Source organism: Pseudomonas sp. 18173 (genome assembly GCF_050432945.1).
Lineage (GTDB): Bacteria > Pseudomonadota > Gammaproteobacteria > Pseudomonadales > Pseudomonadaceae > Aquipseudomonas.
In genome coordinates, this window is the sequence record NZ_JBKFTN010000007.1 from 164922 (window position 1) to 222592 (window position 57671).

Consider the following 57671-nt stretch of genomic DNA (forward strand, 5'->3'; position numbering starts at 1 on the left):
GGTGTCAGCACGGCTTCGAAAGCCAGGGTCATCAGTGGCACCAGGGTGAACATTGTCCCGGTGCTGACGGCCGAGGTGTAGCGCAATGCCTCGAACAGTGAGCCGAAGTACAGCGCCAGCAGCAGGCCGAGCACGGCGTGACCAAGCAACCCGCGGGCGGTCATGACGACACCGCCTTTGAGCAGCAACAGCGGCAGAAACACCGCGGCGCAAAATAACAGGCGTAAACCGGTCAGCAGGATCGGGTCGATGGCCTGGCTGACTTGCGCCGCTGCGGAAAACGATGCTGCGATCAACAAGGCCCAAAGCAGCATGCTGGCGTGAGCGGCGGCTATACCGGTGGTTTTCATGGCGAGCTCCGGGTCAGTGGATATGGCGGGTGGTGGTGCGGGTGTTTTCCATGATCGGACCTTGAACAGTCGTGGTCCGATTAGGCCCGCGAGGTCCGGACGTCGCAAATCAGAATTTCCGGCGTGGTATTTGGAAATTAAATACAAGTCACTGCAATGCAGCCCCCTGCAGGAGCGAGCCTGCTCGCGAAAAGGCCATGAGTTTCACCACGGTTGTTGACTGACACGCGCAATTTCGCCACCACACGGGGACATCACTAAACAGCCAAATGTTTAGCCAGATCACATCCAAGGTTCTTCAAATCCTGATTTAACGCCTTGATCCGTCGTGTGAGGCTGCGGGTCATCTGTTTTCTGCGGTTCTCCCTATGGACGGTTGGCCAGTCGCAATCCACTTCAAGGCACCCACCGACGCTCGAGCGTCGAGCCTTGGTCGTCGATTCACGCCCGCCACCGCACCCAACCTCTCTGCACTTCCTTCTGAACTGGCCTTCTGGGCGCTGTGGCATTGCCGCCATGCGCGCCCGCCGGATGCCTGCTTTTTCCGCTGATTGTCCCTACCTGTTCCGGTTGATGCCGGGATTGAAGTGCGGGTGCTTTTGCGTACCCGTCTGACACGGAAAAAAGAGAATTCCCATGAGCAGTGCCACCACCTCGTTTGCCACCAGGCTTGAAGCCCTGACCTTTCTGGAACAGAACCCGGATATCGAAATGTTCGAGCTGTTCATCCTCGACAACAACGGGGTGCCGCGGGGCAAACTGTTGCACCGTGACGAGTTGCTGGCGGTGTATGAAAGCGGACGGCCATTGCCCAGTACCATCCTGGGGCTGACCATCAACGGCGATGACGTGGAAAATTCAGGGTTGGTCTGGGATGTCGGTGATATCGACTGTCGGGCCTACCCGCTCAGCGGCAGCCTCACGCGTATGCCGTGGCGTCTGATACCGACTGCCGCCGTACAGGTCAGCATGCACCCGACGCAAGGAATGCCCGCCACCATTGCCGATCCCCGTCACTTATTGGCGAAAGTCATCGAAGGTTTACAGGCTGACGGCTATTACCCGGTCATGGCGGCGGAGCTGGAGTTCTACCTGCTGGATCAGCAGCGCGACAGTAACGGTCGGCCTCAACCGGCGCGGGATGTCGATGGCGGGCGACCGCGCGGCACCCAGGTCTATGGTTTGCGCGAACTTGAACAGATCGAACCGTTCCTGGCCGATCTCTACAGCGCCTGCAAGCTCCAGGGGATTCCGGCCCGCACGGCCATTTCCGAATATGCACCGGGGCAAGTGGAAATCACCCTCGAGCACCGCGCCGACGCCTTGCAGGCGATGGACGAAGCGGTGCGCTATAAGCGGCTGGTCAAGGGTGTGGCGCACAAGCACGGCATGACAGCCTGCTTCATGGCCAAGCCTTTCGATGACCTGGCCGGTACCGGGATGCACATGCACGTGAGCCTGGCGGACAAGGACGGCAACAACCTCTTTGCCAGTGAAGCCCCGGATGGAACGCCGCTACTCAAGCAGGCTGTCGCGGGCATGCTCAGTACCTTGCTCGATTCGCTGTTGCTGTTCTGCCCCAACGCCAACTCCTACCGTCGATTCCAGGCCAACAGCTATGCGCCTCTGGCGGCCACCTGGGGCGTGGACAATCGCACCGTGAGTCTGCGCGTACCTGGCGGGCCGGCGTATTCCCGGCACATCGAGCATCGGATTTGTGGCGCAGATGCCAACCCCTACCTGGCAGCTGCGGCGATACTGGCCGGTATACATCGCGGTATCCGCGAACAGCTCGACCCCGGTGCGCCGGTGGAAGGCAATGGTTACGCCCAGGCCACGAAACTGTTGCCCACAGACTGGCTGACCACATTGCGCTCGCTGGAAGGCTCGAGTTGGGCCCGGGAGGCGTTTGGCGGGGAGTTCCTTGGAGTCTACCTGGCGGTGAAACGCGCCGAATATCGCCAATTCATGGGGGAAGTCGGTGAGCAGGACTGGCGCTGGTACCTGCACCAGGCTTGAGTCGAAGTTGAAGCGGAGCTGAATCATTCTCAAATAGTCTGAAAGTTTCAGGCAGGTTTTATAAGCCGACTAATTGTTGGCTTCTTTTTCACAAAAAATTGATGCTTGGCTATCTAAAATTAGAGCTGCCTCGGTAAATGAAATTTTCACATTTACCGAAGGCACTTCTTCTCAGGACCCGCCGAACCTCATGCTCAAGATTAAAGCTGTGCGCCCCGAATGGGTGACACTGATTGCCAGCGCATTTTTGTTAGTTGGCTTCAATTTCGTACTCTGGCAGCACTTGTTCGAAATCACCGCATCCGATGGTAAAGGCATCGTCATGCGTGTGGCCTTTGGGGTGATGATCTTCGCGGCCTTCAACATTGTGCTGACCCTGCTGGCCTTCCGGCCGCTGCTGAAGCCGGTCCTGACCCTGCTGTTCATGATCAGCGCGGGCGTGGCGTATTTCATGAGCCAGTATGGTGTTCTGATCGACACCGGCATGTTGCGCAACTTTGCCGAGACCAATGCTACGGAAGTGCGCGACTTACTGTCGCTCAAGCTGTTTGTTTATATCGTGCTACTGGGTGTTTTGCCGACTTGGCTATTGTGGAAGACACCGATTGATTATCGTCGCTGGCACCGCGAACTATTGAGTAAGGTGCTGGTGGCTGCTGCTTCGGCAGCCGTCATTGGCGGTGTTGCACTGGTTAACTATCAAGGCCTGTCTTCACTGTTTCGCAATCACCACGAATTGCGCCTGATGGTGGTGCCAAGCAACTACATTGGTGCCTCGGCGGGTTTCCTGCGTGAAAAAGTAGCCACTGCACGACAGCCCTTTGTCAAAATCGGGGAAGATGCCCAGCGTAATCCGTCCTGGCAAACTCACGGGCGCAAATCCCTGACGGTACTTGTCGTGGGTGAAAGTGCCCGGGCGGAGAACTTCGGCATCCTTGGCTATAGCCGTGACACCACGCCGAAACTGAGTAAGGAAGATGGCCTGATCGCCTTCACCGACGTGCATTCCTGCGGCACTGAAACCGCTGTATCGGTGCCATGCATGTTCTCCAACATGGGCCGCAAGGACTACGACGCCAGCAAGGCAAAGAACGAAGAAGGCCTGCTGGATGTGCTCAAGCATGCGGGTATCGACGTGATCTGGCGTGACAACCAGTCAGGCTGCAAGGGTACATGCGATCGCGTTACCGTTGAGGATGTCAGCGATCTGAAAGATCCGGCGCTGTGTGCCAACAGTGAATGTCGCGACGAAATCCTGCTGCAAGGATTGCAACATTTCATCGATACCCTGGACAAGGACACGGTCCTGGTACTGCACCAGATGGGCAGCCACGGTCCGGAGTATTTCAAGCGTTATCCAAAAGAGTTCGAGCACTTCACCCCGGTTTGCGAGAGTAATGCCCTGAACAATTGCAGTCGCGAAAGTATCGTCAATGGTTACGACAACACCCTGGTCTATACCGACCATGTGCTGTCGACCCTGATCGATCTGTTGCGCAGCAACCAGGACAAAGTGGATACCGCGATGCTGTATCTGTCGGACCACGGCGAGTCCCTGGGGGAATACAACTTGTTCCTCCACGGCACGCCTTACATGCTGGCACCGGAGCAGCAAAAGCATGTAGCGATGTTCGCGTGGTTCTCCGACAGCTATAAAAAGTCGTTTGCGGTAGATACCCACTGCCTGCAGCAGAGTCGTGAAAAGCCCTTGAGCCAGGACAACCTGTTCCATTCCATGCTCGGGCTGCTGGAGGTCGACAGCAAAGTGTACAACCAGGATCTGGACATGTTTGCCGGATGTCGTGGTCCAGTGGCCGACGGTGTGTTGGCCAAAGATTGAGTGCTCCGGTTTTGTTTCACTTGGCGGCCGCCAACCAGCGGCCTATAGAACTTTAATCAAGAGCCATTGCACATGTCCGCTCAGCCCCCTTCCGCCATCGAGCTTGAGATTGCCCGGCGCTACGACCAGGAGCACGCGCGCGTCTGCCTTCAGCCGCAAGCACCGGGCCTGGCCGGACGATTGGCGCTCTGGCGTGAGGAGCGCCTGGTGCGCAACGCACTCAAGGTCGCCGGCGAGCCGGGGCTGATCCTCGACGTGGCCTGCGGTGTGGGGCGTTTCTGGGCGGTGCTGGCCGAGCATGCCAATCGGGTGATCCTTGCGACGGACCCGTCCCAGGACATCCTCGATCATGCCCGTACACATCACCCGCAGAGCTTGTTGAAGCGGATCAAGACCTTCCAGAGTTCCGCGTTCACGATCGGCTTGTCGGAGAACGCGGTCGACTGCATTTTCTGCATGCAATTGTTTCAGTGCCTTGCCAACCCGGAACACCGCCTGGCGATGCTGGGCGAGTTTTACCGGGTCAGTCGCGATACGGTCATTGTCTCGGTGCGCCTCGACGGTCGTTTCAAGGGTGGGCGTTCAGGCGTGGAAGGGCCGTTGCCGAGCAAGGCCGAAGTGGAAAGCGAGTTCAAACAGGCGGGTTTCCGTTTGCTCAGCCATCAGGACTTCTTGCCCGGTTGCGCGCGGATGCGGATCTACGTGCTGGGTAAGACCAGCTAGCCCGACTTTGTCGGACTATTCTTTATGTCACGCAGTAATTTTCGCTAACGCTCTTGTTCAGTGGATGCGCGGAAATCGCCGGGGGCGATATATACTGCGCGCCATTCTTCAAGGGAGAGCCGTGTGGCCATCGATATTCACTGGATTCGCGACAACGATAGCCTCGGACAGTTGTGTGCCGAGTGGCAGCAGTTGCCATTCGTTGCCCTCGACACCGAATTCATGCGGGTCGACACCTTCTACCCGATCGCCGGCCTGCTGCAGGTTGGCGATGGCGAACGCGCCTACCTGATTGATCCACTGACCATCGACAACTGGAAACCATTGGCCGCATTGCTGGAAAACCCGGCCGTGGTCAAGGTTGTCCACGCGTGCAGCGAAGACCTCGAAGTCCTGCTGCGCCTGACCGGCAGCCTGCCGGCGCCACTGTTCGATACGCAACTGGCTGCCGCTTACCTGAACCTCGGCTTTTCCATGGGTTATTCGCGGCTGGTGCAGGAAGTGCTCGGCATCGACCTGCCCAAGGGTGAAACCCGTTCCGACTGGCTGCAACGCCCGCTTTCCGAAACCCAGATCAGCTATGCGGCCGAAGATGCCGTGCATTTGGCTGAGGTCTTCGTAAAGCTGCGTCCCAAGCTGTCTGACGACAAATACGCCTGGGTCCTGGAAGACGGCGCCGAACTGGTGGCCAACCTGCGCCGCGAGATCGACCCTAACGAGGTCTATCGCGATGCCAAGCTGGCCTGGAAGCTGTCCCGCGCCCAACTCGCCGTTTTGCGTGAGCTCTGCGCCTGGCGCGAAAAGGAAGCGCGCGCCCGTGACCTGCCGCGCAACCGGATTATCCGCGAGCATTCGCTGTGGCCATTGGCGCGCACGCAACCGGACAACCTCGGTGCCCTGGCGAAAATCGAAGACATGCACCCGCGTACCGTGCGTCAGGACGGCAAGTTTCTGCTTGATCTGATCAAGCGCTCTGGCAGTGTGTCGCCTGATCAATGGCCGCCGGCCGTACCGGAGCCATTACCGGTGGACGCTGCCGTGCTGCTCAAGCAGCTCAAAGCCATTGGCCAGGCCGAAGCCGAGCGCCTGAACATTGCGCCGGAACTGATGCTGCGCAAGAAAACCCTGGAAGCGCTGCTCAAGAGCGGCTTTCCCGATGGTCCCTACCAATTGCCTGATTCGCTGCGTGGCTGGCGCCGCGAATTGATGGGCCAGGCGCTGCTCGACAGCCTGGCCACCGCCGGAGAACAGCCTTGAAACGTATTTGCTCCATCTACCGCAGCTCGAAGAGAAATGAAATGTACCTGTATGTGCTCAAGAGCGACGCTCTGGAGCGTGTGCCGGATGCCCTGATGGCCGCCTTCGGCAAGGCCATCCATGCGTTCGACATGGTGCTGACCCCTGAGCGCAAGCTGTCTCGCGAGGACATTGCGGTCGTGCTGGAAAACCTTGAAACACAGGGTTATCACCTGCAAATGCCGCCTGCCGAAGACGAGTACATCGAGCACTTGCCGGAAGAGCTGTTGCGTCGCAACGATCCGATGTGAGCGGCAGACAGGCTCTGTTCAGCGTGGTTATGAAACACTGATTGATTTTAGCGATGGCAGCATCGACGGAGCACCGCTCTGTCGGCGGTCGTCTGCACCGTTTTTGAAAGGTTTGAAGCATGCGCGTCCTGATTGCTGAACACGACCACCCCGTGTACGCCCAACTGTTGCGCGAGGCGGCACCGGATCTGGAGGTGCTGACCAGCGGTGACTCCGCCGAACTGGCCAGTCAGGCCGCCGATTGTCCGGTGTGGCTCGGCCAGCCTGATCTGCTGGCGACCCTGTTGCGCCAGGGCCATCAACCGCAATGGCTGCAATCGACCTGGGCCGGCATTACGCCGCTGTTGGCCGATGGCTTGCCGCGGCACTATCGGCTGACCCGTGCAGTCGGCATCTTCGGCCAGGTCATGGCCGAGTACGTGCTCACCTATATGCTCGGTCACGAACGCGAAGTGCTGGCGCGACTGGTCAGCCAGGTCGAGCGCAAATGGGACAGCCGCCATGGCCAGAGCCTGGCGGGGCGCAAGGTGCTGATCGTCGGCACGGGTGATATCGGACAAAGTGTCGCGCAATTCCTCGTGCCGTTTGGCGTCGAGTTGTATGGCGTTGCCAGCAGCGCGCGGGAGCAGGCACCGTTTATCGAAGTCGGTTCGCTGGCGGATCTGCCACGGCTGGTCGGCAAGGTCGATTACGTGGTCAATCTGCTGCCGAACACGCCGGACACCCACGATATCTACGACGCGGCGCTGTTCAGGCAATTCAAGCCGACCGGGTTGTTCATCAACGCCGGGCGCGGTGTGGCGGTGGTCGATGCGGATCTGGTGGACGCCTTGAAGGAAGGGCACCTGGCGGGGGCGGTGATCGACGTGTGCCGTCAGGAGCCATTGCCCCAGCGTCATCCATTCTGGACGGCCTGGGGCCTGCTGCTGACCGGCCACAGTTCGGCCCCGACTTCGCCGTCGATGATGGTGAAGCTGTTTGTCGAAAACCTGCGGGCGTATCAGGCGGGAGAGGCGTTGCGCGGGGAAGTGGATTTCGATCGCGGGTATTGAAAGCTCCGCGCTCAAACTGTGGGAGCGGGCTTGCTCGCGAAAGCGGAGTGTCAGTCGACAATTACAGTGACTGAAACCCTGCATTCGCGAGCAAGCCCGCTCCCACATTGGTTTTGCAGTGTGGCTCAGAGGGTGAAGTCACCTTCAGCCGCCAGCTCGCTCAATGGACGACGCGGGCTGGGCTCTTCACGGGCTTGCAGGTAGTCCGCCAGGCTTGCCTTGTCTCCCAGCTTGCCCACTGCGACAGCGGCGTGCAGGGCGTAGCCTTCAGGAATGTTCAGCTCCTTGCGGGTCAGCTCCTGATCGAAGCCGGCCATGCCGTGGGTGTGCCAACCGCTCAGGCTCGCCTGCAAGGCCAGATGGCCCCAGGCGGAACCGGTGTCGAAGGTGTGCCACAGGGCCGGGGTTTCTTCGGTGGCGCCAGGCGCGACGAAGGTGGTTTTCGAAATCACGATCACCAGGGCCGAAGCATGTTGCGCCCAGCTGCGGTTGAATTCGTTCAGCAGGCCCAGGTAACGCTCCCAGTTCGGCGTGTCGCGACGTGCGTAGAGGAAGCGCCAAGGCTGCGAATTGTAGGCCGACGGTGCCCAGCGAGCGGCTTCGAAGAAGCTCAGCAGGGTTTCCTCCGGGATCGTTTCACCCGTGAAGGCGCGCGGCGACCAGCGATCGGTGAATTGAGGGTGAATGGCGTAATCGGCAACGCGTGGGTTGGCACTCATCAATAGATTCCTTGCTACGTTTGAAAGTGGGAGCGACGCAAAACCCTACTTGTCAGCGCAAAAACTGACAAGCCCGTTCTACCGACAGTCGCCAATGCTTGGCCCGAGGGGCTTCGGGCACTAGACTGGCGGCCTTTTCACCACCTGATGTCGATGCTCGAACCATGGCCGCCAAAGTAGAACCGTTCTGGAAACGCAAAACCCTCGATCAACTCGATCAGGAGGAATGGGAGTCGCTGTGCGACGGCTGTGGATTGTGCTGCCTGCAAAAGCTTGAGGACGAAGACGACAACAGCGTTTATTACACGCGCATCGCCTGCAAATTGCTGGACCTGAAAACCTGCCAGTGCACCGACTATCCTAACCGTCGTGACACTGTGCCGGACTGTATCCAGCTCACGCCGGGCAAGGCCGACGAATTCAAATGGCTCCCGCCGACCTGCGGCTATCGCCTGGTCAGCGAAGGCAAGGACCTGCCGCTGTGGCATCACCTGGTGTGCGGTGATCGCGATGCCGTGCATCACGAGCGGATTTCCCAGTCCGGGCGCATGCTCGCCGAAGGCAGCGTGCCGGAGGACGATTGGGAAGATCACCTGATTTTCCGAGCAGGCTGACAGACTGACGTTCAACGTTTCACGAAGGAGTGTGTATGGCTGTGGGATGGCGGCAGGCGTGGGGTGTTGGATTGCTGGCCCTGAGTTCGCCCCTGTGGGCAGCGAACAAGGTCAATCTGGATTATCACGTGCACCTGTTGCCGCAGACCGATCAGGCCGAAGTGCGCTTGACGCTCGCCCAGGGTGCGGCGGTGCGCAGCCTGGACTTCGACCTCGGCGACGGCAGCCGCTACAGCGATTTCAAGGCCGACGGCCAATGGCAGCTGACCCCCGGCAAGGCGGCGCGAGGTGTCTGGCGCCCGACGGCTGACAAGGCCAGCCTGACCTACCGCGTGAGTATCAGCCACGGGCGCAGGAACGGCAGCTTCGACACGCGCATGACGCCAAACTGGGCGTTGATGCGCGGCGAAGATCTGGTACCGGCGGCCAGGCTCGATCAACAGGACGGCATCGAACTGGTTTCACGCCTTGAGTTCGAGCTGCCCGCTGGCTGGAAAAGCGTGGAAACCGCGTGGCCACGCATCGGTCAGAACAAATTCCGTATCGATAACCCTTCCCGACTGTTCGACCGGCCCACCGGCTGGATGCTCGCTGGCCAGCTTGGCAGTCGCCGTACGCGACTGGGCGAGACCCAAGTCACCGTCGCCTCGCCACTGGGGCAGGGGATGCGCCGAATGGATGTGCTGACGCTGCTGACCTTCGTCTGGCCGCAAGTGCAGGCGCTGTATCCGCGTCACCCTGGCAAACTGCTGATTGTCGGGGCCAATGATCCAATGTGGCGCGGCAGCCAGTCGGCGCACGAGTCGATCTACCTCAACAGTCACCTGCCGTTGGTCAGCGAAAGTGGCAGCAGTGCCCTGGTCCGTGAGTTGGCACAGGTGTTCGGGCGGATCAAAGGCACGCAGCGCAGTGACTGGATCAGTGAAGGCCTTGCCGAGTATTACGCGATCGAACTGGTGCGCCGGGCCGGTGGCATGAGCGATGAACGCTACGAGACCCTGCACGGCAAACTGATCAGGATGGGCCAGAAAGTCACTACGCTGCGCGGTGAGCGGATCAACCCGGCGCAGGTGGCCAGGGCGGTGGTGTTGTTGCAGGAACTGGATCGCGAGATTCGCCTGAAAACCCATAACAAGCGTTCGCTGGACGACGTGTTGCGCGGGGCGATGCGGCAGGGGGATATCGATACCAAGGCGTTTGTTCAGCTCAGCGAGAGCGTGATCAATGGGTCTTCGAAGGTGCTCAGTACCGAGTTGATTCAGTAATACCGTCATTCGCGAGCAAGCCCGCTCCCACATGGATTGCGCTGAACCTGTGGGAGCGGGCTTGCTCCGGGCGGCGTTCCGACGAAGAGGCCGGTTGCCTCAGCGCAAATCCGGATTCAAACCCCGGCTTTCGGCTTGCCGGTAACGCTGGCGGTTTTGGTCGCCGCCTCGGCGTTGGCCTTCAGCGTCTTCAGTTCCTCACCCGCCCGCTGGATCTTCGCCCGCACGTTGTTCATGTCCTGACGGCCTTTCTCCAGCAGGCTTTTCGCCGAGCTATGGCCGGTAATGCCACGCGCCAGGGCTACACCGCCGATGGCCACCTGGATCAGGCCAAAGATCCCGCCACGACGCAGGCCCTTGCCCACCATCACCACGCCGCCAGCTACGGAGCCAATGCGTTCCCAGCCCTGCACGTTCTGCCCGGAGGGGCTCTGGAACGGGGTGGATTCGATACGCTCGACGGGTTTGAGTTCGCTCATGGTCTGTCTCCAGGCTTCAGTGATCGATAGACAAGCTGACTGCCCGGGCAGGCCGCTCGTTCAATCGGATGTGTGGCGATTCAGCGGAATTTTGGCCCGGAACGGGTATTGAGCCCCTTGGCCATGCGGTCGTAGAGCACGACGTTGACCGTGGCGGCCAGGTTCATGCAACCGGTGGTCGGAATGTAGACCACGTCTTCACACCAGTCGCGAATCTCTTTGTCCAGCGACCCGTCTTCGGGGCCGAAGATGTAGAGCGCGCGATCCGGGTGGGTGTATTCCGGCAAAGGGCGAGCGCCTTCGACCAGTTCCACGGCGACGGGCACACAATTGAGGGGCAGGATTTTCTTCAGGTCGTCGATGCCGATCAGCGGGATGTCGTAGTGCACGCGCTTGGTATCGGTGACGAAGTCGGCGGCGCGCTCATAGCGCTTGCCGGTGTAGAACACCGACGCCACGCCATAACAGCCAGCGGCTCGCATCACGGAACCTACGTTTTCCGGTGATTTGGGGTTATACAAACCAATGCAGCTGTACCGTTTGTCTGCCACGAGCGGGGTGCCTTTCGGGAAAAAAAGCGCGATTATACGGGGATTGGGGGAGGGCGGGCAGATTCAAGACTTGTGGTGTCTGAACCATTGCTATCGCGGGCAAGTCGAATCGTCGCACCGCCGCTCCCACAGTGATATGTGGCGTTCACAGAACCTGTGGGAGCGGGCTTGCCCCGGGCGGCGTTCCGACGATGAGGCCAGTTCAGGCACCAAAGAATTTCAGTCTTCTTTTTTCATCAACCCGGCCAGGGCGGCAAACGGGTTATGCGTGGCCTTGGCGATTTTCGGCGTGCTCAGCGAGCCTTCGTCGAAATACTGCTGGTCGGTATACCGCGAGTGCTCGTTGTCGTGGCAGTACAGGCACAACAACTCCCAGTTCGAGCCGTCCTGCGGGTTGTTGTCGTGGTTGTGGTCGCGGTGGTGCACCGTCAGTTCGCTCAGGCGCTTGCCGGAGAACTCACGGGCGCAGCGGCCGCAGACGTGCGGGTACATCTTCAGGGCCTTGTCGCGGTAGCCCATTTCCTTGTCGCGCTGGTTGTCGGCGAGGATGCGATCCAGCTTGGACGTGTTGGTCGGGGTGGACGAACTCATGGGTTCACCTTTGCAGAAAGACTAATGACGGTATTAAGCGAAGTTTAGCTCAGCCCTTGAGCTTCTCGGCAATCCAGATGGTGTGGCGGGTGCCCTTGTTGCCGTGGGCGAAGACCTGTACCTCTTCAGCCTTGAAGCCGGCTTTCTTCAGTTTGTCGGAAAATTGCCGGTCCGCACTGGCCGACCAGACCGCCAGTACCCCTTTGGGGCGCATGGCCCTAGCACAGGCGCTCAGCCCCGCGGCGGAGTACAGCCAGCTGTTGGCTCTCTGGGTCAGGCCTTCGGGCCCGTTGTCGACGTCGAGCATGATGGCATCAAAGCCCTGGGGTTCGCCTTGCAGGACTTTGGCCACGTCCTCCATGCGAATCACTGTCCGCGGGTCGAGCAGTGGATTGCCAGCCTTCTCGCCCAGCGGTCCACGGTTCCACTCAACGACACCGGGCACCAGTTCGGCGACTACCACTTCGGCGGTCTTGCCCAGGTGCTTGAGCGCCGAAGCGAGGGTGAACCCCATGCCCAGGCCGCCGATGAGCACCCGAGAGTTGGATCGCCCGGCCACTTTGCGACACGGGATCTCGGCCAGGGCATCTTCGGAGCCATGCATGCGCGTGTTCATCAATTGTCCGCCATCGCCACCCTGGATCTTGATGACGAAATCCTCGCCGTATTCGAACAGGCACAGGGCTCCGCCGTTTTCAGGAATGGGGGCGGTGTCCAGCAGAACGAAACGTTTCATGGGGCTCACTTGAAGAAAATTGGCTGCACAGGGGGAGGGCAAACAGACGCAGTTGGGAGTAGCCTGTTTATGACGACAAGGCCAACGGAGCCATTGATGAAGCGCACCATTCTAACGGTCATTGCCCTGGCCGCGCTCTCGATAACTGCAGTGCAGGCTCAACAGCTGCAATCGATTCCCGTAAGCCCCGTGCCGGCACCCGGTTCGCCCGGCACTGCGACCCCCACCCCGTACCCGCAAATCAGCCCGGTGCCTTTACCTAAAGTCGGCCCCGGCAGTAGCGGCCCGCCGTTGGTGCCGATTGAAATGCCCAGCCCGCCGGCCAAGGACCAGCCAATACCGGGCCTGGAGCCCAATCCGCCGAAAATCAAGTCGCCGGGTGGCTAGACCTGCTGCGAAAGCAGCTGACCGTCAGCCATGCGCAGGCGTTTGGAAAGGGACACGGCAAGGGCGCGGATGATCTTGGCGGCGATTTTCGGTGCGTCGTTGAGCATCTTTTCCAGCGAGTCCTTGCCCAGGTTGAGCAGCTGGCAGTTGCTGGCGGCCACGCAACTGGCCGAGCGCCGTTCGCCGTCGAGCACGGCCATTTCCCCGAACGAACGGCCGCTGCGCAACGTGGCGATGGTGACTCGCTGCCCGTCAGCGTTGGTTTTCTGCACCGCCACCTGACCGGTATGGATGATGCACATGAAACTTCCGGCATCACCCTCCTGGAAAATCTCCTCGCCCTGGGCAATGGTGCTGATACTGAAGTAGCCCGAAGCCGCGGCGAAGTCCGCCGGCAGCAGTTGATTGAACAGGCCGCAATCCATCAGCCAGTCGCGAATTTCGTTGTTCAGAAAAGTTGGTTCAGACATGTCGTCACGGTCTTTATTGTGATTGTTGCTGACTCGTATTTGAAATTACCGCCAATCCCCTGTGGGAGCGGGCTTGCTCGCGAAAGCGGTGTGTCAGTCAACATCTCTGCTGAATGTTATAGCCCTTTCGCGAGCAAGCCCGCTCCCACAGGTGTTGTATCGGCCGCCGGTGTACGCAATTAAGACCGGCACACTGCGCCAGGTTCCTCAGGCAATGCCCAAAACCTTGAATAAAAATGCATATTCGAGCGCTACGTCACGCAATCCCTGATATCGACCGCTCATCCCGCCATGCCCGGCACCCAGTTCTGTCTTGAGCAGCAGTGGCTGGTTGTCGGTTTTGGTCGCGCGCAGTTTCGCCACCCATTTGGCGGCTTCCCAATACTGCACACGGCTGTCGTTGTAACCGGCGATCACCAGGGTTGCCGGATAAGCTTGCGCGGTGACGTTTTCATACGGGGCGTAGGCCTTGATCCGATCATGGACGTCCGGTTCTTCAGGGTTGCCCCACTCGTCGTATTCCGTCACGGTCAATGGCAGGTCAGGGTCGAGCATGGTGTTGAGTACGTCGACGAACGGCACTTCGGCGATGGCGGCGCCAAACAGCTCCGGCCGTTGATTGAGCACTGCGCCGATCAGCAAGCCACCGGCGCTGCCGCCACTGATCGCCAACTGCGGGGCCGTGGTAAAACCCTGGGCGATCAGGTGCTCGGCGCAGGCGATAAAGTCACTGAAGGTGTTGTGCTTGTGTTCCTGCTTGCCGGCGCGATACCAGGCTTCCCCCAGTTCGCCGCCGCCACGCACGTGGGCAATGGCAAACGCCATGCCGCGATCGAGCAGGCTCAGGCGCGCATGGGAAAACCATGGGTCGAGGCTTTCGCCATAGGCGCCATAGCCGTAGAGGTACAGCGGCACGGGTTTGCCCAGGTCTGTGCGCTTGATCACCAGGCTGATGGGCACTTGCGTACCGTCCGGCGCAGTGGCCCACAGGCGCTGGCTGACGTAGGCATCGGCATCGAACGGGCCGAGCACCGGGGTTTGCTTGAGGACTTTCTGCTCGCCCGAGGCCAGGTCCAGTTGGCGGATTTGCGCCGGACGGTTCAACGCTTCGTAGCGCAGGCGAATCCGCGCGCTTTCGAATTCCAGGCTGTTTTGCACATGCAGGCTGTAGGCCGCATCCGGCAGTTGCACGCGATAAGGCGCCAGGCCTTGCGGATGAACCTCGATGACCGGCAAGCCGCCGACCCGCAGGCTCAGGGTCATGGCTCCGGTGTTCAGGCTGATGCCGTCGATCATCACCGTGTCGCTGTGGGGGATCAGGTTCTGCCAGTCGGCTTCGGTCGGCACCGCGCCGGTATCGACGGCCGTGTACAAGGCGAAATTGATACCGTCACGGTTGCTGCGGATGAACCAGGTCGATTGGCCGTCGAGTGCGCCGTGGTCGATGTCGTACTCATGATCCTCGACCCGTGGTGCCAGGCAGGTGAACGCCTGCTGGGGCTGGGAGGCATCGAGGACCCAGACTTCGCTGGTGGTCTTGCTGCCCACCGACAGCAGCAATTGCTGTTCGGAGCTTGAGCGGTAGCAATGCATGAAGAAGCGACCGTCCGGCTCATGGAACACTTCTTCGGCCGCCGTGCCGTCCAGCCGATAGCGGTACAGCTTGTGCGGGCGATGGGTGTCGTCCAGTTCGCCAAAGAACAGCGTCAGGCTGTCGTTGGCCCAGGTCATGCTGCCGTCACAGTCCTGGAATTCCAGCTCGCTGATGCGGCCGTCGGACAGTTCCTTCACGAACAAGGTGTAAATCTCGTCGCCACTGGCGTCGATGCTGTAGGCCAGGCGCTGATGATCCGGACTGATACTGAATGCGCCCAGAGAAAAGAAACCGCCGTTGGCCAGTTCGTTCGGATCCAGCAACAGTTGTTCGCGGCTTTCGTCGAGGGTCAGGCTGTCATCGGCCGGACGCGGGCAGCGGTAGTGCCGGGCGTATTCATCGCCCGCCGTGGTGCGGGTGTAATACAGGTACGGTCCCCACGGCGAGGGCAGGGACAAGTCGGTCTCGAGAATCCGCCCCTTGATCTCCTCGAACAGGGTTTCGCGCAGCCCGGCCTGATCGGCGGTCTGCGCTTCCTGATAGCGGTTTTCGGCTTTCAGGTAGTCGAGCACTGCATCGGTGTCGCGCTCTTGCAGCCAGGCATACGGGTCGGAGCCATCAGCCCTGTGGGCAATCGGAGCGTCGCAAGTGTTGGCGGATAGGGGCATGAAGGACTCTCGAGCAGTGTACGGAATAGGGACTTCGCAAACTGTGGGAGCGGGCTTGCTCGCGAAGGCGTCGGGTCAGTCAATATCATGGTTGAATGATAAGCCGCATTCGCGAGCAAGCCCGCTCCCACATGGACAACGCCCAACAGTCAGGCATTGATGCAGCCTGACGGGCGAAAAGCCGTTATCATAAGCGCCTCTTTGCCTGCCTTGCCATGGACACCATGACCGAGAACGACTATCTGATCGCTTGGGGCCTCTACGCCTTTGCCGCTTTGGGCTGCCTGTTGGTGTGGATGCGCTTGACCCGCTGGATGTGGCGCTGGCTGCGTGAACCGCTGCGGCTGGTGATGGCCGTGTTGCTGTTCAGCCCGACCATCATCGACCCGGTCAAGGATAAAGTCGCACCGGCCGTCGCCATTACTGCGCTCGACCTGCTGTTCAAGGTCGGCAACAACGCCTGGCGGGCGATTTCCGATCTGTTCATGTACGGCATGATCGCATTCGGCCTGTATCTGGTGCTGGTGGCGATCCGTTTCCCCATCGAACGCGCCTCCAACGCCCGCAAGGAACGCGAGGCTGCCACCAAAGCCGCCGTCCGTGCCGACGAGCCTGAGCACGATCAACCGTTTGGCGGTGCCGGCGATGATCGTTACGGTCGTCCACCCGTGCCGAGCAATCCTCAGCGGATGCGGGTCGAACCCCGTTTGTAACCTTGCCCCCTGCGATTGAGCGAGAGTCCGAGCATGTGTGAGTTATTGGGCATGAGCGCCAATGTCCCGACCGATATCGTGTTCAGCTTCACCGGGCTGATGCAGCGCGGCGGACGCACCGGCCCGCACCGCGATGGTTGGGGCATTGCCTTCTATGAAGGCCGTGGGCTGCGGCTGTTCCAGGACCCGGCGGCAAGCTGCGAGTCGGAAGTCGCGAACCTGGTGCAGCGCTATCCGATCAAGAGCGAAGTGGTGATCGGGCACATCCGCCAGGCCAACGTCGGCAAGGTCTGCCTGTCCAATACCCATCCATTCGTCCGTGAGCTGTGGGGCCGCAACTGGTGTTTCGCCCATAACGGCCAGCTGGCGGAGTTTCAGCCAGCGGCCAGTTTCTATCGCCCCGTGGGTGATACCGACAGCGAAGCGGCGTTCTGCGATTTGCTCAACCGTGTGCGTGCGGCGTTCCCCGAACCGGTCGAGGTCGAAGAACTGTTACCGGATTTGGTCGCCGCCTGCGCCGAATACCGCAGCAAAGGCGTGTTCAACTGCCTGCTCAGCGATGGCGACTGGCTGTTCTGCTATTGCTCCACCAAGCTGGCGCAGATCACCCGTCGTGCACCCTTTGGCCCGGCACGCTTGAAAGATGTCGACGTGATCGTCGACTTTCAGGCCGAAACCACGCCCAACGATGTGGTCACCGTCATCGCCACCGAACCCCTGACCGAAAACGAAACCTGGACCCGTTACGAACCGGGTCAATGGAGCCTGTGGCGATGCGGCGAATGCGTCAGTCAGGGCACGACCGAATAAGGACTCCTTGCATGTTGCTCAGTTATCTACGGCTGGTGTTGTTTGCGGCGGGCCTGTTGATCGGTGTCCAGGTGCCGGGCTTCATCGGCGATTACGCCAAACGGGTGGAAGCCCATCTGATCGAGGCGCAGGCCGGCTTGAGCGGCTTTCAGAACACTGCCAATCAGTTCTTCAAAGGTGACATGCAGGCCCTGGTAGCCCATTACCGCGCCAGCGAAGACCCGATCTTTCGCAGCGACGCCGACAGCCTGAGCAACCTGCTGACCCGCCAACTGGCGCTGGACAAGCAATTCCAGGCAATGCAAGGACCCTGGTACATCCGCTTCCTGCAAGTGGTGCTGGCCGCCGATCCGGATATCCGCAAGGAAACCTGGAATGGCTACAGCTACCAGATCCTGTTGACGCCCGAAGCGATGGCCTGGGGCATGAGCGGCGCCTTGCTGCTGTCGTTTGGCCTGGAATGCCTGTTCCGGTTGATTGACTGGGTGGTGCTGGGCGGCAAGCGTCTGCGCCAGAGCCGACCGATCGAAGAGCGGGATTTGCGCGGCTTGTAACACCGTCGAACGTCAGGGAGCCGGCAAGCCGGCTCCCTGCCTGATTACCAATCTATCGAATAGGTCAGGCTCAAGGTACGGCCTTCGGCATTGGGGAACGGCGCTTTGGCGTTGGCCTGGGCGAACAGGTTGACGTACGTGCGGTTGGTCAGGTTGTACACCCCGCCTTCCAGACGACCGACCGGCAAGTACACGGAGCCGAGGAGGTCCACCAGCGTATAGCCTTCGATGTCGCGCCCGTTGTTGTCCTTGGCGGCAGCGTCGTAGCTGGCCAGGTGCATGCCTTGCAGACGCAGGCTGTAGTCGTCTTCGGCGTAGCCGACGAACAGCGTGGTCTTGGCCGGTGAAATGCGTGTCGCCGGCAGATCGATCCATTTCCCGTTCTGCTCGGTCTCACCCTTGGCCCAGGCATAGGTGCCACCCAACGACCAGTGATCGGTCGCGCGGTAGGTCAGGCTGTTTTCGATGCCGCGAACCCGCTCTTTCTGGTTGATCAGACGCAAGACACGGCTGTTGGCATCGTAGAACTGGGTCACGTCCGAGGTGTTTTCGTAGACGGTGACGTCGGCCTGCCATTTGTCCCAGTCACCGCGCCAGCCCAGCTCGTAGCTGTCGACCTTGATGGCCTGGGCGTTGAGGCTCTGGATGTCGAAGGTGCTGCTCACGTCACGCAGGAAGCGCTGGATATCCGGCAGCGAAAAGCCCTGGCTGTAATTGGCGAAGACGTCCTGATGTTCACTCAGGTGATAGACCGCGCCCAGGTTATAGAGCGTAGCGTCGTATTTGAGGGTGTCCCCGGGCAGGATGGCGCGTACGCCGGTCTGCACGATCTGACCGTAGGCGATGCTGTCGGAAACCTCGCTTTCGATCCATTCGCGGCGTACACCGCCACGCAAGGTCCAGTCTCCAATGTCCCAGGACATCTGCCCGAACAGCGCCTTGGTGGTGGTTTCGATATCCGGGCCCATCTCGTAAGTGGTGCCGGTCTTGGTGTAGGTCAGCCCATTGAGGGTGTATTGGTCACCGCGTTGACGGGAGCGTTCGTGATCATAGTCGGCACCCCAGACCAGATTGCCTGTGGCGCTGCCGATGGCCGGCAACGGCGTGTCGATGGCCGCACGCAGGCCATAGACATCCTGCACGCTGTTGTTGTCGGCGATCCCGGCCTTGCCCCGCGACAGGTCCGGGAAGAACAGCGCGTCGGCCCGGCGCCAGTAGCTTTCCAGTTGCAGGCCCTGGCCGTAGAAGTCGTTGTCGGAGTAGTTGAGGTTGGCCGCCTGGTTATGGGTGTAGGGCTGGTCGTCGAGTTTCAGCCCCTTGACCGCCACGGCTTCCTGCAGGTTTTTCGGGTCTTTTGTGTAGCCGGTGTCCTGCTGGTCCTTGTAGTCCTGCAGCGACAGGCTGAGTTTTTTGTCGGCATCCAGTTCGTAGCCGAAACGACCTTGCAGGTCATAGGTTTCGGTGTCCATGTTGCTGCCCTGGGAGGTGTCCTGAGGGATGCGATTGCCGTTGCCGTCGAATTGATCGTTGCGCTGGGTCAGGTCAGCGGAAAGGTACCAGTCCAGGGCATCCTTGCGCCCGGTCACACTCTGAAAGGCCTCGTAGGCGAAGCCCTTGCTGTTGAGGTTGTTACCGCTGGTCAGGCCCAGTTTGCTGCTGTAGGCAAGGTCCTGACCCTGGTTGCGCTTGGTGATGATGTTGATGATGCCGCCCGATGCACCGGCTCCATAAATGCTGCTGGCGCCGGAAACCACCTCGATGCGTTCGATACTGGCCGGTGCGATGCTGTTGAGCTGGCGGAAGTTGTCACGCGTGGCGTTCTGCGACACGCCGTCGATCAACACCAGCATGTTGCGCCCGCGCAGGGTCTGGCCGAAGTTGCTCATCCCGCCGCTGGACGGCGCCAGGCCGGGAACCAGCTGCCCCAGGATGTCGGAGACCCGACGCCCGGCGCCACTCTGTTGGCGGATCTGTTGTTCGTCGATCACCTGGACCGAGCCTGGAATCGAGGCAATGGTTGCTTCGCTGCGCGTCGCGGAAACGACGGTGGCCTGCATGTTCAATGTGCCGGGTTGCTGGTTGGTGTCCTCGGCCCAGGCCTGGGCGCCGACGGAGCCGAGCAATGGGATCAACAGGGAAAGTTTGGTTCGGGTCATGAGTTGGTCTTTTTTTTAGTCGTGATAAGTGTGGGTAGATACGATTGCCGGGCCGGGTGTGGTGGTGAACGAGCGCACCCAGCGGATCCCGATGGCGGCCAGTGCGTAGGTCAACGCCACCAGCCAGAAACTGTGGGCCAGCCCGACCAGCCCCATGCCGATCCCGCCGAGGACGGTACCGAGCAGGGCGCCAGCCTTGGCCGCGCTGTTGCCCAGGCCGAGGGCAAAACCCTGCTGGCTTGAGGACACGGTGTTGGCGATCAGTGCATAGGCAACGGGAAGCAGTGCGCCTTGCCAGATGCCCCAGACCAGCCGGCTGACGAGAAAGCCCAGCCATTCGTTGGCCAGTGCCGTGGCGGCCAGCGTCAGGGCGCAGAGCCAGGCAACGCCTTCGATGACGCGCAAGGTGTAGGCGGGCTGCCAGCGGTCGAACAGACGCCCCCACAGCGGTGCGCTAATGGCCAGGGTCGCGGCGCTCGCCGCGTAAGTGGCACCGATCAGCCAGCCCGGCGCGTGCAGAATGTCGGCGACGTACAGCGCGTAGAAAGGTTGCGGCATTATCTTCGCGGCTTGAATCAGCACGATCACCAGCAGGATTCCACCGAGCCAGCCTTTAGGCAGGGCCACCGGTGCCACCGGTTTCTTCGTCGAGACTCGCGCCTTGTCGGCCGGCAGGAAAAAACTCCCCAGCGCACACAGCAGGCAAATCGCCGCCGCGCCATGACAGAGCAGGGCAAACCCCGAGATGTCCATCAACCAGCCGCCCAGTATCGGGCCGATCAACGAGCCGACGGCGGTCGCCGATTGCAGGCGGGCCAGGGTGTGACCGCGCCGGGAACTGTCGCAGCAGGCCAGGGCATAGGCTTGCGCGGCGGCGAGAAACCCGGCCAATGCGCCTTGCATCACGCGAATGCCCACCAGCAGCCACGGGTCGAGGGTAATCGCCGCCAGCCCCTGGCACAGCGCAAGTGCAAGCAACGCCCGAACGATCATCGGCTTGTGCCCGGTTCGATCACCCAACCGCCCCCATGCTGGCGTGAGCAGCATGGCCGCGAGCATCGGGCCGGCATAGACCAGCGCCGATAGCAACGCGGTGTAGCCGGCACCCTCTGGCCCAAGCAGATGCTGGATCTGCAATGGCCAGAACGGGCCGCTCATTTCCATGGCGCCCATGGAGACAAACTGGATGACGATCAGCAGCCGCAATGCACGGCCATCAGCGAGCATCGGCGTTGGTTCGCAGCGGATTGCTCAGGCGACCGACGATGTCGGCATGGCTGTCGTGCAAGCGCATGCGCATGAACGATTTGGCCGGCCAATCCTGTTCCAGCAGGGCCTGACGCTCGCTTGCCCAGCGTGCCGGTTCGACGTGCTCGCGCACATGCTCGAAGCACTGTTCGACGTGCCTGGCCAGGCGCTCCCAAAGGATACTTTCCGGCACATTCCAGTGGCGGGCGCAGAGCAGCGTCAACTCACCGAGGTGGCACATGAACGTGGTGTGCAGGAGCTTGTCGCGGACAAAACCGGCGTCGTCGTACAGGGTCATTTTCGGATCGTGCAGCTGGATATCCATACCCTTGGCGTGCAGGGTTTTGCGATCGATGCGAATGTCACCGAAGTCACGCAGCAGCAGCCGGTTCAACTGCCCGTCAGCACCCATCACCATGAAGCTGTTTTGCTGGTGTGCTTCGAACGCCACGCCATACATCAGGTAGATGCCCAGCAGGCTCGGGACGGCAATCGACAGGTAATCATCGAAGAACGCCAGCATGGCCTCGCTGTCGTCACGGCCCTGAGCCAGTTGCACCCAGTCACGCAGCAACGGCTGTTCGAATTCGTTGACGGCGAACAGGCTGCCGACCGGCACGGCCAGTTCGCCTTCTTGCAGCAGCGTCAGCGGGTTGTCGCGGTACAGCACGGCGGCATGCCGGGACCGTTCGTCATTGGCCGGTTGTGGTGCGTAGTGCACGCCAATGCGCTCCGGCACGATGTTGAGCAGGCGCTGAATCTGCGGTTCATGGTCGAGAATCTGCAGTATCAATTGGCTGATGCGCGGTCCCATCCGGGCCGAGCGTGGCGACACGGTGCGCTGTACGCTGGTCAGTCGCAAGGCCACTGGCAGCTTGACCATCGGCGCAACGCGGCTCGCCTCAGGTACAACCGTGCGGAAGGACATGGTCGGGTGACCGGTGAAGGCAACGATGTCGGTGACGATCAGCAGGTTGTCGGCGATCTCGTTGGCGAACGATTCGGGCAGCTCTTCCTTGGCTTGCCATGGATGCGACGGCAGTGGGAGGTAGTCCGTTACCTCCAGGCCCCGTTGCCGCAGATGTTGCTGCAATTGTTCGGCGGCCTGCGGGAAGTGGCCCTGCCACCAGTCCTGGTAATCGGCGGTGCCGGCCAGTGATTCGACATGTGCGCACTGACGGTGCAGGGCGCACAGCACAATCGGAAAACTCGCTTCGAATTCCGGCGAGAAAGCGATGACCTGCGCAGCGCTCAAGCCCAGTTTGGTCTTGTAGTTCGGATGCCAGGGGTGGCCGAGCGTGCCCCATTGTTCCAGCAATGATGTCGGGTTCTGGTGGTCCGGGCTGGCTTTGAGCCAGGCAAGCAGATTGTCGTCATGCTCGGTGTCGATCTGCTCTCTCAGGCGCTCGGTCCATCCATGGTGGAACGCCAGGCACAGGGTGTCGTTGCTGTAGCTGTCGTCCAGCTCGCGGGCCAGACGTTCCAGTACCTGCGGGGAGGCGGGCGGGTTGAGCCGGGTGCTGAGGTGTGCGAGCAGTTCGCTGGGCAACTGGATTTTGTGGGGCAGGCTGTCGGGGGTGTGCAGGACGATACTGCCACGCAGGTCCCAGCTGTTCATTCTTCCGCCCGACAGGTGATCGAAGCAAAGGTGCGCACCGTCGCCAAGTGGCAGCCGGCAACGTCTGTCGGGGTCGTATTGGCAGGCATCGGGATTGATCAGACCTTCTCGAAACAGCGCCTGGATCAGGCGTTGGAAGCAGCGCTGGGCGGCGGGCTCCAGGGCATTGCTCAAATGGTCGAGGGTGATGCGGTGGGACTGGAAGGCAGGAGTGCCGAGGGCTTCACTCCAGTGCGAAAGCAATTGCTGCTGTTTTTGCGTGTAAGCGCGCATCAAGTCCGACTCCTTCAGGACAGTGGATTAGCTGAATGCGCGCAGAGAATACCTTTTAAAAACAATAATGCAAATGATAGTGATTATTATTAGTGATGTAGGAATCTCCTTTCAGAGGCTGGCCAGGGGTTTGCTCAAAATCATGTAGTGCTCGCCCACTTTCTGCGCATAGTGCTCCACTACGCGCTGACACAACGTCACGATCTCCTCGCCCCACTCAACGCCCACCCGCCACGACACCACTACCTGCAAGTCGGGTGGTCGCTGATCGATGTCCAGCAAGGTCAATTCGCCGCGCGCCAATTCCTCGGCCACCAGCACCGGTGGCAAGGCGCCGATACCGAAGCCATCGCGCAACAAGCGGGTAATCGCCGACACCGAATTCACACAATTGAGCCGCGGCGCCAAAACGCCATTGGCCTGCATCAGGGCGAGCACTTCCTGATGCGGATGGGAGTTTTTCGAGTAGGTGATGATCCGCTCGTTCGCCAGATCGGCGACGCCTGAATACTCGCGGTTGTACAGGGAGTTGCTGGCGACGATCCAGCCCATGGGATGGCTGGCCAGCTCCAGGCTGCGCACGCTTTCCTGACGCAGCAGGTCGGTCTGCAGGATCACATCGAGAAAGCCTTTTTGCAGCTGATCGCAGAGGTTGAGCGAGGTATCGGCCACCAGTTCGATTTCCACCAGCGGGTAGTGATCGGTCATCTGCGCCACCAACGGGCTGAGCCAGGTATGGATCACCGTGTCCATCACGCCGATGCGCATCCGTCCGGCCTTGCTCGAACGGGTCTCGATCGACTGCTTGAGTGCCTGCATGGTGTCCATCATCTGCTCGGCGTAATCGAGCACTTTGAGACCTTCCGGCGTCAGGCTCACGCCGCGTGAGTCACGCAGGAACAGCTTTACCCCGAGCTCGCCTTCAAGCACGGCGATGCGGCTGGAGATCGAGGCCTGGGTGGTGAAGAGCTTGTCTGCGGTGAGGCGAAAACTCTTGAGTCGGGCGACCCAGACAAAGGTCTCGAGAAACTTCAGGTTCATGGGATAAAGATTTCTTATGTCTAAGGCGGGTTTTTATTAGTTGGACGCAGCAGGGGGGCGCATCCAAGAATCGACGCATCCGGTTCCCACGATAGGCGTCGTCGGGGCTCAGAACAATACCAATAAAATCAGCGCGGAGATTTGCCATGAGTGCGCCCGACACCACTGCCATTCCGAAAGCCTCGGCCCGCCCGGGACCTTTCGACTGGTACCGCAACATCAATCAGCAGGAACGCCGCACCTTCTGGAGCTGCAAGATCGGCTATGGCCTGGACGGCATGGACACCCAGATGCTCAGCTTCGTGGTGCCGACCCTGATCGCCATGTGGGGCATCACCACAGGTCAAGCCGGGCTGATTCATACCAGCACGCTGATCGCTTCGGCCATCGGTGGTTGGGTGGCAGGGATTCTGTCCGACCGCATCGGTCGTGTGCGCACCTTGCAACTGACGGTGTTGTGGTTTGCGTTTTTCACCTTTCTTTGCGGCTTTGCCCAGAGCTACGAGCAGCTGCTGATCGCACGGACCCTGATGGGCTTCGGCTTTGGTGGTGAATGGACGGCCGGCGCGGTACTGATCGGTGAAGTCATTCGGGCCCAGGACCGCGGCAAGGCGGTTGGCATGGTGCAATCCGGCTGGGCGCTGGGTTGGGGGCTGACCGCGATTCTGTATGCGCTGCTGTTCTCGGTATTGCCACCGGAAGACGCCTGGCATGCGCTGTTCATCCTCGGCATCGTGCCGGCAATCTTCGTGATCTTCGTCCGCCGCCTGGTCAAGGACCCGGAAATCTACCGTCAAGCCAAAGCCAGGCAGGAGCCGAGTAGTCCGTCGAAGTTCTACGAGATCTTCGCCCCCGGCATGCTCTTCACCACGATTCGCGCTTCGTTGCTGACCACCGGCGCGCTGGGCGGTTACTACGCGATCACGTCCTGGCTACCAACTTTTCTGAAAAACGAGCGGGGTTTGAGCGTACTCAATACCAGTGGTTATCTGGCGATGGTGATCGTCGGTTCCTACGTGGGTTATGTCATCAGTGCCTATTTGACTGACATCCTCGGACGCAAGAAGAACTTCATCCTGTTCGCCGTCGGCTCGTTCACCATTGTCTTGCTGTACACGCAAATGCCGGTCAGCAACGGCGTGATGCTGTGGCTGGGCTTTCCGCTGGGCTTCTTTGCTTCAGGGATCTTCAGTGGCATGGGCGCGTTCCTGACCGAATTGTTCCCCACGCGCATTCGCGGTTCGGGCCAGGGCTTTTGCTACAACATCGGCAGGGCGCTGGCGGCATTGTTCCCGCTGCTGATCGGCTTGCTCAGCCAGACCGTTCCGCTGAGTGTGGGCATCGGTGCCTTTGCGGCGGTTTCCTATGGCGTGGTGATCCTCGCGGCCCTGAGCCTGCCGGAAACCCGTGGCAAGCAACTCGACGCCCAGTAACTGATAACCTGCGGGCGCGTCTTACAGATATGTCCCGCAGCAAAAAAGAATAAAGCCTACAGGAGTGTTCAACGTGAACCGCCTGCTATTGAACTGCGACATCGGCGAGAGTTTCGGCAGCTGGACCATGGGTCTGGACGCAGAAATCATGCCTTTCATCGATTGCGCCAACATCGCCTGCGGTTTCCACGCCGGCGACCCGAGCGTCATGCGCAAGACCGTCAGCCTGGCCCTCAGCCACGGTGTGCAAGTTGGCGCGCATCCGGCCTATCAGGACCTGGTGGGGTTCGGCCGCCGTTCCATGGCGTATGCCGCCCAGGAACTGCAAGACATTCTGCATTACCAGATTGGCGCCCTCGACGGCATCTGCCGGGCCCAGGGCGGCCGGGTCAGTTACGTCAAGCCCCATGGCGCGATGTACAACGACATGATGGCCAACCCGGTGCAATTGCGCGCTGTCTTGCAAGCCGTGGCGTCCTACGACCGCAATCTGCCATTGATGCTGATGGCGACCAAAGACAACAGCGCCGCCCAACAAATGGGCGATGAATACGGCGTGACGCTGTGGTTCGAAGCCTTCGCCGATCGGGCTTACGACAGCGCCGGCCGGCTGGTCTCGCGACAACTGCCGGGCGCGGTGCATCACGACCCGGAAAAGATCATCGAGCAGGCGCTGACCATTGCCCGTGGCGATCAGCTCACTGCCAGCGATGGCAGCGCCCTGTATTTGCAGGCCAATACCCTTTGCGTGCACGGCGACAACGCCAGTTCCGTCGCTGCCGTGCAACGCATCCGTGAAGCCTTGAACCGGCAGAGCGCATCATGAAGCTGCGGGTGGAAGTGGTGGCGCTGGATTGCCTGATGGTGCGCCTGTTCGATGAAATTGCCGAAAGCAACATGCCATGGATGCTGGCGGCCAGTGAAAGTCTGCGCGCGGCATTCGGGGTGCATCTGATCGATCTGGTGCCGTCCTACACCACATTGATGGTGCATTACGACTTGACCGCACTGAGTCCCGCCCAGGCCCGGGAATTGATTGCCCTGGCGCTGATCGATCTGTCGCCCAATGCGCGTACTCGCGGTACCTGTCATGTGTTGCCGGTGTGGTACGACTTGAGCGTCGGACCGGAGTTGAGCCTGTTGGCGCAGCGCAGCGGATTGGCGGTGGAGGAGGTGATCCGTCGTCACAGCCAGCGTGAGTATCAGGTGTTCGCCTTGGGTTTTGCGCCGGGCTTCGCCTTCATGGGGCTGGTGGAAGAGGTGCTCGCTGCGCCGCGTCTGAGCACGCCACGCAAGAAAGTCGCCGCCGGCAGTGTTGGCATCGCCGAACGGCAGACGGCGGCTTACCCGGTGGTGTCGCCGGGCGGCTGGAACCTGATTGGTCGCACGCCGGCCAGATTGTTCGATCGCAACCGCGACGGGTACAGCCTGATGCAACCCGGCGACACCGTCCGGTTCGAAGCAGTCGGCCATGCCGAGTTCATTAACCTGGGCGGTGACGATACGCCACTGGAGGCCCAGGCATGAGCCGTCTGACGATTGAAGCGAGCACGGCGCTGTGCCTGTTGCAGGACGCCGGTCGATTCGGCGTGCGGCATCTGGGTGTGACCCAGGGTGGAGCGGCCGATTGGCGTTCGATGTCCTGGGCCAACTGGCTGCTGGGCAACGGACTGGATGCGCCGGTGATCGAAATCACCCTCGGCGGGTTCACCGTCATCGCCGAGGAAGACTGCGTACTGGCCTTGGCCGGAGCGGATCTTGGTGCGCAGGTGGACGGCGAGGCGCTGGCACCGTGGCGCAGTTTCAGGCTGCATAAAGGTCAGCGTCTGCAATTCACCCAGCCGTTGCTCGGCGCCCGGGCTTATCTGGCGGCACCAGGTGGTTTCGATGCGCCGAAGGTGTTGGGCAGCTGTGCGACGGTGATTCGTGAGGAGCTCGGCGGCCTGGACGGAATGGGTCATGCGCTGGGTAAAGGCGCGTGTTTGAGTTATTCGGGAAGCTCGGTGATGTTGCTGCGGGAAATGACCGCAGACCAGCGGCCGGACCTGAACCTTGATACTCCGTTGGACCTGGTCCTCGGTGCACAGATCGGCGAGTTCAGCGGGCAAAGCCTGTTCGATGCGTTCAACAGCGTGTGGAACCTCGACAGCCGCGCCGACCGCATGGGCATCCGCCTGTTGGGTACGCCGTTGCAATACCAGGGCAAGCCGATGATTTCCGAAGGCATCCCGTTGGGCGCGGTGCAGGTGCCGCCGGACGGGCAGCCGATCGTGCTGCTCAATGATCGGCAGACCATTGGCGGTTATCCGCGTCTGGGAGCGTTGACGCCGCTGGCGCTGGCGCGGCTGGCGCAATGTTTGCCGGGGGCGCGGGTTCGACTTAAACCAGTTGTGCAAGAAGTCGCTCATCGAGAGCAAATCGAGTATTTGCGCCGGTTTTCAAACCTTTAAAAGCTTCGCGGGCAAGCCCGCTCCCACAGGATTTACACCTGACCTGTGGGAGCGGGCTTGCCCGCGATGATGTCAGTCCAGACAACAGAAGTTATTTGGACAAAAACCGCATCCCTTCCTCAAGCCCCCGCAGGGTTAGCGGATACATCTGGTCCTCGATCAAATCCCGCACGATATTGGTCGAGGAGGTATAGCCCCAGGTGTCCTTCGGATACGGGTTGATCCAGATGAGCTTCTTGTACTTCTCCTTGAAACGCTGCATCCACACATAACCGGCTTCTTCGTTCCAGTGCTCGACGCTGCCGCCGGGCTGGGTGATTTCGTAGGGGGCCATGGCGGCGTCGCCGATGAAGATCACTTTGTAGTCGGCACCGTACTTGTGCAGCAGGTCCATGGTTGAGGTGCGCTCGGAAGTGCGGCGCATGTTGTTCTTCCACACCGATTCATAAATGAAGTTGTGAAAGTAGAAGTACTCCAGATGCTTGAACTCGGTCTTGCAGGCCGAGAACAACTCCTCGCAAATCTTCACGTGGGCGTCCATCGAACCGCCGATGTCGAACAGCAGCAACAGCTTGACGGTGTTACGCCGCTCCGGCCGCATCTGGATGTTCAGCAACCCCGCGTCCTTGGCGGTGTGATCGATGGTGCCATCGATGTCCAGCTCTTCCGCCGCACCCTGACGGGCAAACTTGCGCAGACGGCGCAGGGCGACCTTGATATTGCGCGTGCCAAGTTCCACCGAGTCATCGAGGTTCTTGTATTCGCGCTGATCCCAGACTTTGGCGGCTCTGCCCTGACGCTTGCCGGCGTCGCCAACCCGAATGCCTTCCGGGTTGAAACCGCCGGAACCGAACGGGCTGGTGCCGCCGGTGCCGATCCATTTGTTGCCCCCGGCGTGGCGTTCCTTCTGTTCCTCCAGGCGTTTCTTGAACTCTTCGATCAGCTTGTCCAGGCCGCCGAGGGACTGGATCGCCGCCCGCTCTTCATCGGTCAGCGAGCGTTCGAACTCCTTGCGCAACCAGTCTTCGGGAATCAGCGCCTGCAGGTGGTCGTCGAGTTTTTCCAGGCCATTGAAGTAGGCTCCGAACGCCCGGTCGAACTTGTCGAAATGCTTTTCGTCCTTCACCAGGATCGTCCGGGACAGGTAATAGAACTCGTCCATGTCGGCGAAGGTCACGCGCTGTTTCAGCGCGTTGATCAGGTCCAGCAGCTCACGCACCGAGACCGGTACCTTGGCTGCGCGCATTTCATTGAACAGGTTGAGCAGCATGGCATCAGCCTCTTAGCGGGTGCCGCGACGGCTCATGAACGCCAGACGCTCCAGCAGTTGCACGTCCTGTTCGTTTTTCACCAAGGCGCCGGCCAGCGGCGGGATGGCCTTGGTCGGATCGCGCTCGCGCAGCACCGCTTCGCCGATGTTGTCGGCCATCAGCAGCTTCAACCAGTCCACCAGCTCGGAGGTCGAAGGCTTTTTCTTCAGGCCCGGCACCTTGCGCACGTCGAAGAACACGTCCAGCGCTTCGCTGACCAGGTCTTTCTTGATGTCCGGGTAGTGGACGTCGACGATCCGCTGCATCGTGGTGCGATCCGGGAACGCGATGTAGTGGAAGAAGCAGCGGCGCAGGAACGCGTCCGGCAGCTCTTTTTCGTTGTTGGAGGTAATGATGATGATCGGGCGTTTTTTCGCCTTGATGGTCTCGTCGATCTCGTAGACGTAGAACTCCATCTTGTCGAGTTCTTGCAGCAGGTCGTTGGGGAATTCGATGTCGGCCTTGTCGATTTCGTCGATCAGCAGGATCACCCGCTCTTCGGATTCGAAGGCTTCCCAGAGCTTGCCCTTTTTCAGGTAGTTGCGAACGTCGTGGACCTTTTCCGTGCCCAGCTGCGAATCGCGCAGACGGCTGACCGCGTCATATTCGTACAGGCCCTGGTGAGCCTTGGTGGTGGACTTGATGTGCCAGGTGATCAGCTTGGCGCCAAAGGAGTCGGCCAGTTGCTCGGCGAGCATGGTCTTGCCGGTGCCCGGTTCGCCCTTGACCAGCAGCGGCCGCTCCAGGGTGATGGCGGCGTTGACCGCCAGCTTCAGGTCATCGGTGGCGACGTAGGCCTGGGTGCCTTCGAACTTCATCTGCTAATCCTCGAACGGTAACGCCGACCTGAACGCGGCAGGGCGGGGGCGCAATAAAAGAGTCAGCCCCGACTATAACGCGCTGCCCGGTCGACTGTGAACGCAGACGGCTTATTCAGTCTCTGAATGGGCCGTCACTTGGTGACTCATCCGGCACAAAGCCATAGACCGCACTGATAAGCGGACGTCCGACCTGACTGGACGCCTGCTGGCAAGAGGCTTACTTTGATGCCCTATTTCAATGCTGTCGTTAAGGACCCAGCCATGAGCCGCATTTTCGCTGACAACGCCCACTCCATCGGCAACACGCCGCTGGTGCAGATCAATCGCATTGCGCCGCGTGGTGTGACCATCCTGGCCAAGATCGAAGGGCGCAACCCCGGTTACTCGGTCAAGTGCCGGATCGGCGCGAACATGATCTGGGATGCCGAGGGCAGCGGCAAACTCAAGCCGGGCATGACCATCGTCGAACCCACCTCCGGCAATACCGGTATCGGCCTGGCCTTCGTGGCCGCCGCGCGCGGCTACAAACTGATGCTGACCATGCCGGCGTCCATGAGTATCGAGCGCCGCAAGGTGCTCAAGGCGCTGGGTGCCGAACTGGTGTTGACCGAACCGGCCAAGGGCATGAAGGGGGCCATCGAAAAAGCCGGTGAAATTGTTGCCAGCGACCCGTCGAAGTACTTCATGCCGGCACAATTCGACAACCCGGCCAACCCGGCCATCCACGAAAAGACCACCGGCCCGGAGATCTGGAACGATACCGACGGCGCGGTCGACGTACTGGTGGCAGGCGTCGGAACCGGTGGAACCATCACCGGAGTCTCACGGTATATCAAGAATACCCAGGGCAAGCCGATACTCTCGGTGGCCGTGGAGCCGGCGGTGTCGCCGGTGATCACCCAGGCCCTGGCCGGTGAAGAAATCAAGCCGAGCTCGCACAAGATCCAGGGCATCGGTGCCGGCTTTGTGCCGAAGAACCTCGATTTGTCGATGGTCGATCGGGTGGAGCTGGTCAGTGACGAAGAGTCCAAGGCCATGGCCTTGCGCTTGATGCAGGAAGAAGGGATTTTGTGCGGGATTTCCTGCGGCGCCGCTATGGCAGTGGCCGTAAGGCTGGCGGAGACCCCGGAGATGCAGGGCAAGACCATCGTTGTGATCCTGCCGGATTCCGGTGAACGTTATCTGTCGAGCATGCTGTTCAGTGATCTGTTTACCGAACAGGAGAATCAGCAGTAAGCGCTGAACATCGGTGGAATGTGGCTGGCGGTGATGATTGAGGCGTTATCGCTGGTTGCGATCCATTGATCGGGTTCGGTTGATCATGGGTTCGCATCAGCCAGCGTTCAGGCGTTTAATGCTAAGAAATGCTTTGTTGCACATTCATTAACATTGAATGTTGAAAAGTGCAGGTTTTTCATCCGGTTGGTAGTGTTTATCATGCTGGCAGCCATGTCGGGCAATGAACGTGGCGCAGTGTCGCTTATCTTCAAAGGAGTTGTTGATGACCTTATCGTTTGCCGCGAAGGCCTCGTTGTTGCTGCTGTTTCTCGGCAGCACCCTCTATGTGCATCTACGCGGCAAGGCGCGTTTGCCGGTTCTGCGCCAGTTCGTGAACCACTCGGCACTGTTCGCACCCTATAACGCCTTGATGTACCTGTTTTCCGGTGTGCCTTCGAAACCGTATCTGGATCGCAGCCGGTTCCCGGAACTCGATGTGCTCAAGGACAACTGGGAGGTGATTCGCGACGAAGCGATGCACCTGTTCGACGAGGGGTATATCCGTGCGGCGGCAAAGAACAACGACGCCGGTTTTGGCTCGTTCTTCAAGAAGGGCTGGAAGCGTTTCTATCTCAAGTGGTATGACAAGCCGCTGCCTTCTGCCGAAACCCTGTGCCCGAGAACCGTGGAATTGGTCAGCAGCATTCCCAATGTCAAAGGTGCCATGTTTGCGCTACTGCCAGGCGGCAGCCACCTGAACCCGCATCGGGATCCGTTTGCCGGCTCCTTGCGTTATCACCTGGGCTTGTCGACACCCAACTCCGATGACTGCCGAATCTTCGTTGACGGTCAGGTTTATGCCTGGCGTGATGGTGAAGACGTGATGTTCGATGAAACCTACGTACATTGGGTCAAGAACGAAACCGACATGACCCGGGTGATTCTGTTCTGCGACATCGAGCGGCCGCTGAGCAGTCGCATCATGACCCGCATCAACCGCAGCGTCAGTGCATGGCTGGGGCGTGCTACCGCGCCGCAGAACCTTGATGACGAGCGGGTGGGCGGAATCAATCAGGCATATGCCTGGAGCAAGCGTTTCAGTGACAAATTCAGCGGCGTGGTCAAGCAGTGGAAGCGACGTAATCCCAAGGCGTATCGAGTACTGCGACCGATATTAGCGGTAGTGGCATTTGGCCTGCTTGTCCATTGGCTTTTTGGCTGAATTGCCTCATGGGTCAAAAAAAAGATCGCCGAACGGCGATCTTTTTTTTGGCATTTGTACGAAATTTGTTACCGCTTTGTAGTACGATTCGCACCCATAAACGCCCTGAGGCTACGGTGGAGCACATGCTGTGCCGGGGCTGCACTTGAGTGCCTTTTGATTACGCCTGTCATCTTAGGCTTCATCAGCCTTGTCGGCCTGTTTAGCGTCTGGAATAGGACTTCGTTATACATGGGGTTTGCGTGCGAGATATTCGAAACCTCACCAAAATCAGGCTGAAAGCCATGCAGGCCATACTCAAGAGCGTAATCCGGGCCACACGACAATACCAATGATGGCCGGGTGGCAACGTTGCTTGGGGTTATGAGTGGGGGTCGGTTATGGCGTGCTGATTCCTCGTGCTCGGCTTGGTTAATCTAGTGCTGAAATCGATTCGAATCTTCAATGTGTTGATTTTATTGAAGAAGTGCTAATTAGCATTGCACCTGTCATATACAGAGAAGGACATTTTTTGGGTATCTTGCAGTCCAGCGCTCTTCATTCCTGCGCCAGTACCACATCGAGTGATTGCCGTTCTGAGAAAGTCGCAATACTGATGTGTACCTACAATGGAGAATCGTTTTTAGCCGAGCAGCTGGAGTCGTTTCAGCAGCAGTCTCATGGTGACTGGGCTGTCTATGTTTCGGACGATGGCTCCCGGGACCGGACGCTGGACATCCTTCAAGCCGCAGCTACCCAATGGGGGGCGGGGCGCCTCCAGGTGTTCGAGGGGCCCGGCCGAGGCTTCGTGGCAAATTTCCTTTCGCTCACTTGCCGGCCAGACATTCAAGCTGACTACTATGCGTGGGCAGATCAGGACGATATCTGGAAGCAGGAAAAACTTGAAAAGGCGATAGCCTGGCTGAAGGCTATCCCGGAGAATGTGCCGGCCCTTTACTGTGGTCGCACCGAGCTGATTTGTGAGTCAGGCTTGCCTTATGGCTTCTCGCCCATATTTGTCCGTGCGCCGCATTTTTCCAATGCGCTCGTGCAAAATATCGGGGGCGGCAACACCATGGTGTTTAACCATGCCGCGCGCGCATTGCTGCAAGAAGCAGGCGACAAACTGAATGTACCCTCTCATGACTGGTGGGCGTATCAATTGATTTCAGGGGTGGGTGGCGCTGTCCGCTATGACCCTGTACCAACGGTACTGTACCGCCAGCACGATGAAAACGTGGTAGGAACCAACTCCAGTTGGTGGGCACGCCTCAAGCGCTTGCGCATGGCGTTTAAGGGACTTTTTTACGAATGGAATACCCAAAACATTCATGCCCTGGAAACCATGAGTCATCGATTGAGCCAAGAGCATCGAGCGAAGCTCGAACAGTTCAAGGCGGCGCGCAACCAGCCACTTATACCAAGGATTCTGGGTTTCAAACGTGCCGGTCTATACCGGCAGACTGTCGTTGGAAACCTGGGGCTGATCCTCGCAACTTTACTGAAAAAGATCTGAATCAATGACTATCTTAGTAACTGGCGGTGCAGGCTTCATCGGTGCGAACTTCGTTTTGGACTGGCTGGCTCAATCTGATGAAACCGTGGTCAATCTGGACAAGCTGACCTATGCAGGCAACCTGGATAACCTCAGCAGCCTGAACGGTAATGAGCGGCACGTTTTTGTACGTGGCGATATCGGTGATGGCGAGCTGGTTGCCCGCCTGCTGGAAGAGCATCAGCCGCGCGCGATCCTGAACTTCGCTGCCGAGTCGCACGTTGATCGCTCCATTCATGGCCCGGAAGACTTCATCGAGACCAACATCGTAGGCACTTTCCGCCTGCTTGAAGCCGTGCGTGCTTACTGGAAGGGCCTTGCGTCCGATGCGCAGCAGGCGTTTCGTTTCCTGCACGTGTCTACTGACGAAGTCTATGGCTCGCTGGCCAAGGATGAAGCTGCGTTCAGCGAAAGCCATCAGTACGAACCGAACAGCCCTTACTCGGCGAGCAAGGCCGCCAGTGACCACCTGGTTCGCGCCTACCATCACACCTATGGCCTGCCGGTACTGACGACCAACTGCTCGAACAACTATGGTCCGTATCACTTCCCGGAAAAACTCATTCCGTTGATGATCGTCAACGCCCTGGCTGGCAAGGCACTGCCTGTCTATGGTGATGGTCAGCAGATTCGTGACTGGCTGTATGTCAAAGACCACTGCAGCGCCATTCGTCGCGTGCTGGAAGCCGGCACCGTGGGTGAGGTCTACAACGTAGGCGGCTGGAACGAAAAGCCGAACCTGGACATCGTGCACACGGTCTGCGCCTTGCTCGACGAGATGCGTCCACGCGCTGACGGTCAGCCTTACAACGCTCAAATCACTTACGTGACCGATCGTCCCGGGCATGACCGCCGTTATGCCATCGACGCTCGCAAGCTTGAGCGAGAGCTGGGCTGGAAACCGGCAGAAACTTTCGAAACCGGCATTCGTAAAACCGTGCAGTGGTACCTGGATAACCAGGATTGGGTCAGCAATATCCAGTCGGGTGCTTATCTTCAGTGGGTAGAGAAAAACTACGCCGGGCGTACTGCATGAAAATTCTATTGCTCGGTAAAAACGGCCAGGTCGGGTGGGAGCTGCAACGCAGCCTTGCCCCGCTGGGCGAGTTGCTCGCACTGGACTCCCGTAGCCCGGATTACTGTGGCGATTTGAATGACCTGGCGGGGCTCGCTGCCACCGTCCAGCGCTTTGCGCCTGACGTTATTGTCAATGCCGCGGCATACACCGCGGTCGACAAGGCTGAAAGCGAATCGCAGCAGGCGCATCGGGTGAATGCCGAAGCACCTGCTGTGCTGGCCCGGGAAGCGTTGGCCCTGAATGCCTTGCTGGTGCATTACTCCACGGACTATGTATTCGCCGGTGACGGCGTTACTCCATGGCAGGAAAGCGATCCGGTCGCCCCCTTGAGTGTCTATGGCTCCAGCAAACTGGCGGGCGAACAGGCGATTGAGGCCAGTGGCTGCTCGCACCTGATTTTCCGTACCAGTTGGGTGTATGCCGCGCGAGGGAACAACTTCGCCAAGACCATGCTGCGCCTGGCCCGCGAGCGCGATAGCCTGAGCGTCATCGACGATCAGTTCGGTGCGCCGACCGGAGCGGAGCTGCTGGCCGACGTCACTGCCCATGCTGTGCGCAGCACTCTCGCAAAGCCGGAACTCGGCGGGCTCTACCATCTTGCAGCATCTGGTGAAACCACCTGGTGTCGTTATGCCCGTTTCGTGCTCGAACGAGCCGAGTCGGCCGGTGAAAACCTCAAGGTGTCTCCAGCCATGGTCGGAGCTATCGGTACTGAGGCTTACCCAACGCCGGCACAACGTCCAAACAATTCCCGCTTGAACACTCAAAAACTGCAAAAGGCCTTTGCGCTGAACTTGCCTGAATGGCAGGTCGGCGTGGCACGGATGCTCACAGAAATACTAGAGAAATAATTATGCTTAATCGTAAAGGAATCATCCTGGCAGGTGGCTCGGGCACTCGGCTGCATCCTGCAACGCTGGCCATCTCCAAGCAGTTGCTGCCGGTATACGACAAGCCGATGATCTACTACCCGCTGAGCACGCTCATGCTGGCCGGTATCCGCGATATCCTGATTATCTCCACGCCTCAAGATACCCCGCGTTTCGAGCAACTGCTGGGTGACGGCGCCCGTTGGGGCCTGAACATCTCCTACGCAGTGCAGGCATCACCGGATGGCTTGGCGCAGGCTTTCCTTATCGGTGAAGATTTCATCGGTAACGATCCGGCTGCCTTGGTGCTCGGCGACAACATTTACCACGGTCATCATTTCAATGAGCTGCTGGCAAGTGCCATGGTGCGCCAGGACGGTGCCAGCGTTTTTGCCTACCATGTCAATGATCCCGAGCGTTATGGGGTTGTCGAGTTCGATGCTCAGGGCAAGGCCATCAGCCTGGAAGAGAAACCTCTCAAGCCTAAATCGAACTACGCGGTCACCGGTCTGTATTTCTATGACAACCAGGTTGTCGAGATCGCGAAAAACATCAAGCCGTCGCCACGTGGCGAGCTGGAAATCACCGACCTCAACCGTGTCTACCTGGACCAGGGCAACCTGTCGGTAGAAATCATGGGGCGCGGTTACGCCTGGCTGGACACCGGTACTCACGACTCCTTGCTGGAGGCGAGCCATTTCATCGCCACGCTTGAGCACCGTCAGGGCCTGAAAGTGGCCTGTCCCGAAGAGATTGCCTTCCGCCAGAAGTGGATCAGTGCCGAGCAGCTCGAGACGCTCGCTGCCCCACTGATGAAAAACGGCTATGGCCAATACCTCAAACGCCTCCTGCACGAGACGATTTACTGATGAAAGCTACACCCCTGGCGATACCTGATGTCGTACTGTTTGAGCCGAAGGTTTTTGGCGATGAGCGTGGCTTTTTCTTCGAAAGCTTCAATGAGGCGCGGTTCTCTGAGGCTGTTGGTAAAGAAGTTAAATTCGTTCAGGACAATCACTCCCGCTCGGTAAAGAATGTACTGCGTGGGCTGCATTATCAGGTTCAACAAGCGCAGGGGAAGTTGTTGCGTGTAGTGACCGGTGAAATTTTTGATGTCGCAGTGGACGTGCGCAAGTCGTCACCGACGTTCGGGCATTGGGTGGGTGAAATTCTGTCCGCCGAGAATAAACGACAGTTATGGATTCCAGAGGGTTTTGCCCATGGTTTCGTCGTGCTTTCCGACGTTGCTGAAGTTCTATACAAGGCAACGGATTACTATGCGCCCGTACATGAACGTTGCATTGCCTGGAACGACCCTTCCGTAGGGATTGAATGGCCGTGTAGTGGAGAGCTGGCGCTGTCGGCAAAAGATCAGCAGGGTGCGTTACTGACTGATGCAGAGGTATTTGACTGATGCAAGCGCACCCTATTTCTCCAAAAGAACTTGTGAAAAGTCTTTGGTGCAATCGTAGTCTGATCAAGGCAATGGCCCAGCGCGAAGTTGTCGGGCGATACAAAGGTTCGTTTTTGGGGATCTTTTGGTCTTTTTTCAACCCAGTGCTTATGTTGGCGGTTTATACCTTCGTCTTTAGTGTGGTTTTCAAGGCTCGCTGGAACAGTGGTAGTGACTCTAAAACAGAATTTGCATTGGTCCTGTTTGCGGGCTTGATGGTTTTTAACCTGTTTTCCGAATGCGTAAATCGGGCACCGGGAGTCATCCTTGCAAACGCCAACTATGTGAAAAAAGTCGTATTTCCCCTGGAAATACTTCCATGGGTAGGTATTGGCTCCGCACTGTTTCACTGGCTGGTGAGCTTGAGTGTTTGGCTGGTGGCGTACGTAATATTTTTCGGTGTTCCGCATGCGACCGTCCTGTTACTGCCGCTCATTATGCTGCCTCTGATTTTTCTTGTGCTGGGGCTTTCATGGGCGCTGGCTTCGCTGGGTGTTTACTTGCGCGATGTGAGCCAGTTCATCGGGATCCTGACGACGATATTGATGTTTCTGTCGCCTATCTTTTATCCGTCCAGCTCCTTGCCTCAAGAATATGCGCAGCTGCTTTTACTGAACCCGCTGACACCGGTGATTGAAGGGGTCAGGGATGTACTGTACTGGGGCAAGTTGCCCGACATGAACTTCTTTCTTGGGTACTTGCTAGTTACCGCGTTTTTTGCGTGGCTGGGATTTGCATGGTTCCAAAAGACACGTAAGGGGTTTGCAGATGTCCTCTGATATCGCAATCAAGGTTGAGAACCTTAATAAGTGTTACCACATTTATGATAAGCCTCATGACCGGTTGAAGCAGATGCTGATGCGCGGGCGCAGGCAATATTTCCAAGAGTTTTGGGCCCTGCGTGACGTTTCCTTTGAGATCAAGAAAGGAGAGACCGTCGGGATCATTGGCCGTAATGGTAGCGGCAAGTCGACTTTGCTGCAGATGATCTGCGGTACGTTGAACCCTACCAGCGGTACTATCCAGACTCAGGGTCGCATCGCCGCTTTGCTTGAGTTGGGAGCAGGTTTCAACCCCGAATTCACCGGGCGTGAAAATGTCTACATGAACGGGGCGATATTGGGTTTGACCCAGGATCAAATCGATTCGCGTTTTGAGGAAATCGCATCCTTCGCCGATATCGGGAGCTTTATCGAACAACCCGTTAAAACATACTCCAGCGGTATGTTTGTGCGCTTGGCATTTGCATCAAACATTATGTCGCGACCGGAAATCATGATTGTCGACGAGGCGCTCTCGGTTGGCGATATGAACTTCCAGGCAAAATGCATGACTGCCCTGACTCGCATTCAGGATAACGGCGCAACCATATTATTCGTCAGTCATGATGTGGGCTCGGTTAAGAGTTTGTGCTCTCGTGGCGTTTATCTCGAGCGCGGTCAACTCGTTGCTCAAGGGCGAGCTGCCGATGTTGCAGAGCGCTATGTTCGGACTATGCGCGAAGAAATGAATGACGAGCATAGGAAGTTCTCGAGGGTCTCGGCTGCGTTTGGCGAAAAACCGGCACTTGCTTCCGAGTCGTCAATCAAGCCAGCCGAATCGGGATTCAAAAGGTCGGCAGAGTTCGAAAACAGAGTAGCCCAGTTTCGCTACGGTACCGGAGAGGTAAAAGTAGCGAGTGTTGAGCTTTTGGACACTGAAGGCAAAGAGCTGACCTTTGTTGAGTTTAACCAGGAAGTAAAAGTTAAAGTTTACTTTGAAGCATTCGCCGAAAAGTCTATTTCCGTCAACTTCAGTGTGTTTGACGAGAAAAAGAACAATATCGTCGGGTGTGGATTTTTGCACGCAGATCAGTCGTATTTGCTAACGAAAGAAAATGCAAAATATTTGGCTGAATATACGCTGAAGCTGCCGTTGCAAGAAGGGAACTACTCACTGCGTATCAATATTTCGTCGCCAATCGTCGAGAATGAATCCGCAGAGTTTGTCGATTTTGTAAGTGATGCGTTGGTGTTCAAAGTCGGGCGCTGGGAAAAATCCCGGGTTTGGTCGAAGGTGCATGCCTTTTCCGAACTGACGCTGCACGAGTTTGAGGTGTGATATGCGCGACGTACCGGGTCTAAATGGTTTGTATGCATCCGAACGTCCGGATTTTATGATCTTGGGCGTTCAAAAGTCGGCAACGACAACGTTGTTCGATGTGTTGAATGGTTTAGATGGATTTTCCGGTTCGTCGCAGAAGGAATTGCATTACTTTGATAGTGATTTTAACTATCAGAAAGGCATGGGTTGGTACCTCGACTTCTTTGAGCAAGAGAAGGTCGGGGTGAAACGATTCGAGGCGACACCTTCATATATTTATATGCGAGATGTTCCTGGTCGAATCCATAAAGACTTTGGCGCCATGAAATTCGTGGTGATGTTGCGTGACCCGGTCAAGCGGTGCTTTTCCGCATGGAATATGTTTAGGACTTTTAATAGTAATAAACAGACGGCTGAATATATATACGATACCTATATAAAGGATAGCAACTCCGGCTCAAGGGAAGCACTTCGTCAGCTATTGTTTGCTGAATCGTTTCCAACTTTTGAACAGTGTGTCAATGAAGACTTGTTCAGGCGTCAGTCGGGGGCTGCGGATGAAGAGCCCAGCTTTGTTCGGCGTGGGTTCTATTATGAGCAGATTCTGCGTTATCTCGAATTTTACAATTTGCAGGATTTTTTGTTTTTAGAGCAGGATGATTTTTCCAAGGACCCTGCTGGAAGTATTGATGTGGTTTTAGACTTTCTCGGAATTGACTCTCGAGCAGATCTCGGGATTATACCGCAGGTAAGTAATAAGGGTGACTATGATGGTGTTGCAATGGATGCGCACACTGATGTTTTTTTAAAATTATACGACTTATATAATGAGCCGAACAGGCAGTTGTTTTCGCTCATTGGCAAGGAGTATCCCTGGAATGCTTCTTGGCTTACTCTATGAATAATGCATTTATAATCGGTACTGGTCGCTGCGGCACCTCCTGGTTGGGGCAAATGCTGAATAGCCATGCCGAAGTGTGTGTGCCACCGGAGATCCAACTGTTATTTGAGTATTCCGGGAATGGTGATCGCTTATTTGAGGCGTTTTCCCAGGCAGGACCTTCCGGGCTTGATGGCGAGTTAATTGCTTCGATAATCGGGCAGGGCTGCCCGCACAAACTCGAAATGTTTTTTGATTATGCTGAATTTTGCAGTCGGGAAGACACACCAAAAAGCTCTGCGGCGGTGTTTGTAGAAGCATTTTATGCTGCTATTGCAAAGGCGCATGGAAAAACCTGGTTGATTGAACAGACACCTTGGTATGGTCAACGCCTCGATCTGGTTTCGAGGATTTTTCCAAACGCAAAGTTTATTCATATCGTACGGGATGGTCGGGATGTTGCTTTGTCGTTCGCCAGAACGCCATGGTGGCACGCGTCTCCGCGATTGAACCTGTCCAGGTGGCAGAGAGAAATCAAGAGAATTGCCTTGGATGCGGCTTGTTATCTCGACGCCAGTACCTACCTGGAGGTCAAGTACGAGGATCTGGTCGCCAACACAGAGCTTGAAATGCAGCGAATCTGTGAGTTCCTGGGCATAGATTTTGATCCTTGCATGCTGAACCCGAAAGAGCTGATTGATTATGATCAGTTCTGTAAATTTGATATGAAGCAAGTGTCTTCTCAAGTTTACTCGGATTGGCGCCAGCGTAAGGATTCCACCAGCTTTTCAGAAAATGTCGGTGCATGGCGGCGGGCGGAGAGCTTGTTTCACGCACCCTTGCCGCCACAGATTGCTAGTTGGCTTTCTCACTTTGGGTATGAGGTTGAGCAGGATAGCGAATCGGAAGTTGACGTGTTCCAGTATCATCAGGAATACAGCTTCAATGCGCTTGAGAGAGAACTCGCCAGTCAAAAGACGGAGTCCGCTCGGCTTTTGGATGTTGTTGAGCAACAAGTATCTCATAACTCGGCACTCCAGGATGAACTGACCAGGCAGATCGAACATGCCCGGCTTGTAGAGCAAGACTGGGCGGAACGCGGGACGTTGATTCAGCAGAACTCCATTACGATTGAGTCGCAGATAAATCAAAGCCATCTTCTTCAGGAGGAGTTGGCCAGGCAGTCTGAACACATCCACCGATTAGAGGCGGATTGGGTTGCTCGTGGGGAACTGATCGGACAGCATTCGAAGACGCTCGAAACGCAAGCTGGTGAAAATCTTGTTCTTCAAGAAGAGTTGGCCAATCAGTCTCGACATATCCAATGTGTTGAGCAGGATTGGGTCGCCCGCGGAGAGTTGATCGAGCAGCACTCGGTTTTGCTGGAGTCGCAAATTTCCCTGAATCAGATCCTGCAGGAGGAACTGGCCAAGCGCTCTCAGCATATCCAGCTTTTAGAGCAGGACTGGGCTGCCCGTGGAGATTTGATAGAGCAGCATTCAGTTTCGCTGGAGTCGCAAGTTTCCCAGAATCTGATTCTGCAGGAGGAGCTGGTGAAGCAGGCTCAGCATGTTCAAGGTATTGAACAGGATTGGGCTGCCCGAGGGGATTCGATTGCTCAACTGTCAGACACCATTCAGGCTCAGGTGAGTCAAATTTCCTTGCTTGAGCGGGATCTGCTGGGAAAATCTGAACGCATCCAGAGTGTAGAAAATGACTGGGCTGCTCGTGGAGAATTACTCGAACAGCTGACTAATGATCTGAAAATCCAAACTGATCATAGTATTCTCATCGAGCAGGACCTTGCCAGGCAATCGGAGCATATCCAGTTCGTAGATCAGGAACTGGCCGCTCGTGAGGAATTGATCAAAAAGCTCTCAAATACTATTTCGGCACAGCAGATGGATAATACTGTGCTCAAAGAGGACGTTGAAAATGCAAGAAATGATATAGGGAAGTTAGAGGCAGAGCTTAAAGGGTTTAGAAACTCTTTGTGTGGAAGACTGAAGGGTTTTCTAAAAAAGTGAAATTTCAACGTTCTGAGTTTTAGTGAATTTATGAATATTACCGTTACCAAGCCGTTCATGCCCCCTTACGCGGAGTTCCAGGAGTACCTGGCTGGAATTTGGGAGCGCGAATGGCTGACCAATAATGGTCCATTGCTGAATGAGTTGGAAATCAAGCTTAAAAAGCATCTTGACGTCGATCATTTGCTGTTCCTGACCAACGGAACCATTGCGATTCAGATTGCTATTCAGGCACTTGATCTCACCGGTGAAATTATCACGACACCGTTCAGCTATGTGGCGACTACGTCTAGCATTGTCTGGGAGCGCTGCAGCCCGGTCATGGTGGATATCTGCCCGGATACGCTGAATATCGATCCTTCAAAGATTGAGCAGGCGATCACTGATAAAACCACAGCTATTCTGGCGACTCATGTCTTCGGTAACCCATGTGACGTGGAAGCAATTGCTGCTATTGCCGAAAAACATAACTTGAAAGTTATTTACGACGCCGCGCACGCTTTTGGTACCAAATACAAAGGCAAATCGCTTTTGTCTTATGGTGATGTTGCTACTTGCAGCTTCCATTCGACGAAATTGTTTCATACTGTTGAAGGTGGTGCTGTAACTACCAATAATCCCGATATCAATAAAAAGATGTCGATGATGAGAAACTTCGGCCACTCATCGGTTACGGAGTTTGGCAGTGTTGGCATTAACGGTAAGAACTCCGAATTCCATGCCGCCATGGGGTTGTGCAACCTTAAATATATTGATGAAGTGATGGCTGTTCGCCGCAGGCTGTCTATGCAGTACTTTCAGAATCTTGAAGGTGTGCCAGTCAGCTTCCAAAAAATCACTGCTCAGTCGGATTACAATTACTCTTATTTTCCAGTTGTGTTCAAGGATGAAGCAACGCTGCTGAAACTTGTTGAGTTTCTTAACCTCAATAATATTTTTCCGCGGCGTTACTTTTACCCTTCATTGACAAAACTGCCTTACGTTTCCGAACAGAGCGCACCTATTGCAGAGGATGTTTCGCGCCGAATCCTCTGCTTGCCGCTTTATCACACGCTTTCTTTAGAGGAAGTGGATATGATTTGCAGGTTTATTAAGCAGGAATTGTGCTGTGAATAACGTTATTGCAGAAAATGGAGTTTCTAAACCTGAGGTTGCTACGGGTGTTTTACCTGTTAGCGGCGTAGCAGGCGATAAATTTCACATCGAATTTTTCAATGATGGTCGTTTGGAAGGGCAGGACAAGCTTGCTCTTCTAAACTTCCTCATGCATGAGTTTGCTCTTAAGCAGCCTGTCGTATTGAAAGGCACTGGTTCCGCAGTAGAGGCTCAGTTTCTGCTGGAGCAATACTCTCGGCAACAAAAGAAGATTGATCTGCTGTATCTCGATGCGGATGTTTTCGAGTCTGATGCTTCGTTGGTTGTCAAGAAACTGTACACCTTGTTGTCGAGAAAGGGTGTCATTTGCCTTGAAACAGATGGTCGCGGCATCGCGCCTGATCTGCTTCCCGACGATACGTTTGAACTCGTTCTGGACACGCCGGATTTCCTGATATTTGCCCAGGCAAATGGGGATCGACCTGTTCGAAGCATGCGCTATCAAGTCGATATTCTGCGCAGGAAAATGTTTTTTGAGCGTAAGCGTCAGTTGACTCGCTCCAGTGAACTTGGTGCACCACTGGTAACGGTTGTGGTACTTACCTTTAAGCACAAAGACTTCATTGCCGAGTGTCTGAAGTCCGTATTGCTTCAGGAAGGGCGCTTCCGAATGCGCGTTATCATCATTGATGATGCTTCGCCTGACGGAACCGCAGACGTTGTGAGATCTTGCATTGCGGAATATCAATCTGACCGATTCGATATCGAGTTTCATGCCAATCAGCAGAATGTCGGGGTCGTTGCCAACCTGGCCAAGGCAATGCGTCTTGCGAAGGGCTGTGACTATTTGACCTTCTGTGAAGGTGATGACTTCTGGAGTTCAGAGCACCGGATTCAAGAGCACATAGACTTTCTCCATGAGCGGCCGGCGTCTGTAATGTCGTTCAACTCCATTGAGCTCTGTGGCGCTAATGGCGATTCGCGGAAGGTCTTTGCAGATCATGCCAATTTGGTAGACGAGGACGTTGACGGTCTTCAACTTGCTGAAAATAACCTCATCGGCAACTTTAGCGCCTGTTTTTATCATGGTGCGGTTGTTGATGTTATTCCGCATGAGATGTTCGGGTTGTACACGGTAGATTGGCTCTTCAATCTGTACTGCGCGCAGTTCGGTCCGATCGCGCATCTGAAGAAACCGCTTTCAGTTTATCGCCAGCATGGTGGTGGTGAGTGGAGTGCTCGTCGTGATGTAGATAAGATCACCGCGCTACTTTCTCATATTTCTGAATATAACGCGTTCCTCGATTTCAGCTATGATGCGGGATTCCAGGAGTACAGCCAGAAGCTGTATTTCCTGCTCGATGAGAAATATTCTGATAGTTTGAATAAGTTGGATCTTGTCGTTTTTGACGACGTTTTTCCATCCACCAGGAGTGGGTTCCGTCATACGGAGTTCACAGGCTATTTGCGAGCATTCGATAAGTCACTGGTATTGACGTCCGGCGCTTCGCTTCCTGTGTTGGAAGATACCCCGATCAAAGACGTCATTCGAACCTATCAACGCCAGCATTCAGACCTGGGAAATCAGGTCATGATTTACAACAATAAGTTCCCGTTGAGCCTCGGGAAACTTTTGTATGTGAATTTTCTGACAAATGCTTACGCACTGCTACCTTATGTTGAAGCAGCCAAAGTACCATTTGTCTTTACGCTCTATCCGGGCGCAGGATTTGTCCTGAATAACCCGGAATGTGACAGGAAGCTGAAGCAGGTTTTTGATTCACCCTGCTTCCAGAAAGTCATCGTGACCCAACAGGTGACCTACGACTATATCGTGCATCGTAACCTCTGCCCGGCAGACAAGGTTGAGATGATCTTCGGTGTCGTCATGCCGGAAAACCGTATCGAACAAGTCACCCAGGAAAAGAGCCGCTGGGGATTCGGGAAGCCGCGTCTGGATATTTGCTTCATGGCGCACAAATATACGGTTTATGGCGAGGACAAAGGCTACGACGTCTTTGTAAACGTCGCCAGCATACTGCGTCAGCGCCACGACAATATTTATTTTCATGTTGTAGGTCCTTTTGACAGACGTGTTATTGACGTCAGCACATTCAGTGATCGTATTACTTTCCACGGCTCATTGAACCCAGAGGCGTTTGATGATTTTTTTAGTGATATGGATATCATCATGTCACCGAATATCAGCGGAAAGATTTTCCCTGGATCGTTTGATGGTTTCCCTACGGCCAGTTGCACTGAGGCGGGCTTGCGCGGAATTGCTATCTTCGCCGTTGATGAATTCAACTCTGCCGCAGGGCGATTCACCGACGGTTTAGATATTGCGCTCATTAGATATGATCTAATGGATATCGTTAACAAGGTTGAGAGTTACTATACGCAGCCGGCATTGCTCAAGGAGCTTGGAGAGCGCGGCGCAAGCCGTATCCGTGAGCTTTATAGCCTTGACGCTCAAATGGCTCCTCGTATTGATCTGTTGCGCAAGGTGATCAAGCACCTTGATGAGTTTCCTCTGGTCATGAGCTTTCCGTCTGGCGATGACAAAAAAGCGAAGCCTGGTGTTTACGAGGAAAAATCCGCTGTCAATGGAACGATCGAATCTGTTGTTGCTGTTGAAAGTTTGGACAGCAATACAGGGGCTGTTGTTCAGGGCAAACCAGGTCTTTCGGGGTTGTTGCGAAAGTCTTGTCCGGAACCGCTGAAAAAGCTCTACCGACTCTGGAAGAAAAAATATGCTTCCTGATGACGAGAGCAAATCGGTTGTAGGGCGCGCGCCTCTCGTGAGTGTCGTGATCCCGTCCTACAATCATGCGAAGTATATCCGCAAGGCTGTAGACAGTATTTTGCAGCAAGGGTTCGCCGATTTTGAGTTGTTGATCTCCGATGACATGTCAACCGACAACAGTTGGGATGTCATTTCCGGAATTAATGACTCACGGATACGCTCTTTCAAGCAGGAAAAAAACCTGGGTCCAGTTGGAAATCTTGTCTTTCTGATTGAGCAGGCCCGTGGGAAATACATAGCCCTGCTTAATTCGGATGATACTTGGTATCCGACAAAGCTCGATAAACAGGTTGCCATTCTCGAGGCTCAGCCTGAGTTGGGAGCCTGCTTCACCTGGGCTGATTTGGTGGATGAGCAAGGACGCGAGACAACGGGTCCGGAAGCTATCTGGAATGACGTGTTCCGGCAGCCTAATCGTAGTCAAGGTGAATGGCTTCGACATTTCTTTTTCAAAGGAAACTGTATTTGCCACCCTAGTATGTTGGTGCGCAAGGAAGTCTACCTTGAACTGGGTTTCTACAATCCCGGGCTGAAACAGTTGCCCGATTTCGATATGTGGATCCGGCTGGTCAAGAACTTTCCAATCCATGTTATTCAAGAAAACCTTGTCGGACATCTTCGGGATGGAAACAATACCAGCGTGGTTTCGCCCGAAAACTCGGCGCGCAATCTGACGGAACTGGTTGAGATATTTGGCTCGTTCTTCGAAAACCTTTCCGACGAGGTTTTTGTCGAGGGGTTCGGTAACGATTTTCGTCTCAAAGGGGTTCCTGCGACTCCTGCGAGACTTAAATGCGAAAAGCTGTTTCTGCTTCTCGATAGTGCTTTCGCACACGCGTCCGGCAGGGCTGCTGCCATATCCTCATGTATCAAGAATTTTTCTGATCCTGAGTTCGAGCGAGTGCTCCGTGATGAGTACATGTTCAATGTGTTCGAGTTCTATCGCCTGACGGGGCAATCCGGGCTTGGCCACTATCTGATGGTTGCCCATAACTCTCAGAGCATGGCGATCAGCTCGAGCCAGACAGGTAGCCGGGTTCCAGCGATGGGGTGCCGTATCGCCAGATACCTCAAAGGGCTTGCCCGCCGGCTGCTCCGTGCTCTACGGTTGCGTTGACCTGAGCTGCGCCGGTTACGGTTGGGTCAAGAAAGAAGGTAAGGTTCGGCAGCTTTGAGCACTGCTCATGGCTGCTGCCCTGTTTATGGATAATGGGTCTGATAATTTTATGAAAAGCTATTTTGGTCTGATTGGTGCTGGTGGGCATGGCAGGGAAGTTATGCCCATGCTGCGTGCGATGCTCCAGGGCAAGATAGCGGGCTTGAATGCTGAGCTGTTGTTTGTGGTTGAAAATCTGGATGAAGAAACTGAAATCAACGGATATCGCACAATCAGTCTCAATGCGTTTTTGGATCTGCAAGGAACCAAGCGTTTCAATGTGGCAATTGGCGACTCAAAGGTTCGTCAGAGGATTGCCGAGGTTTGCCTCGCCCAGAATATCGAGCCTTTCGCGCTGGTGGCCAATAGTGTGATCTTGTTGGACAACAACGAAATCGGTGAAGGCTGCATGATTTCCGAGCAGACAATCATCACGTCGAATGTCCGTATCGGCCGTTTTTTCCAGGCTAATAACCAATGCAATATTTCACATGATTGTGTGATTGGGGATTACGTGACCCTTGCGCCCGGTGTCAAATGCAACGGCAATGTAACTATTGGTGACCACGCTTATATAGGTGCGGGTGCATTGATCAAGCAGGGGAAATACGGTAAACCATTGCTTATTGGCGAGGGTGCAGTCGTCGGTATGGGGGCGGTTGTAATCAAAGACGTTGAGCCGTATACAACAGTGGTAGGTAATCCTGCCAAACCGTTGGTGAAGTAATGTTGGATACTAGTCCGGGCTTTGGGTTGTCAATCCTGCTGGTTACCTACAATCACGAGTCTTACATTGAACGGGCGCTGGAGTCTCTGTTCAAACAGGACTTTTTCGGTGCTATTGAGCTGGTCATTGCTGATGATGCATCTACGGATAATACGTTGGCGCGTATTCGTGCGTACGAGGGCGTTGATTCGCGATTTTCTTTCAAGTACCTGTCGTGCGATACCAATATCGGTATTACCAAAAACTACCAGCGTGGTTTCGGAGCCTGCACAGGACAATATGTTGCGGTTCTGGAAGGTGATGATTACTGGATTAGTCCTGGAAAGTTGTCGCGACAAGTCGAGTTTCTGAACGAGCATTGGGAGTGTGATCTTTGCTCCGTGAATTACTTCATTTTCTATGAGGATAATTCATCGTTTGTCGAGCGGGCACCGATTGGAGCCGGGCATCGCCTGCTTGGGGCTCGTGAACTGATCATGGATAATCTGGTCGGCAATTTTTCTACATGCATGTACAGGAAAACTGCCCTGGATCGTTTGCCGGTAGAGTTGTTCGAGGTCAAGTCTTATGACTGGATTGTTAATATCTGCGTTGCTACCGGCAGCCTGATTGGTTTTATCGAAGAGCCTATGTCGGTCTATCGAGTTCATTCATCGGGTGCATGGTCAAACTTTGCGCACATTGAAAAACTGCAATTGCAATTGGACCTGATTCCTACCTATGACGGAATTACCCGGCAAATGTATCACACGGAATTCACTCGTCTGGAGCATGACCTGCGCGGTGTCATTCTCCTGGCGCGCGGTGAGAGACTAGCCGGAAATATGGTACGGCCGGCGCTGCTCAGCCTCACCAGGCTGCGTATGTTTATACCGCCGATCATTATCACGATCTTTCAGGCGCTTATGCCGCCCATCCTGACGAAATTATTTTTGAAAATTGCTCGTCGGGGTCGAATGTGATGCGACCGCCTGTTATCAGTGTGGTGATGGCAACCTTCAACCATAGCGCCTACGTTGCTCAAGCCATCACCAGTGTGTTGCAACAGCGCGGTGTCGACTTTGAGTTTCTGATAGCCGACGACGGATCAAGCGACTCTACGCCAGCCGTTGTCGAGTCCTTTGACGATGCGAGAATTCGTTTTTTTTCGCATGGGGTCAACCGCGGGGCGTGCATTGTCACCAACGAGTTGATTGAGCAGGCAAAGGGTGAGTTTATTGCGCTCATCAATTCTGACGACTATTGGTGTGATGAAGGCAAACTGGCTTATCAACTCGATATCCTTCGTCAGAACCCGGGTTTGGGTGCGACGTTCGGGCGGGCGCGCTTTGTTGACAGGCAAGGAAGCGAAATCAAAAAGAGTCGGTTGTCTTTTGGCTCGGTGTTTGATCAGGAGAATCGCACTCAGGGTGAGTGGCTACGTTTCTTTCTGGAGCATGGTAATTGTATTTGCCACCCGACAATGCTGATTCGGCGTAAATGCTATGAAGAGCTTGGCGGGTATAGCAATAATCTACGGCAATTACCCGATTTTGATATGTGGGTCAGGCTGGTAAAACGCTACCCGATCCATATCTCGGAGCGCGCCCTGATCAACTTCAGAGTGGTACCGGGGGAAAATGTCAGCAGCCAGACAGTGACCAATTCCATTCGTACGATGAATGAGCACTACCTGATTGCTGATACATTTTTCGAGGGGGTCACCGATCAACTGCTCAAGGCTGGCTTTCCAGACATGCTCAGGTGTTCGGATATACCCACTTCAACCCATCTCGATATAGAAAAGGTGTTGCTGCTTTTTGTGCCAAACCGAGCCATGGGCAAGGCTTACAAGATGATCGGGATTGTAAAGCTCGGTCATTTACTCGCTAGTAGTGCGCATCGTGAGGTGCTCGCAGACGCATATGGTATAGACGGAAACTGGTATCAGGCTGAAATGGGAAAGCTGGATGTATTGCGACCCAAATATTTGGCAATGATCAGTGAAAAAACTATTGGTGTGAGACGTGCTTTGAAGCGATTTTTGAAGCGCGATGACTATTGAAGTGAAAGTACATAAAGGAAATGTTATGCGTTATATGTATGTGCCTCTTGTTGCTATTTTTGGTTTTCTATCTGCGTGTGATGCAGGCAAGCCAAAAGATATCGTTTTGAATAATTCCTGCTCGCTGGATAGCCCGGTTGCAGAAGCCAAGGTTCCGACAAACGCGCCGTTGCAGTTTTGGGGTTGGGCTTACAACGTAGCTGCTGGCACAGTGCCAAAGGATGTATCGATCGAGCTTATCTCGTCGAATGGTGAGGTTGCCATTACCGCTCCTCTTACCCGTTCCTCGCGCCCGGACGTAGCCAAAGCCTTTGCCAAGCCAGAATTGGAATCGGCCGGTTTTAACGGCGCGGTAGACATCAAGGCCCTGTCGTCGGGTGTCTACACGGTGAAAATCATTCAGCAGGAAGGAAAGGACCGCCTTTCTTGCGCCAGCCCTACCAAGCTGAACGTTCAGGCTATCAAGGGCTGATCAATCGCCTGAGTGCGGTTGATTCGAGGAAGCGGATTCTGGCTGTTCCTCTGATCCAAAAAAAACACCCCGAGCTATTCGGGGTGTTTTTTTTGCAGCGTTTGTTCATTGCTTGATTGAGTGCATGACTCGGGCGGTCGCCACGTTCAAATCAACTTCCCCGGCATTAATTTCGACATCAGCCTCCAGCGGCGCCTCGTACGGGCTCCCCACCCCCGACAGGTTTGGCAGCTGCCCCGACCGGGCCTTCTTGTACAGCCCCTTCACATCCCGCTGTTCGCAAACCTCCAGCGGAGTGCTGACGTAGACTTCTACAAAGTTCTCTTCCCCGATCAGTTCCCGTGCCATCTGCCGCTCTCTCCTGAACGGAGAAATGAAGGCGGTCATGACCACCAGCCCGGCATCCATCATCAGCTTGGCGACTTCCGCGATTCGGCGGATGTTTTCCACGCGATCGGCGTCGGTAAACCCCAGATCCTTGTTCAGGCCCTGGCGAACGTTGTCGCCGTCGAGGAGGTAGGTGCGATAGCCATTGGCGTGCAGCTCCACTTCGAGGGCATTGGCCAATGTCGATTTGCCCGAACCGGACAGGCCGGTAAACCAGATGACCTTGCCCTTGTGGCCATTGAGTTTTTCGCGATTTTCGCGACTGATCGACAGGGACTGCTTGTGCACGTTTTGCGCGCGTCGCAGGCTGTGGGTGATCATGCCGGCGGCAACGGTGGCGTTGCTGATGCGATCGACCAGGATGAAACTGCCCAGGGTCTTCGAGTGTTGATAGCTGTCGTAGACCAGCGGTTTGCTGACGGCGAGGGTACACACGCTGATATCGTTGAGCAGTAGTTGGGTGCTGGCGTCATGGGCCAGGGTATTGATATCGACCCGGTACTTGATGTTGGTAATTGACGCTGAGGCCCACTGGGTGGCCAGTTTGATGTCGTAGTTGCGGCCGTGCAGCCCGGCTTCTTCACTCATCCAGACCAGCGTTGCTTCGAACTGATCGGTGGTCTCCAGAGGCTTTTTGCTCAGGGAAATGATGTCGCCTCGGGATGCATCGATTTCCGTGTCGAGCCTCAAGGTCACCGCGTCGCCGCGTACAGCCTGTTGCATCGGGCCGTCCATGCTGACGATTTCGGCCACGGTTGCGGTTTGCCCGGAAAGGGTCACGCGCACTTCGTCGCCAACATTGATCTGGCCTTCGCCGACGTAGCCGCTGAAGCCGCGGAACGAGGCGTCAGGGCGGTTGACCCATTGCACGGGGAACACCAGGCGCTCGGGTTCCGGCGTGGCGATCTCGGTGGTTTCCAGGTAGCCCATCAGCGTTGGGCCGTTGTACCACGGGGTGTGAGCCGAGCGCTGGGTGATGTTGTCGCCCTTGAGCGCGCTGACGGGGATGGCCGTAATCTTTTCAAAGCCCAGTGTCCGGGCGAATGCCTGGAAGGTCTCGACGATGCGCTGGAAGGTGCCCTGGGCAAAGTCGACCAGGTCCATCTTGTTCACGGCCAGCACCACGTGACGAATGCCCATCAACGAGACCAGGTAGGCGTGGCGACGGGTTTGCGTCAGTACGCCTTGCCGCGCATCGACCAGGATGACGGCCACGTCCGCCGTTGAAGCACCGGTGACCATGTTGCGCGTGTATTGCTCGTGACCTGGGGTATCGGCAACGATGAATTTGCGTTTGGCGGTGGCGAAGTAGCGGTAGGCCACGTCGATGGTGATGCCCTGTTCACGTTCCGCCGACAAGCCGTCGACCAGCAAGGCAAAGTCTATGTCACCACCTTGGGTGCCGTATTTTTTCGACTCGTTCTTCAGGGTTGCCAGTTGATCTTCGGTCAATTGCCGGGCATCCCACAGCAAGCGACCGATCAGGGTGCTCTTGCCGTCATCGACGCTGCCGCAGGTGATGAAGCGGAGCAGGTCCTGACCTTGTTGCTGTTCGAGGTAAGCCTCAATGGTCGCAGGTTGTTGTGGGTCGGTTGCCAGTGTCTTGAGGACCATCAGAAATACCCTTCTTTCTTTTTCTTTTCCATGCTGGCGGAGCTGTCGCTGTCGATGGCTCGCCCTTGTCGCTCGGAATGACTGGAGTCCAGCAGCTCGAGCAAAATGTCGGCCACGGTGCTGGCGTTCGAATCCATGGCGCCGGTCAACGGGTAGCAACCAAGGGTGCGAAAGCGGATGTTCCGGGCTTCGATCTTCTCGCCCGGTAACAGCGGCATGCGTGCGTCATCGACCATGATGGTCATGCCGTTGCGCACGACAACGGGACGTTCCCTGGCGAAGTACAGGGGCACCAACGGAATGTTTTCCTGGTAGATGTATTGCCAGATGTCGAGTTCGGTCCAGTTGGACAACGGGAACACACGAATGCTCTCGCCCGGCTTTTTACGCGTGTTGTAGAGGTTCCACAGTTCGGGTCGCTGCTGTTTCGGGTCCCATTGGTGGCTCTGGGTGCGGAACGAAAAGATGCGTTCCTTGGCCCGGGATTTTTCTTCGTCGCGGCGTGCGCCGCCGAACACCACGTCGAACTTGTATTTGTCCAGCGCCTGCTTGAGGCCTTCGGTCTTGGTGATGTCAGTGTGCAGTGCCGAACCATGATCGAAGGGGTTGATGTCTTTGCTGATGGCTTCCGGATTGATATGCACCAGCAGATCCATACCGCTTTGCTGGGCCATGAGGTCGCGAAACCGGTACATCTCCTGGAACTTCCAGCGTGTGTCGACGTGCAGTAATGGCAGCGGTGGCGGGGAAGGGTAAAACGCCTTGCGAGCCAGGTGCAGCATCACCGCGCTGTCCTTGCCCATCGAGTACAGCATCGCGGGGTTTTCCGCCTCGGCCACCGCTTCGCGGATGATTTGCAGGCTTTCGGACTCAAGATGCTTGAGGTGGGGCGTGCGCACTTTCAATGCATCGACCGGCGCGAATTGGCTGTTTGTGTCCAGCGTGGCCGGGTAACCCAGCAAACCAAACTCAACCTGCTCTGGCGCGCAGGCCTGCCTGCAAGCATTGACCAGGCGGCCACTGGGGAAGACAACGATGCTCTTGGCGATGTGGGCCTGCAGGCGATGCAGTGCCGTGCCAAGCGTTAAAGCGTCAACCGCTTCGTTCCCGAGTGGCAACCAGTAGCGCGCACCGCGGGCGTCGTTGGCGTGCAGGACGTCCGTTCCGTCCGGGGTCCGATGCAATTGGGCATAGAGCACCAGCTTGCGCTTGACCCGGGCCTTTTCGATCTCCCAGTTCAGAACCGAAGGTGTCGGACTGCGTCCGGACTCGTCGCTCAGGTTCTGCGCATTGAGCGTATCGGGCAGCAGTGCAAGCTCATGCAAGCGTCGTTCGGCAGTGCGCTTGGTATCGGCTTGTCCGAGTCGGTTGAGATGGACAAAGGCCTGCTGCGTATCCCATACAACGGGAGCATCGAGGCCAAGAAGATCGGGGTTTGCCACTGGATATCATCCTTGTCGCAAAATGTTATTTTTGCTTTTTTGATTGTCTATTTTGTGTGTCGTCGAGTGTGTTTCGATTTCTTTGGCAATTAAAGCACAGATTGCGACATTGATTCCTTGAAAATTTTACGTGACGGCGCTGCAGACCGTGACACGCAGTAATCCATTGCCATTGGAGTGCAGCGCTGGTTATAGTCAGCCCCCGGCAGGTTCATGACCTGCTTTTGCCACTCCTGAAAAAGATCAGCCCAATGCCTGCATCCCTCATCAACGCGGTAGTCGATTCAGCGGTCAACGCTGGCGTCGTGCCGTGCGGGAATCAGCAGCCCGGGCAGATCAGTCATTACCCCCCTCCTGTCAGTCGTACGCCAGTGTGCGCGGTGGTCTCACCGCCAGGCATTGGCATTTCGGGCTGATCAGCTGCTTTCTGCTGTTCCCCCTGCCTGCCTGAATAAAACAACTGAATTTCAGCTTCGGCTGAGTTGGCGTTTTGCCTGACTACAGGTGGTATTCATGTTTGTCCTTTCGAAAAAGTCCGCGCTCGCGGCGGCGTCCACGAGCCTGTTCGTTCTGCTGTGGAGCAGCGGGGCGATTTTCTCCAAATGGGGCCTGGCCCATGCGTCGCCTTTCGCTTTCCTGATGTTCCGTTTCGTCATCGCGCTCTGTGGCCTGGTGTTGCTGGTGCCGTTGCTCAAGCTGAAGCTGCCCAAGGGCGGCAAGCCGATGCTGTACGCGATGGCCACCGGTGTGGTGTTGCTGGGGGCTTATCAGATTTTCTATCTGCTGGCCCTCGACCTCAAGGTCACGCCCGGGGTGATGGCGACCATCATGGGCGTGCAGCCGATCCTCACCGTGGTGCTGATGGAGCGTCAGCGTTCCTGGAGCCGGATGTTTGGCCTGGCCCTGGGTTTGACCGGGTTGATCATGGTGGTCTATCAAGGCATCGGGCTGGCCGGGATGTCGCTGGCCGGGATGCTTTTCGGTTTGCTCGCGCTGGCAAGCATGACGTTCGGTTCGATCATGCAGAAACGCATCACCGACAATCCCCTCGGCACGCTGCCGGTGCAGTACCTTGCGGGGCTGTTGTTGTGCGGGGTTTTCGTACCCTTCCAGCCGTTTCACTTCGAGCACGGCAGCGGTTTCATCCTGCCGGTGCTATGGATGGGGCTGGTGGTGTCGGTGCTGGCGACGTTGTTGCTGTACCGCTTGATCGCCCGGGGCAACCTGGTGAACGTCACCAGCCTGTTTTACCTGGTGCCGGCGGTCACGGCGGTGATGGACTATCTGATCTTTGGCAACCGCCTGGCGATGCTGAGCCTGTTCGGGATGCTGTTGATCATTGTCGGTCTGGTGTTCGTCTTCCGTAAAACCGCGTAATTGCGTGCAAACCCGAAAGGGCCTGGAGCCATGCTCCGGGCCTTTTTTTCATTTGGCCAGTGCGTGCTCGGCCCGCACCGAATTCATGAACGCCTGCATTGCCGACGACTGAATGCGGTGGCGCCGGGTGATCAGCCCGAAGGGGGGCAGCCGGGCCTCGAACTTGATCGGCAGCACCGCGAGCAAATCGCGGCCGGGGTAATCCTCGACCACCGACAACGGCGTGACGCCGAGCATGTCGGTCTGCTGAATCAACGACAGCAAGGTCATGATCGATGTGGTTTCGACGATGCTGCTCGGAATATCGACCCTCGCGTTGTGGAACACCTGATTGATGATCGCGCGCATCGGGCTGGGCTGCTGTTGCAGCACCCAGGTCATGTTCTGCAGTTCGGCCCAGCTCAGTTGGGTGGCGTTGGCCAGTGGATTCTGTGCACCGGAAATCACGCACAGCGCTTCCTCGCCGAGGCTGTCGAACAGCAACTCCTCCGCCCGGGCGCCGGCCGGAATCCGCCCCAGCACGATATCCAGTTGATCCTGTAAAAGGGCCTGCACCAGCACGTCGCTGGTGTCGACCTGAATGCTCATCGACAAGCGTGGATGGCTTTGTTTCAAGGTGGCGATGGTGCGCGTCAGCAGCCCCGAAGCCAGCGCCGGAATGGCCCCGACCGCGACCCGGCCAAGGTTGCCGGATTCGAGTGCGACCAGTTCTTCGCGCATGCCGCTGAGTTCGGCGAACACCATGCGCGCGTAGTAAATGACCGTTTCCCCGAACGGGGTAGAGCGCATGCCCCGAGGCAGGCGTTCGAACAGTTCGACGCCCAGCAGGTCCTCGGCTTCATGGAGCATTTTCGTTGCGGCCGGTTGGGTCATGCCGATGTGGTCGGCGGCGCGGCGCAACGAGCCGAACTCCTGCAACGCCAGCATCAACCGCAGTTGGCGCAGGCGCAGTCGACTGTGGATTACATTAGCTTCTGGAATTCGAACATCGGGAGTTCGGGTCATGGGCTCGACTCGCAAGAAAGACTGCGGCAAGCCTGACAACAAATGCCAGGCGTTGCCAGCATTGCCGTGTCACAGCACCGATTTTGCCTTGGCGACATGGGATTTGCGCAGGCCGATCAGGGTTTGCAGCGCTTTGGCAATCAACGGCCAGAACAGCATCAGCAGCGCCGCCGTGGTCAGGCTGCCCACCAACGGATTGGACCAGAAAATCCCCAGGTGCCCATCGGAGAACAGCATCGACTGGCGAAAGGCATCTTCCGCCTTGTCGCCCAGCACCGCCGCCAACACCAGCGGCGCAATCGGGTAGCCGAGTTTCTTGAACAGATAACCCAGCGCACCGAAGCCCAGCATCAGCACCACGTCGAAGAACGCGTTGTGCACCGAGTAGGCACCGATGGCGCAGACCATGATGATGATCGGCGCGATGATCGAGAACGGAATGCGCAGGATCGAGGCGAACAACGGCACGGTGGCCAGCACCACGATCAGGCTCACCACGTTGCCCAGGTACATGCTGGCGATCAGGCCCCAGACAAAATCGTGTTGCTCGACAAACAGCGTCGGCCCCGGGTGCAGGCCCCAGATCATCAGGCCACCGAGCATCACCGCAGCGGTTGCCGAACCGGGAATGCCCAGGGTCAGCATCGGCAACAGGGCACTGGTGCCGGCCGCGTGGTCGGCGGTTTCCGGGGCGATCACGCCTTCGATTTCACCCTTGCCGAAGTTGTCGCGGTTCTTCGAGAAACGCCGTGCCAGGCTGTAGCTCATGAACGAGGCGGCCGTCGGCCCGCCAGGGGTGATGCCCATCCAGCAACCGACCAGAGTGCTGCGCACGATCGTCCACCAGTAACGCGGCAATTTGGCCCAGGTGCGCAGGATGACCATCGGCGTGATCCGCGCATGCTCGCCACGGAACACCAGGCCTTCTTCGACGGTGCAGAGGATTTCACCGATGCCGAACAGACCGATCACCGCCACTTCAAAGCTGATGCCGGTCATCAGGATCGGCTGGTCGAAGGTCAGGCGCAGGTTGCCCGATACGGTGTCCATGCCGACGGCGGCCATGGCGAAACCGATCATCATCGCCACCACGGTTTTCAGCGGCGGGTTCTTGCTCATGCCGATGAAGGTGCAGAACGCCAACAGGTACA

Annotated in this window: 53 protein-coding genes (2 of these 53 cut by a window edge); 35 read left to right on the forward strand and 18 right to left on the reverse strand. The window is 57.0% G+C overall.

Annotation, left to right across the window (positions count from 1 at the left end):
- Positions 1-350, reverse strand: the start of a protein-coding gene (locus ACLD1X_RS10755; protein ID WP_429367436.1) for a DMT family transporter. 568 nt of this gene lie to the left of the window's left edge; the window shows 350 of its 918 coding nt (coding positions 1-350); it begins with the start codon at positions 348-350; its stop codon lies off the left edge, out of view.
- A 636-nt stretch (positions 351-986) separates the two neighbouring features.
- Between ACLD1X_RS10755 and ACLD1X_RS10760 the strand changes: the two genes are divergently transcribed.
- The 6 genes from ACLD1X_RS10760 to ACLD1X_RS10785 all read left to right on the forward strand — a co-directional run bounded on the left by ACLD1X_RS10760 (position 987) and on the right by ACLD1X_RS10785 (position 7531).
- Entirely contained in the window at positions 987-2369 is a 1383-nt protein-coding gene (locus ACLD1X_RS10760; RefSeq protein WP_429367438.1) for a glutamine synthetase family protein, read from the forward strand.
- A gap of 190 nt (positions 2370-2559) precedes the next feature.
- Complete coding sequence (locus tag ACLD1X_RS10765; RefSeq protein WP_429367560.1) at positions 2560-4209, forward strand: phosphoethanolamine transferase; 1650 nt, start codon at positions 2560-2562, stop codon at positions 4207-4209.
- Positions 4210-4281: 72 nt separating this feature from the next.
- Complete coding sequence (locus ACLD1X_RS10770; RefSeq protein WP_429367440.1) at positions 4282-4932, forward strand: class I SAM-dependent methyltransferase; 651 nt, start codon at positions 4282-4284, stop codon at positions 4930-4932.
- 123 nt (positions 4933-5055) lie between these two features.
- Complete coding sequence (gene rnd / locus ACLD1X_RS10775) at positions 5056-6189, forward strand: ribonuclease D (protein ID WP_429367442.1); 1134 nt, start codon at positions 5056-5058, stop codon at positions 6187-6189.
- Positions 6186-6479: a YcgL domain-containing protein gene (locus ACLD1X_RS10780; protein WP_429367444.1), complete on the forward strand. Its 294-nt coding sequence runs from the start codon at positions 6186-6188 to the stop codon at positions 6477-6479. The genes rnd and ACLD1X_RS10780 overlap by 4 nt, the downstream gene beginning before the upstream one ends.
- A 119-nt stretch (positions 6480-6598) precedes the next feature.
- Positions 6599-7531, forward strand: coding sequence for a D-2-hydroxyacid dehydrogenase (locus tag ACLD1X_RS10785; RefSeq protein ID WP_429367446.1), 933 nt, complete (start codon positions 6599-6601; stop codon positions 7529-7531).
- A gap of 125 nt (positions 7532-7656) precedes the next feature.
- On the opposite strand, the gene ACLD1X_RS10790 is transcribed toward ACLD1X_RS10785, so the two are convergent.
- Positions 7657-8250, reverse strand: a complete 594-nt coding sequence (locus ACLD1X_RS10790) for a nitroreductase family protein (RefSeq protein WP_429367448.1) — start codon at positions 8248-8250, stop codon at positions 7657-7659.
- A 164-nt stretch (positions 8251-8414) separates the two neighbouring features.
- Between ACLD1X_RS10790 and ACLD1X_RS10795 the strand changes: the two genes are divergently transcribed.
- Both ACLD1X_RS10795 and ACLD1X_RS10800 read left to right on the forward strand, forming a co-directional pair.
- The gene (locus ACLD1X_RS10795) at positions 8415-8864 is read left to right on the forward strand and encodes a YcgN family cysteine cluster protein (protein ID WP_429367450.1); all 450 of its coding nucleotides are present in this window, start codon (positions 8415-8417) and stop codon (positions 8862-8864) included.
- 35 nt (positions 8865-8899) lie between these two features.
- Complete coding sequence (locus ACLD1X_RS10800) at positions 8900-10129, forward strand: hypothetical protein (RefSeq protein WP_429367452.1); 1230 nt, start codon at positions 8900-8902, stop codon at positions 10127-10129.
- 116 nt (positions 10130-10245) lie between these two features.
- Here ACLD1X_RS10800 and ACLD1X_RS10805 read toward each other — a convergent pair whose 3' ends face one another.
- From ACLD1X_RS10805 to ACLD1X_RS10820, 4 genes are all read right to left on the reverse strand, one after another.
- Positions 10246-10608 (reverse strand): YgaP family membrane protein, encoded by a 363-nt coding sequence (locus ACLD1X_RS10805; protein ID WP_429367454.1) that lies wholly within the window; start codon positions 10606-10608, stop codon positions 10246-10248.
- Between the two features lie 80 nt (positions 10609-10688).
- Entirely contained in the window at positions 10689-11159 is a 471-nt protein-coding gene (locus ACLD1X_RS10810) for an RNA methyltransferase (RefSeq protein WP_007911337.1), read from the reverse strand.
- 219 nt (positions 11160-11378) lie between these two features.
- A complete protein-coding gene (locus ACLD1X_RS10815) occupies positions 11379-11750 on the reverse strand; it encodes a YajD family HNH nuclease (RefSeq protein ID WP_007898702.1) in 372 nt (123 codons plus the stop codon).
- 49 nt (positions 11751-11799) lie between these two features.
- A complete protein-coding gene (locus tag ACLD1X_RS10820; RefSeq protein ID WP_429367458.1) occupies positions 11800-12486 on the reverse strand; it encodes a spermidine synthase in 687 nt (228 codons plus the stop codon).
- A gap of 96 nt (positions 12487-12582) precedes the next feature.
- Between ACLD1X_RS10820 and ACLD1X_RS10825 the strand changes: the two genes are divergently transcribed.
- Complete coding sequence (locus tag ACLD1X_RS10825) at positions 12583-12873, forward strand: hypothetical protein (RefSeq protein WP_429367460.1); 291 nt, start codon at positions 12583-12585, stop codon at positions 12871-12873.
- On the opposite strand, the gene ACLD1X_RS10830 is transcribed toward ACLD1X_RS10825, so the two are convergent.
- Both ACLD1X_RS10830 and ACLD1X_RS10835 read right to left on the reverse strand, forming a co-directional pair.
- Positions 12870-13343, reverse strand: coding sequence for a cyclic nucleotide-binding domain-containing protein (locus tag ACLD1X_RS10830; RefSeq protein WP_056721336.1), 474 nt, complete (start codon positions 13341-13343; stop codon positions 12870-12872). The genes ACLD1X_RS10825 and ACLD1X_RS10830 overlap by 4 nt on opposite strands.
- Positions 13344-13550: 207 nt before the next feature.
- Positions 13551-15605 carry a S9 family peptidase gene (locus ACLD1X_RS10835; protein ID WP_429367462.1) on the reverse strand — a complete coding sequence of 685 codons (2055 nt, stop codon included), beginning with the start codon at positions 15603-15605 and terminating at the stop codon, positions 13551-13553.
- Between the two features lie 215 nt (positions 15606-15820).
- Here ACLD1X_RS10835 and ACLD1X_RS10840 point away from each other — a divergent pair, with 215 nt between their 5' ends.
- Genes ACLD1X_RS10840 through ACLD1X_RS10850 form a run of 3 tightly spaced genes read left to right on the forward strand, consistent with a single transcriptional unit; the run spans position 15821 to position 17682 of the window.
- Positions 15821-16318: an MFS transporter gene (locus ACLD1X_RS10840; protein ID WP_429367464.1), complete on the forward strand. Its 498-nt coding sequence runs from the start codon at positions 15821-15823 to the stop codon at positions 16316-16318.
- A 33-nt stretch (positions 16319-16351) separates the two neighbouring features.
- On the forward strand, positions 16352-17128 hold the full coding sequence (locus tag ACLD1X_RS10845) for a class II glutamine amidotransferase (RefSeq protein ID WP_429367466.1): 777 nt from the start codon (positions 16352-16354) through the stop codon (positions 17126-17128).
- Between the two features lie 11 nt (positions 17129-17139).
- Positions 17140-17682, forward strand: a complete 543-nt coding sequence (locus ACLD1X_RS10850; protein WP_413423858.1) for a DUF2937 family protein — start codon at positions 17140-17142, stop codon at positions 17680-17682.
- Positions 17683-17726: 44 nt separating this feature from the next.
- On the opposite strand, the gene ACLD1X_RS10855 is transcribed toward ACLD1X_RS10850, so the two are convergent.
- The 4 genes from ACLD1X_RS10855 to ACLD1X_RS10870 all read right to left on the reverse strand — a co-directional run bounded on the left by ACLD1X_RS10855 (position 17727) and on the right by ACLD1X_RS10870 (position 24018).
- A complete protein-coding gene (locus ACLD1X_RS10855) occupies positions 17727-19838 on the reverse strand; it encodes a TonB-dependent receptor (RefSeq protein ID WP_429367469.1) in 2112 nt (703 codons plus the stop codon).
- Positions 19839-19853: 15 nt separating this feature from the next.
- Complete coding sequence (locus tag ACLD1X_RS10860) at positions 19854-21065, reverse strand: MFS transporter (RefSeq protein ID WP_429367471.1); 1212 nt, start codon at positions 21063-21065, stop codon at positions 19854-19856.
- Positions 21055-22977 (reverse strand): IucA/IucC family protein, encoded by a 1923-nt coding sequence (locus tag ACLD1X_RS10865; protein WP_429367473.1) that lies wholly within the window; start codon positions 22975-22977, stop codon positions 21055-21057. The genes ACLD1X_RS10860 and ACLD1X_RS10865 overlap by 11 nt, the downstream gene beginning before the upstream one ends.
- 111 nt (positions 22978-23088) lie before the next feature.
- Entirely contained in the window at positions 23089-24018 is a 930-nt protein-coding gene (locus ACLD1X_RS10870; protein ID WP_429367475.1) for a LysR family transcriptional regulator, read from the reverse strand.
- Between the two features lie 146 nt (positions 24019-24164).
- On the opposite strand from ACLD1X_RS10870, the gene ACLD1X_RS10875 reads away from it, so the two are divergent.
- The 4 genes from ACLD1X_RS10875 to ACLD1X_RS10890 all read left to right on the forward strand — a co-directional run bounded on the left by ACLD1X_RS10875 (position 24165) and on the right by ACLD1X_RS10890 (position 27901).
- Positions 24165-25451 (forward strand): MFS transporter, encoded by a 1287-nt coding sequence (locus tag ACLD1X_RS10875; RefSeq protein WP_429367477.1) that lies wholly within the window; start codon positions 24165-24167, stop codon positions 25449-25451.
- A gap of 73 nt (positions 25452-25524) precedes the next feature.
- A complete protein-coding gene (locus ACLD1X_RS10880; RefSeq protein WP_429367479.1) occupies positions 25525-26277 on the forward strand; it encodes a 5-oxoprolinase subunit PxpA in 753 nt (250 codons plus the stop codon).
- On the forward strand, positions 26274-26978 hold the full coding sequence (gene pxpB, locus ACLD1X_RS10885) for a 5-oxoprolinase subunit PxpB (RefSeq protein ID WP_429367481.1): 705 nt from the start codon (positions 26274-26276) through the stop codon (positions 26976-26978). The genes ACLD1X_RS10880 and pxpB overlap by 4 nt, the downstream gene beginning before the upstream one ends.
- Positions 26975-27901, forward strand: coding sequence for a biotin-dependent carboxyltransferase family protein (locus tag ACLD1X_RS10890; protein ID WP_429367483.1), 927 nt, complete (start codon positions 26975-26977; stop codon positions 27899-27901). The genes pxpB and ACLD1X_RS10890 overlap by 4 nt, the downstream gene beginning before the upstream one ends.
- A gap of 91 nt (positions 27902-27992) precedes the next feature.
- Here ACLD1X_RS10890 and ACLD1X_RS10895 read toward each other — a convergent pair whose 3' ends face one another.
- Both ACLD1X_RS10895 and ACLD1X_RS10900 read right to left on the reverse strand, forming a co-directional pair.
- Positions 27993-29171: a vWA domain-containing protein gene (locus ACLD1X_RS10895; protein ID WP_429367485.1), complete on the reverse strand. Its 1179-nt coding sequence runs from the start codon at positions 29169-29171 to the stop codon at positions 27993-27995.
- A 12-nt stretch (positions 29172-29183) separates the two neighbouring features.
- Complete coding sequence (locus ACLD1X_RS10900) at positions 29184-30029, reverse strand: AAA family ATPase (RefSeq protein WP_046816792.1); 846 nt, start codon at positions 30027-30029, stop codon at positions 29184-29186.
- Between the two features lie 264 nt (positions 30030-30293).
- Between ACLD1X_RS10900 and cysK the strand changes: the two genes are divergently transcribed.
- The 18 genes from cysK to ACLD1X_RS10990 all read left to right on the forward strand — a co-directional run bounded on the left by cysK (position 30294) and on the right by ACLD1X_RS10990 (position 50695).
- Positions 30294-31268 carry a cysteine synthase A gene (gene cysK / locus ACLD1X_RS10905; protein WP_429367488.1) on the forward strand — a complete coding sequence of 325 codons (975 nt, stop codon included), beginning with the start codon at positions 30294-30296 and terminating at the stop codon, positions 31266-31268.
- A gap of 265 nt (positions 31269-31533) precedes the next feature.
- Positions 31534-32472 carry an aspartyl/asparaginyl beta-hydroxylase domain-containing protein gene (locus ACLD1X_RS10910; protein WP_429367490.1) on the forward strand — a complete coding sequence of 313 codons (939 nt, stop codon included), beginning with the start codon at positions 31534-31536 and terminating at the stop codon, positions 32470-32472.
- 511 nt (positions 32473-32983) lie between these two features.
- A complete protein-coding gene (locus ACLD1X_RS10915; RefSeq protein ID WP_429367492.1) occupies positions 32984-33967 on the forward strand; it encodes a glycosyltransferase family 2 protein in 984 nt (327 codons plus the stop codon).
- A 4-nt stretch (positions 33968-33971) separates the two neighbouring features.
- Entirely contained in the window at positions 33972-35042 is a 1071-nt protein-coding gene (rfbB, locus tag ACLD1X_RS10920) for a dTDP-glucose 4,6-dehydratase (RefSeq protein ID WP_429367494.1), read from the forward strand.
- Positions 35039-35935, forward strand: a complete 897-nt coding sequence (gene rfbD, locus ACLD1X_RS10925; RefSeq protein ID WP_429367497.1) for a dTDP-4-dehydrorhamnose reductase — start codon at positions 35039-35041, stop codon at positions 35933-35935. The genes rfbB and rfbD overlap by 4 nt, the downstream gene beginning before the upstream one ends.
- Positions 35936-35937: 2 nt before the next feature.
- Positions 35938-36822 (forward strand): glucose-1-phosphate thymidylyltransferase RfbA, encoded by an 885-nt coding sequence (rfbA, locus tag ACLD1X_RS10930; protein WP_429367499.1) that lies wholly within the window; start codon positions 35938-35940, stop codon positions 36820-36822.
- A complete protein-coding gene (rfbC, locus tag ACLD1X_RS10935; RefSeq protein ID WP_429367501.1) occupies positions 36822-37367 on the forward strand; it encodes a dTDP-4-dehydrorhamnose 3,5-epimerase in 546 nt (181 codons plus the stop codon). Before rfbA ends, rfbC begins: the two co-directional genes overlap by 1 nt.
- On the forward strand, positions 37367-38185 hold the full coding sequence (locus ACLD1X_RS10940) for an ABC transporter permease (RefSeq protein WP_429367503.1): 819 nt from the start codon (positions 37367-37369) through the stop codon (positions 38183-38185). The genes rfbC and ACLD1X_RS10940 overlap by 1 nt, the downstream gene beginning before the upstream one ends.
- Entirely contained in the window at positions 38175-39506 is a 1332-nt protein-coding gene (locus ACLD1X_RS10945; protein WP_429367505.1) for an ABC transporter ATP-binding protein, read from the forward strand. The genes ACLD1X_RS10940 and ACLD1X_RS10945 overlap by 11 nt, the downstream gene beginning before the upstream one ends.
- Position 39507: 1 nt before the next feature.
- A complete protein-coding gene (locus ACLD1X_RS10950) occupies positions 39508-40389 on the forward strand; it encodes a sulfotransferase domain-containing protein (RefSeq protein ID WP_429367507.1) in 882 nt (293 codons plus the stop codon).
- Positions 40374-42395, forward strand: coding sequence for a sulfotransferase (locus ACLD1X_RS10955; protein ID WP_429367509.1), 2022 nt, complete (start codon positions 40374-40376; stop codon positions 42393-42395). The genes ACLD1X_RS10950 and ACLD1X_RS10955 overlap by 16 nt, the downstream gene beginning before the upstream one ends.
- A gap of 30 nt (positions 42396-42425) precedes the next feature.
- The gene (locus ACLD1X_RS10960; RefSeq protein ID WP_429367511.1) at positions 42426-43511 is read left to right on the forward strand and encodes a DegT/DnrJ/EryC1/StrS family aminotransferase; all 1086 of its coding nucleotides are present in this window, start codon (positions 42426-42428) and stop codon (positions 43509-43511) included.
- Positions 43504-46254 carry a glycosyltransferase gene (locus ACLD1X_RS10965; protein ID WP_429367513.1) on the forward strand — a complete coding sequence of 917 codons (2751 nt, stop codon included), beginning with the start codon at positions 43504-43506 and terminating at the stop codon, positions 46252-46254. The genes ACLD1X_RS10960 and ACLD1X_RS10965 overlap by 8 nt, the downstream gene beginning before the upstream one ends.
- A complete protein-coding gene (locus ACLD1X_RS10970; protein WP_429367515.1) occupies positions 46244-47413 on the forward strand; it encodes a glycosyltransferase family 2 protein in 1170 nt (389 codons plus the stop codon). The genes ACLD1X_RS10965 and ACLD1X_RS10970 overlap by 11 nt, the downstream gene beginning before the upstream one ends.
- A 67-nt stretch (positions 47414-47480) precedes the next feature.
- Complete coding sequence (locus ACLD1X_RS10975) at positions 47481-48179, forward strand: acetyltransferase (protein ID WP_429367517.1); 699 nt, start codon at positions 47481-47483, stop codon at positions 48177-48179.
- Entirely contained in the window at positions 48179-49141 is a 963-nt protein-coding gene (locus ACLD1X_RS10980; RefSeq protein WP_429367519.1) for a glycosyltransferase, read from the forward strand. The genes ACLD1X_RS10975 and ACLD1X_RS10980 overlap by 1 nt, the downstream gene beginning before the upstream one ends.
- On the forward strand, positions 49141-50223 hold the full coding sequence (locus ACLD1X_RS10985) for a glycosyltransferase (RefSeq protein ID WP_429367521.1): 1083 nt from the start codon (positions 49141-49143) through the stop codon (positions 50221-50223). Before ACLD1X_RS10980 ends, ACLD1X_RS10985 begins: the two co-directional genes overlap by 1 nt.
- Positions 50213-50695, forward strand: coding sequence for a hypothetical protein (locus ACLD1X_RS10990; RefSeq protein WP_429367523.1), 483 nt, complete (start codon positions 50213-50215; stop codon positions 50693-50695). The genes ACLD1X_RS10985 and ACLD1X_RS10990 overlap by 11 nt, the downstream gene beginning before the upstream one ends.
- Before the next feature lie 105 nt (positions 50696-50800).
- Here ACLD1X_RS10990 and cysN read toward each other — a convergent pair whose 3' ends face one another.
- Together cysN and cysD are read right to left on the reverse strand one after the other, a co-directional pair.
- Positions 50801-52696: a sulfate adenylyltransferase subunit CysN gene (cysN, locus tag ACLD1X_RS10995; protein ID WP_429367525.1), complete on the reverse strand. Its 1896-nt coding sequence runs from the start codon at positions 52694-52696 to the stop codon at positions 50801-50803.
- Entirely contained in the window at positions 52696-53637 is a 942-nt protein-coding gene (gene cysD / locus ACLD1X_RS11000; RefSeq protein ID WP_429367562.1) for a sulfate adenylyltransferase subunit CysD, read from the reverse strand. Before cysD ends, cysN begins: the two co-directional genes overlap by 1 nt.
- Before the next feature lie 1014 nt (positions 53638-54651).
- Between cysD and ACLD1X_RS11005 the strand changes: the two genes are divergently transcribed.
- Positions 54652-55515: a DMT family transporter gene (locus ACLD1X_RS11005; RefSeq protein ID WP_218432177.1), complete on the forward strand. Its 864-nt coding sequence runs from the start codon at positions 54652-54654 to the stop codon at positions 55513-55515.
- A gap of 48 nt (positions 55516-55563) precedes the next feature.
- On the opposite strand, the gene ACLD1X_RS11010 is transcribed toward ACLD1X_RS11005, so the two are convergent.
- On the reverse strand, positions 55564-56520 hold the full coding sequence (locus ACLD1X_RS11010; RefSeq protein WP_429367527.1) for a LysR family transcriptional regulator: 957 nt from the start codon (positions 56518-56520) through the stop codon (positions 55564-55566).
- 69 nt (positions 56521-56589) lie between these two features.
- On the reverse strand, positions 56590-57671 hold the 3' portion of the coding sequence (locus tag ACLD1X_RS11015; RefSeq protein WP_429367529.1) for a tripartite tricarboxylate transporter permease. The gene runs 448 nt beyond the window's last position; 1082 of the gene's 1530 nt are visible here — the last part of the coding sequence; the start codon falls outside the window, past its right edge — the gene reads right to left on this strand; it ends in the stop codon at positions 56590-56592.

Bases quoted from the DNA above. Each gene is read 5' to 3' on its own strand.
- ACLD1X_RS10760 (WP_429367438.1), top strand. From the start codon at position 987: ATGAGCAGTGCCACCACCTCGTTTGCCACCAGGCTTGAAGCCCTGACC.
- ACLD1X_RS10765 (WP_429367560.1), top strand. From the start codon at position 2,560: ATGCTCAAGATTAAAGCTGTGCGCCCCGAATGGGTGACACTGATTGCC.
- ACLD1X_RS10770 (WP_429367440.1), top strand. From the start codon at position 4,282: ATGTCCGCTCAGCCCCCTTCCGCCATCGAGCTTGAGATTGCCCGGCGC.
- ACLD1X_RS10785 (WP_429367446.1), top strand. From the start codon at position 6,599: ATGCGCGTCCTGATTGCTGAACACGACCACCCCGTGTACGCCCAACTG.
- ACLD1X_RS10790 (WP_429367448.1), bottom strand. From the start codon at position 8,250: ATGAGTGCCAACCCACGCGTTGCCGATTACGCCATTCACCCTCAATTC.
- ACLD1X_RS10795 (WP_429367450.1), top strand. From the start codon at position 8,415: ATGGCCGCCAAAGTAGAACCGTTCTGGAAACGCAAAACCCTCGATCAA.
- ACLD1X_RS10800 (WP_429367452.1), top strand. From the start codon at position 8,900: ATGGCTGTGGGATGGCGGCAGGCGTGGGGTGTTGGATTGCTGGCCCTG.
- ACLD1X_RS10805 (WP_429367454.1), bottom strand. From the start codon at position 10,608: ATGAGCGAACTCAAACCCGTCGAGCGTATCGAATCCACCCCGTTCCAG.
- ACLD1X_RS10815 (WP_007898702.1), bottom strand. From the start codon at position 11,750: ATGAGTTCGTCCACCCCGACCAACACGTCCAAGCTGGATCGCATCCTC.
- ACLD1X_RS10820 (WP_429367458.1), bottom strand. From the start codon at position 12,486: ATGAAACGTTTCGTTCTGCTGGACACCGCCCCCATTCCTGAAAACGGC.
- ACLD1X_RS10825 (WP_429367460.1), top strand. From the start codon at position 12,583: ATGAAGCGCACCATTCTAACGGTCATTGCCCTGGCCGCGCTCTCGATA.
- ACLD1X_RS10830 (WP_056721336.1), bottom strand. From the start codon at position 13,343: ATGTCTGAACCAACTTTTCTGAACAACGAAATTCGCGACTGGCTGATG.
- ACLD1X_RS10835 (WP_429367462.1), bottom strand. From the start codon at position 15,605: ATGCCCCTATCCGCCAACACTTGCGACGCTCCGATTGCCCACAGGGCT.
- ACLD1X_RS10840 (WP_429367464.1), top strand. From the start codon at position 15,821: ATGGACACCATGACCGAGAACGACTATCTGATCGCTTGGGGCCTCTAC.
- ACLD1X_RS10845 (WP_429367466.1), top strand. From the start codon at position 16,352: ATGTGTGAGTTATTGGGCATGAGCGCCAATGTCCCGACCGATATCGTG.
- ACLD1X_RS10850 (WP_413423858.1), top strand. From the start codon at position 17,140: ATGTTGCTCAGTTATCTACGGCTGGTGTTGTTTGCGGCGGGCCTGTTG.
- ACLD1X_RS10855 (WP_429367469.1), bottom strand. From the start codon at position 19,838: ATGACCCGAACCAAACTTTCCCTGTTGATCCCATTGCTCGGCTCCGTC.
- ACLD1X_RS10860 (WP_429367471.1), bottom strand. From the start codon at position 21,065: ATGCTCGCTGATGGCCGTGCATTGCGGCTGCTGATCGTCATCCAGTTT.
- ACLD1X_RS10865 (WP_429367473.1), bottom strand. From the start codon at position 22,977: ATGCGCGCTTACACGCAAAAACAGCAGCAATTGCTTTCGCACTGGAGT.
- ACLD1X_RS10870 (WP_429367475.1), bottom strand. From the start codon at position 24,018: ATGAACCTGAAGTTTCTCGAGACCTTTGTCTGGGTCGCCCGACTCAAG.
- ACLD1X_RS10875 (WP_429367477.1), top strand. From the start codon at position 24,165: ATGAGTGCGCCCGACACCACTGCCATTCCGAAAGCCTCGGCCCGCCCG.
- pxpB (WP_429367481.1), top strand. From the start codon at position 26,274: ATGAAGCTGCGGGTGGAAGTGGTGGCGCTGGATTGCCTGATGGTGCGC.
- ACLD1X_RS10890 (WP_429367483.1), top strand. From the start codon at position 26,975: ATGAGCCGTCTGACGATTGAAGCGAGCACGGCGCTGTGCCTGTTGCAG.
- ACLD1X_RS10895 (WP_429367485.1), bottom strand. From the start codon at position 29,171: ATGCTGCTCAACCTGTTCAATGAAATGCGCGCAGCCAAGGTACCGGTC.
- ACLD1X_RS10900 (WP_046816792.1), bottom strand. From the start codon at position 30,029: ATGAAGTTCGAAGGCACCCAGGCCTACGTCGCCACCGATGACCTGAAG.
- cysK (WP_429367488.1), top strand. From the start codon at position 30,294: ATGAGCCGCATTTTCGCTGACAACGCCCACTCCATCGGCAACACGCCG.
- ACLD1X_RS10910 (WP_429367490.1), top strand. From the start codon at position 31,534: ATGACCTTATCGTTTGCCGCGAAGGCCTCGTTGTTGCTGCTGTTTCTC.
- rfbB (WP_429367494.1), top strand. From the start codon at position 33,972: ATGACTATCTTAGTAACTGGCGGTGCAGGCTTCATCGGTGCGAACTTC.
- rfbD (WP_429367497.1), top strand. From the start codon at position 35,039: ATGAAAATTCTATTGCTCGGTAAAAACGGCCAGGTCGGGTGGGAGCTG.
- rfbA (WP_429367499.1), top strand. From the start codon at position 35,938: ATGCTTAATCGTAAAGGAATCATCCTGGCAGGTGGCTCGGGCACTCGG.
- rfbC (WP_429367501.1), top strand. From the start codon at position 36,822: ATGAAAGCTACACCCCTGGCGATACCTGATGTCGTACTGTTTGAGCCG.
- ACLD1X_RS10940 (WP_429367503.1), top strand. From the start codon at position 37,367: ATGCAAGCGCACCCTATTTCTCCAAAAGAACTTGTGAAAAGTCTTTGG.
- ACLD1X_RS10945 (WP_429367505.1), top strand. From the start codon at position 38,175: ATGTCCTCTGATATCGCAATCAAGGTTGAGAACCTTAATAAGTGTTAC.
- ACLD1X_RS10950 (WP_429367507.1), top strand. From the start codon at position 39,508: ATGCGCGACGTACCGGGTCTAAATGGTTTGTATGCATCCGAACGTCCG.
- ACLD1X_RS10960 (WP_429367511.1), top strand. From the start codon at position 42,426: ATGAATATTACCGTTACCAAGCCGTTCATGCCCCCTTACGCGGAGTTC.
- ACLD1X_RS10970 (WP_429367515.1), top strand. From the start codon at position 46,244: ATGCTTCCTGATGACGAGAGCAAATCGGTTGTAGGGCGCGCGCCTCTC.
- ACLD1X_RS10975 (WP_429367517.1), top strand. From the start codon at position 47,481: ATGGCTGCTGCCCTGTTTATGGATAATGGGTCTGATAATTTTATGAAA.
- ACLD1X_RS10980 (WP_429367519.1), top strand. From the start codon at position 48,179: ATGTTGGATACTAGTCCGGGCTTTGGGTTGTCAATCCTGCTGGTTACC.
- ACLD1X_RS10985 (WP_429367521.1), top strand. From the start codon at position 49,141: ATGCGACCGCCTGTTATCAGTGTGGTGATGGCAACCTTCAACCATAGC.
- ACLD1X_RS10990 (WP_429367523.1), top strand. From the start codon at position 50,213: ATGACTATTGAAGTGAAAGTACATAAAGGAAATGTTATGCGTTATATG.
- cysN (WP_429367525.1), bottom strand. From the start codon at position 52,696: ATGGTCCTCAAGACACTGGCAACCGACCCACAACAACCTGCGACCATT.
- ACLD1X_RS11005 (WP_218432177.1), top strand. From the start codon at position 54,652: ATGTTTGTCCTTTCGAAAAAGTCCGCGCTCGCGGCGGCGTCCACGAGC.
- ACLD1X_RS11010 (WP_429367527.1), bottom strand. From the start codon at position 56,520: ATGACCCGAACTCCCGATGTTCGAATTCCAGAAGCTAATGTAATCCAC.